The sequence below is a fragment of the Stenotrophomonas lacuserhaii genome, from assembly GCF_039674585.1.
In the GTDB taxonomy this organism is placed as follows: Bacteria; Pseudomonadota; Gammaproteobacteria; order Xanthomonadales; family Xanthomonadaceae; genus Stenotrophomonas; species Stenotrophomonas pennii_A.
In genome coordinates, this window is sequence record NZ_JBDJNU010000004.1 from 1 (window position 1) to 57671 (window position 57671).

The following is a 57671-nucleotide window of genomic DNA, read 5'->3' on the forward strand; positions in this document are numbered from 1 at the left end:
AAAGGACTCTGACCCCTTCTTTTTTCTCTCTTCTACGTGGCGGGACGCGCGCGCGGACGGTCAGGGCCGGGTGGGAGGGGTTGGTGGGGGCGTGGAGCGCCATGGATGGCGCGACACGAGGCCCGCAGGAGCGGCTCTTGCCGTCCCCCACCAACTCCTCCCGCCCGGGCCCAGCCCAACAAACCGCGCAGTTCGCGCCCCACCACGAGCGGCTGCGCCGTTCGCGGACTCAGGCCGCCAGTGCGGCGTCCACGGCTTCGCGCACGCGGGCGTCGTCCGCGGTTACATCCGGGGCGAAACGGGCGATGACCTGGCCGTCGCGGCCGATCAGGAACTTCTCGAAATTCCACAGGATGCCCGGTGCCGGCCGGGCCAGATCCTTGGCCGCCAGGCGTTCGCGCATCGGACCTTCGCCGATCGCCTGCGGTTGGGCGGCGATCAGCTGCTGGTACAGCGGATGCACGTCATCGCCGGCCACGCTGATCTTGGCGAACATCGGGAAGCTGACGTCATAGGTCAGCTGGCAGAACTGCTGGATGTCCGCTTCGCTGCCCGGCTCCTGGCCGAGGAAGTTGTTGGCCGGGAAACCGAGGACCTCAAGGCCCTGCGCCTGCTTTTCCGCGTACAGCTTCTGCAGGCCTTCGTACTGCGGGGTCAGGCCGCACTTGGAGGCAACGTTGACCACCAGCAGCACCTTGCCGCGGTAATCAGCCAGCGAGGCCGGCTGGCCTTCGATGGTGGTGACGGGAACATCCTGGATCGACTGGGTCACGGCGGACTCCTGGTTACGAGATGGGAAGGTAATGCATCACGCAGGGGACGCGCGGCAGCGCGCGCTCAATCCACGCAGATCGTGCCCTGGGCAACGCCGCCATCGATGCGCTGGCGGCAGCCGAAGTTTTCGCTGGCATCGCGCTGGCAGACACCGGAGGCCGGCGAGCCGGCAACCACTTCACCGATGGCCAGGCACTGGCCGCTGCAGTCGGCCTTGGCGTTGCAGGTCTTGCCGGCATCGGCATACGGCACCACGCACTGCACGCGCTGCAGGCGTCCCAATGGACGCAGCTCGCCGCCCTGCGCGGTGCACGCGGCGGCGTCCAGCGCGGCCACCGCCGGCACCGTGTCGGCGGCCGTCGCGGCGGCATCCGGACGGCTGCCACCGAAAGCACAACCGGCGAGGGAGGTCACCAGCAGCAGGCTGGCCAGCAGGGAAAGGCGCATCGGCGGTATCCATCAGGTGCGAATGAGATGCCGAGGATACCGAAGCGATGTGTCTACTCCCCGTCAGGCGCCACCAGTTGCTGCACGGTGTCGGGCTGCAGTTCAGGCGGCAGTGCCTTCTTGGCCTTGCTGCCCAACTCGGCCAATCGTCGCGCACGGCTGATCGCCGAATGGCGTGAATCCTGCAGGCGGTTGCGGGCATTGGAGAAGGCGGCAGTGGCGTCTTCGAGCTTCTTGCCGACGTTGTTGAAATCGCTCAGGAATGCCATCAGCGCGTCCAGCACCAGCCCCCCGGCGTCGCTGATCTGCAGCGCCTGCTTCTGCACCTTGTCGCGCGTCCACAGCCGTTCGGCCACGCGCAGCAGCGCCATCAGCGTATTGGGCGAAGCGAACACCACCTTGTTGTCGAAGGCATAGGTCTGCAGCGAAGGATCGGCCGACAACGCCGCCGACAAGGCCCCTTCGATCGGCACGAAGGCGATGGTCACGTCCAGCGTCTGTTCTTCGCCCATCGCCTTGGGATAGTTGCGTACGCCGAGGTCGCGCACATGCGCGCGCAGCGCGGTGGCATGCCGCAGCAGCGCTTCGCCGCTGGCTTCGGGGGTCACCGCGTTCATGGCTTCCTGCCACGCCACCAGGTTGACCTTGCTGTCGACCACGATGCTGCGCTGGTCCGGGAAGTTCACCACCACGTCCGGGCGCAGGCGTTCGCCTTCGTCATCCACCACGTGCTGCTGGCGCTTGTAGTGCACGCCTTCTTCCAGCCCGGAGCCGCGCAGCACGGTTTCCAGCATCAGCTCGCCCCAGTCGCCGCGCACCTTCGCATTGCCCTTCAAGGCGTTGGTGAGGGCCGCGGCCTGCGAGGCCATGTCCTGGTTGAGCGTCTTCAGTTCGCCCACCGCGCCGAGCAGGCTGGCGCGTTCGCGGGCTTCTTCGGCGTACAACACGTCGACCCGGCCGCGGAATTCCTGCAGGCGTTCGGTGAACGGTTTCAGCAGGTTCTCGATGTCCTGCCGCGACTGCCCGGTGGCATGGCGTACGTTCTTCTCGAACTGCTGGCCGCGCTCTTCGAAGACCTTGCCGGCCAGTTCGGCGAAGGCGCCGCTCAGCTTCTCCTTGGCGCTGTCCAGGTAGGCGCGCAGTTCGTCGCTGGCCTGCTGGGAGTGCTGCAGGTTGGCCTGCAGGCGGGTGTGCTCGCCATGCAGCTGCTGGTAGCTTTCGCGCTGGGCCTGCAGCTGCTGCTGCGTTTCAGCCAGCTGTGCCTGCAGCTGCTGCAGGGCGTTGCCGCGTTCGACCAGGCGGGTGTCACGCTCGCTGGCCAGTGCGGCGTCGCGTTCGATGCGCCCCTGTGCCGCGCTGAGTGCCTGCTGCGCTTCCAGTCCACGTCGGCGTTCGCCTTCGATGTCGTCCTGCAGCGACTGCAGGCGGCCACGCAGCTGGCCGGCGTCGACCTGCGCGGCCAGGCTGCGGTCGCGTTCGTCGGCAAGCGCCTGGCGCAGGGCGTCCAGCTCGTGGGGGTCGGTGCCGCCGCCGGAACGGCGCAGCACCACCACCAGCAGGACAAGGATGACGGCCAGCAACAGCACGGCCAGTAGAGCAAGCGTCTGGGTTTCCATGCCGCTAGTTTAGGCGGCCGCCGTCTCATCCGCTGCGCCGGGGGTGGTCGAACGGGTGGAACCTCCTCGCGGCTGTCAGGCTTCGCGCAGGGGCCTGGTGTCGGGTGGGGCGGGGAGGTTATGCGGGGCACGCGCAAGTACGTCCATGTAGCTCTTCGCGGCTCCTGCCGCTCAAGGCCCCGCATAACCTCCCCGCCCCACCCGCTGACAGTTTTTCGCGCGGTGCCAGCCGCGTTGAAAAAGGATTGGGCGCGGGGCTTACCAGCCTTCCAGTACGATCTTGCCCTTGGCTTTCTGGCTTTCGATCAGTGCGTGCGCGCGGCGCAGGTTGGCGGCGTTGATGCGGCCCAGGTTTTCGCCCAGCGTGGTGCGCAGCACGCCGGCGTCGATCAGGCCGGCGACGCGGTTGAGCAGGGCGTGCTGCTGCTGCATGTCGGCGGTCTGGTGCAGCGGCCGGGCGAACATGAACTCCCAGTGCAGCGAGGCGCATTTGCGCTTCAGCGCCATCACGTCCAGCTGGCCGGGGTCGTCGATCAGGCCGAGCTGGCCCTGCGGTGCCAGCACTTCGATGATCTGTGCGTAGTGCTGGTCGGTGTGGGTCAGGCTGGCCACGTGTTCGGCGTGTGGGATGCCAAGCCGCGCCAGGCCTTCGGACAGCGGCTGGCTGTGGTCGATGACATGGTGCGCGCCCAGCGCGTACACCCAGTCCTGGGTTTCCGGGCGCGAGGCGGTGCCGACCACGGTCAGCCTGGTCAGCTGGCGTGCCAGCTGCACCAGGATCGAGCCGACGCCGCCGGCCGCGCCGATTACCAGCAGGGTCTGGCCTTCGCCGGTGCCCTCGGCGATGCGCAGACGGTCGAACAGCAGTTCCCAAGCAGTGATCGCGGTCAGCGGCAGCGCCGCGGCGCTGGCATCGTCCAGGCTGGACGGCTTGCGGCCGACGATGCGCTCGTCCACCAGTTGGTATTCGGCATTGCTGCCGGCACGATCGATGGCGCCGGCGTAGTAGACCTCGTCACCGGGCTGGAACAGGGTGACGTCACTACCGACCGCATCGACCACGCCCACGGCGTCGAAGCCGAGCACGCGCGGGGTTTCGGTGGCGGCGTTGCGGCGCACCTTGGCGTCGACCGGGTTCACCGCCACGGCCTTGACCGCCACGCGCAGGTCGCGCGGGCCGGGGGTGGGGAGGTCCAGATTGATGTCGACCAGCGATTTGGCGTCGTCCGGCGACAGGCCGGCGTGGGTATAGGCAACAGCGCGCATCGGGTAACTCCGCAGCGGGGGGAGGCGCTCAGGATGGACGCTGCAGGTGACGCTGGAAAGGCGCAGAATCAGGCATCACTTTCTCTGTTGTGGTGAAAATGGTCCGGTTCGACGACCTGCAGCTGTTCGTGCGCACCGCGGCGCTGGGCAGTTTCAGCCGTGCAGCGCGCGAGGTCGATCTGCTGCCCGGTCAGGTGGCCGCAGCGATCGCGCGGCTGGAGCGCGAGCTCGACCTGCGGCTGTTCGTGCGCACCACCCGCAGCCTGCGCCTGACGGCCGAGGGCGCGCAGTACCTGCCTTATGCGCAGGAAGGCCTGGCAGCGCTGCGCGAGGGCCAGGCGCGGGTACAGGGTGAAGCCGCCGAACTGGCCGGCACCCTGCAGGTGGCGGCGCCATCGGACCTGGGCCGCAACGTGCTGCTGCCCTGGCTGACCGCGTTCCGGCGTGCGCATCCGCGGCTGCAGCTGCACCTGCAGCTGTCCGACCAGGTGGCCGACGTGTTCCGCGATCCGGTCGATATCGCCTTCCGGCTCGGCCGCTTCGACAACGCCAGCTATGTCGCCCTGCCGCTGCTGGCGGGCAACCGCCGCGTGCTGGTGGCGTCTCCGGCCTACCTGCAGGCGCACCCGGCACCGGACAGCCTGGAGGCGCTGAAGGACCATGCCTGCCTGCTGTACCAGCTCGGCGGCCGCACCCATGACCGCTGGAGTTTCGAACAGGATGGCCGACGCAGCGTGGTCGCGGTGCGTGGCGCGCTGCTGTGCGACGACGCCGACGTGGTGCGGCGTTGGGCGGTGGCCGGGGAAGGCATCGCCTACAAATCGTGGCTGGATGTCGGCGATGACGTGCGTGCAGGACGCCTGCAGGTGCTGCTGGACGGCCAGGGCGAGAGCCTGCCGTTGAATCTGGTCTGCCCGCACCGCAAACAGTTTTCGCCGGCGGTGCGGCAGTTGCATGGGTTTCTGGGTGAGCGGCTGACGCCGTTGCTGCACGGGTTGCCCACCGCCCGGTAGTGACGGCCGCTGGCCGTCCGCGCTCTGCCTTGGTGGGTGACGACCGTTGGTCGTCACCGCTGCGCCGCTGCGCTCGCCGGGCACGGCTCGGCGCTACCGGACCGGTTGCCTCGGTAGTGACGGTCGCTGGCCGTCACTACAATGAAGGCCCCTGCGTTGAACGAGTGAGCCGCCATGCCGTGGATGGGCATCCAGGACCTGTGGACCTTCCTGGTCGCCGTGCTGGTGTTCCTGGCCCTGCCGGGTCCAGGCACCTTCACCCTGCTCACCGCCACCGGCCGCGGTGGCGTGCGGGGCGGCTACACGGCGTTGGCCGGCCTGCTGGTGGGCGACCAGATCCTGATGTGGCTGGCGCTGGCCGGCGTGGCCGCGCTGCTGAAAGCCAACCCGACCGTGTTCCATGCCGTGCAGTACCTGGGCGCGGCCTACCTGGTGTGGGTGGGCATCAGCCTGCTGCGCACGCCGAAAGCCGACGGCAGCGACCTGCCGGGCAGCGTGCGGCTGGCACCGGGCCACTATTTCCGCCAGGCGATCCTGGTCAGCCTGCTCAACCCGAAGGCCATCCTGTTCTACATGGCGTTCCTGCCGCTGTTCATCGACCCGCGCCAGCACCAGGGCGTGGCCACGTTCGCCGCGCTTGCCGGCATCATCTTCGTGGTCAGCGTGGCGTACTGCTCGCTGCTGATCGGCGCCGGCAACCTGGCCCGTCGTCGGTTGATCCAGCATCCGCGCATCAGTGATGTGCTGCGACGCGTGGCCGGGGTGTTCCTGCTGGGCTTCGGCATCCGGCTCGGGCTGAATGGCTGAGGCGTTGTGCCGATTCCGGCAGCGGTTGCCGGGTGCAGCGCCAAGCGGTTTGTCAATGAGCGTCCGTCAGTAGTAATGCTGCGCCGCATTCGGTCACACTCGGGCACTTGTCGTTCCCAGTCACCACGAGGCCCGAATGTCTTTGCTCCGGCGCAAATCCCTGGATACCGTCACCGTCCATGAAGCCGGAAGGCAGCTGGTCCGCACACTGAGTTGGCCGCACCTGATCGCGCTGGGCATCGGCGCCATCGTCGGCACCGGCATCTACACGCTGATCGGTGTGGGCGCCAACCTGGCCGGCCCGGCGGTGTTGATCTCCTTCGCCATCGCCGGTGCGGTCTGCGCCTGCGCCGCGCTGTCCTATGCCGAGCTGGCAACGATGATGCCGGCCTCGGGCAGTGCCTATACCTACAGTTACACCGCGCTCGGCGAAATTTTCGCGTGGGTGGTCGGCTGGAGCCTGATCCTGGAGTACTCGCTGGTGGTGAGTACCGTGGCGGTCGGCTGGTCCGGCTACTTCGTCGGCTTCCTGGAATGGGTGAACAACCAGATGGGCATCGACATCCGCCTGCCGCTGGCGCTGTCGGCGGGTCCGCACGTGGAAGGCGGCCTGTTCAACCTGCCGGCCGTGCTGATCACCTGGCTGGTGGCGGGTGGCCTGATGCTGGGCACCAAGGAAAGCGCCACGCTCAACGCGGTGCTGGTGGTGTTGAAGATCATCGCGCTGGGCGTGTTCGTGGCGGTGGCGCTGCCCGCCTTCGACAGCGCCAACCTGCAGCCGTTCATGCCATATGGCTTCGCCAAATCGCTGGGCCCGGATGGGCTGGAGCGCGGCGTGATGGCGGCGGCGGCGATCATCTTCTTCGCCTTCTACGGCTTCGATGCGATCGCCACCGCCGCCGAAGAAACCAGGAATCCGGGCCGCGATCTGTCGATCGGCATCATCGGTTCGATGGTCGGCTGCACCATCATCTACATGCTGGTCGCGCTGGCCGCCGTCGGTGCGATGAGCTATGCGGTGTTCGGCAGCAGTGCCGAGCCGCTGGCACTGATCATGCGCCAGCTGGGCCACCCGACTGCCGCGCTGATCATCGGCATCGTGGCCATCGTGGCCTTGCCCACCGTGCTGTTGGCTTTCATGTTCGGCCAGAGCCGGGTGTTCTTCGTCATGGGCCGCGACGGCATGCTGCCGCGCCGCCTGTCCAATGTCAGCAAGCGCACCGGCACGCCGGTGGCGACCACCTTGTTCAGTGCCCTGCTGGTATCGGCACTGGCCGGCGTGGCGCGGCTGGATGAAATCGCCGCACTGGCCAACGCCGGCACGCTGGCCGCCTTCACCGCAGTGGGCGTGTGCCTGGTGGTGATGCGCCGCCGTGAACCGGACCGCGCACGTACCTTCCGCACGCCGCTGGCCTGGATCGTCGGTCCGGCGGCCGCGCTGGGCTGTGTGTACCTGTTCTTCAGCCTGCCGCACAGCACCCAGCTGTATTTCCTGATCTGGAACGTGATCGGGCTGGCGGTGTACTTCCTGTACAGCCGCCGCAACGCGGTGCTGGGCCGCTAGGCAGTGACGGCCGCTGGCCGTCAATCGGTGTGACGGCCAGCGGCCGTCACTACCGCGTGGTCAGGGGCGGGCGTGGTCCTGCGCCTGCTGCATCACCCGCAGCAGGTTGCCGCCCCAGATGCCGGCGATCTGCTTTTCGTCGTAACCGCGGCGCAGCAGCCAGGCGGTGATCTTCGGCAGCTGGCTGACATCGCGCAGGTCGGTCAGCCCGCCGCCGCCATCCCAGTCCAGGCCGATGCCAACGTGTTCGGGGCCCACCACGTCGAGGATGTGGCCCATGTGCGCGAAGAAGTCATCCAGGCTGGCGTGGCGCACCGGGTACTGCCGGTCCAGCGCCTCTTCCCCGCGCTGCAGTTCCTCGCCCTGCGCGATGCTCATGCCTTCCCAGCCACCCAGCCGCTTGCTCAGCGCGTCTTCGGCGTCCTTGCGCTCGGGGCTTTTGCCGGGATCCACCAGGTAGCCGCCGTAGGCGTTCACCTGGATCACCCCGCCGGCCTTGGCCAGCTGGCGCAGGCGCGCATCGTCCAGATTTCGCGGGTGGTCGTGGATCGCCCTGGCCGAGCTGTGCGACAGCACGAACGGTACCGGCATCATCGCGATGAGCTGGTCGAATACCGCATCGGAGGCATGCGACTGGTCGATGACGATGCCCCGTTTCACCGCCTCTTCGACCAGCGCGCGGCCGGCCGGGCTCAGCCCGTTCCATTCCGGCCCTTTCGGGTTGGTAGCCGAATCGGCGAACTCGTTGTTGGCGAAGTGCACGGTGCTCAGCATGCGCAGCCCGGCCTGGTGGTAGAAGCGCAACAGGCTGGGATCGGCCACCAACGGACTGGCGTTTTCCATGCTGATGAACACCACGCGCTTGCCGTCGGCCTTGATCCGCAGCGCATCGGCCGGGGTCAGCGCCAGCGCGAAGCGGTCGCCGTGGGCGGCCAGCATGGTGCGGATGTCGAGCAGCCGCTGCAGGCCGGCATCGCGATCGCGCAACTGGGCGGCGGCACTGCGGTCGCCCTGGCCGGTGTAGATCGCCCAGAAGCCGCCGTCCAGCGCCCCTTCCACCATGCGCGGGTAATCCACCTGGGACAGCGCGTTGTGGTCATGGCGGTTGTCGATGTCGAAGCCATCGCGGGCGAAGTTGGCCGGCGTATCCAGATGGCTGTCCAGGGTCAGCAGGCGCTGCTGCAGGGCCTTGGCGCGCTGCAGTTCGGCGGCGCTGAAATCGATGGCATGGGCGGACAACGGCGTGCTGAGCGCCAGGGCGAGCAGCAGCGGCAGGCGACGCAGGATCATGCAGGTCTCACCGGGAACGGGGAGACCTGACGATAGCCTGCGCGCCTTGGCGGGTCCATGTGACGACCAACGGTCGTCACCCACCGGGGTTGGTCGTCACCCACCGGGGTTGGTCGTCACCCACAGGGGTTGGTCGTCACCCACCGGGTTGGGTCCGTACGCGGTTACAGCACGCGGCAGAACACAGCCTTGAGGTAGCGCGATTCCTGCACGTGGGCCATGAACGGGTGGTCGGGACCGGCGCCGGACACCTTGAGGATCTGGATGGTGCGGCCGGAATAGAACGCCGCACGTCGCAGCATGTCCAGGAACTGGTCTTCGGCCACCAGGCCGGTGCACGAGAACGTGGCGAACAGGCCACCCGGCTTGACCACGCCGAGCGCCAGCTTGTTCATATCCAGGTACTTCTTCAGCGCGCTGATGACCTGGTCGCGGTCACGGGTCATCTTCGCCGGGTCCAGGATCACCACGTCGTACTGCTCGCCGCGGTTGGCCGCATCGCGCAGCCACGGGAAGATGTCGGACTGCACGAACTTCGGCCGCACGTTGTTGAGCTTGGCGTTGCCCTTGGCGATCTGGATCACGTCCTCGTCGATGTCGATGCCCACCACTTCACTGGCACCGCGTGCGGCGGCGTACACCGCGAAACCGCCGGTGTTGCAGCACAGGTCGAGCACGGTCTTGCCTTCGACCTGCTGGCTCAGCCACTCGCGGTTGTCGCGCTGGTCGGCGAAGAAGCCGGTCTTGTGCGCGCCGGCCGGGTCGGCGCGGAACTTGACGCCGTACTCGGTGATCACCGAGGCATCGGTGGTGGTGTTGCCATGGAAATCGAAGCTTTCCTGCTTCTGCACGTGTTCGTCGGCGAAGCTGTGGAAGCGGCAGCCCGGGAACTGTTCGCTCAGCGCCTCGTAGATCCATTCGCGGTGGCGGAACATGCCGGCGGCGAAGAACTCCACCACCACCAGGTCGCCATAGCGGTCCACCACCAGCCCGGACAGGCCGTCGCCTTCGCTGTGCACCACGCGCCACGCATCGCTGACCGCATCCAGCTTCAACACGTCACGGCGCAGTTCCACCGCCTGGGCGATCTTGCGCGAGAACCAGCCGGCGTCGACCGGCACGCGCTCGTCGGTTTCCAGGATGCGCACGGCGATGCGCGAATGCCCGTTGTAGAAGCCCCGCCCGATGAAGTCCCCTTCCACGCCGAAGACGTCGACGATGGTGCCGGGCTTGGGCCGGACGGCCGGTTTTTCGACCAGTTTCTGGAAGATCCACGGGTGGCTGGAACGCCAGGCATTCTTGAGACGGACTGAGGGGGCAGAGGTATTCATCGGCCTATTGTAATCGCTGGGGTGGGCAAGGCCGCTGACCGTCCCCGCGATTCGCGCGATCGACGGCCAGCGGCCCTCACTACCCGGTGATTGACGCGGCGCCGGGATGCCCGCAGAATCGGCGCCAGAAGGGGAGTAGCTCCCAACGTTGTCGCCGTCAATTCGAGCCCGCAGGCTCCGGTGCAGCGGCAGTCCCACCACATCGGGGCTGCGAGCGAGACCTTCGCCGTACCGGCGAAGCTCTGTCCCTGGATCCCCCTCCCGATCCTCCGTTGCAGATCCTCGCCGTCCGGCTTGAGGCTTTTTTCTTTTTCCCAACGGACAACCCATGCAGACGATCGGTAATTTGTGGTTATGGCTCGGCTTCGGCGCGGTGGTGATCATCGCGCTGCTGGTCGACCTGGTGTTGATGCGCCACGGCGGCCCGCACAAGGTCACCTTCAAGGAGGCCCTGTGGTGGTCGATCGGCTGGGTGCTGCTCGCCCTGGCCTTCAATGGTGGCCTCTGGTACTACCTGAACGAGACCGCCGGACAGGTGGTGGCCAACAAGGTCGGCCTGGAGTTCCTGACCGGCTATCTGGTCGAAAAAGCGCTGGCCGTCGACAACATCTTCGTCTTCCTGATGATCATGGGCTACTTCGCAGTGCCCGAGGAACAGCGGCAGAAGGTGCTGATCATCGGCATCCTGGGCGCGATCGTGCTGCGTACGATCATGATCTTCGCCGGCAGTGTGCTGATCACCAAGTTCCATTGGCTGCTCTACGTGTTTGGTGCCTTCCTGCTGTTCACCGGCTGGAAGATGTGGTTCTCGGCCGGTCAGGAGCCGGACCTGGAGACCAACCCGGCCCTGCGCTGGATGCGCAAGCACCTGCGCCTGCTGCCGGACTACGCCGGTAATGCGATGAGCGTCATGCGCGATGGCAAGCGCTGGTACACCCCGCTGTTCGCCGTGCTGATCCTGATCGCGGTGACCGACGTGATCTTCGCGGTGGACAGCATTCCGGCCATCTTCGCCATCACCACCGACCCGTTCATCGTGCTGACCTCGAACGTGTTCGCGGTGCTGGGCCTGCGCGCGATGTTCTTCCTGCTGGCCGGCATGGCCGATCGCTTCCACCTGCTGCCGTACGGTCTGGCACTGGTGCTGGGCTTCATCGGCATCAAGATGATGATCATCGACCTGTTCAAGATCCCGACCCCGATCTCGCTGGGCGTGGTCGCGCTGATCATCGCCATCACCGTGGTGCTGAGCCTGAAGATCCCGCCGAAGCACGACAAGGCCTGATCGATCGCGTTACCGGTCCTGCGGGGCCGGCAGCGCGCGCCGCAGCAACGGGCCGACGGGATTGTCCCGCCGGCCCGTTTTACTTTCCCACCCCGCCGGGGTTGGTTTCGCCCCCGCCACCGCCATTGCTTGGATATGAACGCCAACGCACCCGTGCCCGCCGGCGCCGACCCGGCCCCACCTACCGATCGCCTGCGCATCCTGCGCGCCTTCAACCTGAGCCTTGGTGCCGTGGTGCTGCTGGTGGCCGTGTTCGCGCTGCAGGACTACTTCGACTGGCGGCCGTGGGCGGTGGCGCCGTTGGAGCTGGCCGGGCTGCTCGGGCTGCTCGGTGCACCGTTGCTGCATGGATCGGTGGAACACATCGCCGCCAACAGCGTGGCCCTGCTGATCCTCGGCACCCTTGCCGGCAGCGTCTATCCGAAAGCGACCCTGCGCGCGCTGCCGCTGCTGTGGATCGGCTCCGGCATCGGCGCCTGGCTGCTGGGCGACCCGGGCAGCCGACACCTCGGCGCCAGTGGCGTCACCCACGGCCTGATGTTCCTGCTGGCCAGCCTGGGCCTGCTGCGCCGCGACCGCGCCGCCATCGCCACCGGGCTGATCGGCATGCTGTTCTACGGCGGCATGTTGATGACCGTGCTGCCGCATACCCCGGGCGTGTCCTGGCAGTCGCACATGGGCGGCGCGTTCGCCGGCATCATCGCCGCGCTGCTGTTCCGCAACAGCGACCCGATGGCGGCCCGCCCACGCTACAGCTGGGAAGACGAAGAAGATGCCATCGAAGCGCTGCCCGACGACGAGCTGGAGCCGCCCTCGCCGCGCCAGGTGCCGGTGCTGTGGCAGCCACGCGAAGGCCACGACTACGTGGTGCTGCCGTTCCGACGCCCAGGCCAGGATGACGCACCGCGCTGATCGCCTGCCGGCTGCTTCTGCCGGGTGACGACCGTTGGCTGCTTCTGGTGGGTGACGACCGTGGGCTGCTTCTGGTGGGTGACGACCGTGGGTTGCCTTGGTGGGTGACGACCGTTGGTCGTCACGCTGTTGCTCTCTTGCCGCTGCGCTCGCCGAGCGTGGCTCGGCGCTACCGGCACCTGCGCCCCTCGCTAGTGACGGCCGCTGGCCGTCCTGCTGTGGCGCCTGCTCCGATAGGTGACGACCGTTGGTCGTCATGCTCTCCCGCTTTCAAATTTCCGTCATAGACGCGGCTCGACCGGTTTGCCCACCATGTACCGGCTGGAATCCTCAGGTCCAGCCGGGATTGGCATCCTGTCGCGGATTCCCCGAAACGCCCGCGCGCCAACCCGCACCGTCCGCCACGCGCATCGGATGCACGTGACCAGCTGCGAGGAAACACCGCATGGGAGCCTTCCCACCCCCTGGCGCATCGATCGACGACATGGTGCTGTATCTGGTGATCGCCGGTCTGCTGCTGGTAGTGGGCCTGCTGCTCTTCTACATCGCATTGCGCGATCCCGTGGGCCGCCGCTGCTGCCGCTGCGGCGATCCTCGCCGCTGTCCGTTGCGCCGCGGCCGCGGCTCCAGCCTGTCTGCCGGCAAATAGCCGCTCAGCGGCCGTCGACCGCCTTGCGACCCAGCGCCGGATCATCGGTGAAGAACGCATCGATGCCGGTGGCGAGGTAAGCCCGCATTTCCGCGATGGAGCCATCGGGGTTGCGTGCGTTGGCGTCACCGCTGCGCAGGTTGGCGGCGATGAAAAGATTCTCCGGGCGGAAGGTGTAGGGAACCACCATCAAGCCCGCCGCATGCGCATCGCGTACCAGCGTGGTCGGCTGGCCCAGGGCGCCCTTGGCGTCCAGCGGAATGATCGAACGCAGCTCCGGCCCGATGCCGTCAGCATAGGTCGCAATGTCCGCCAGCCCGTCAGGTGTCAGCATCCGTGCATAGGTCAGCGCACCGCCCGCCTTGGCCACGTCGGCCGGCCTGGCGTCGCCCTTCCAGGTCAGCTGCAGCAGGCGGATGTTGCTGCCGCGGCCGAGCTTGCCGCGCAGGTAACGCAGGTTGGCGGTCTCGAAGGACTGCAGCGTCACCGGACCCACCTTGGTATACGGGTTGGCCTGCAGCGCGGCCAGCACTTTGTCTTCCATCGGCAGGCCGATGGACTGGAAGTAGCTGGGGTGCTTGATCTCCGGTACCAGCCCGATGCCCCGGTTGGCACGGCCGGCCTGCTGCACCAGGAAGGCCAGGATTTCATCGAAGCTGGCAATGCGGAACTGCCCGTCGAAGGCGGTGCTGCGCTGCTGTGGCAGGCGCTCGCGTGCGTAGAGCGTCTTCAGTTCGGCCAGGGTGAAGTCTTCGGTGAACCAGCCCTCGACCTGTTCGCCGTCGATGGTCCTGGTGGTGCGGCGATCGGCGAACTCCTCGCGGGAAGCGACGTCGGTGGTCCCGCCGATCTCGTTCTCGTGGCGGGCCACCAGCTGCCCGTCCTTGGTCATCACCAGGTCCGGCTCGATGTAATCGGCGCCATCGGTGATGGCCTGTGCATAGGCCGCCAGAGTGTGTTCGGGCAGCAGCGCACTGGCCCCGCGGTGGGCATAGACCGAGGCCTTGCCCGGTGCAGCTGATGAAGATTCGGCGCTCATGGCCAACGATGGTGCCACGGCCAGCGACAACAGCACTGCACAACCCCACGACTTCACGGACTATCCCCTTGGTGGATGACGAATGCGGCGAGTATGCGTCTGCAATATGACAGGGGGAGGTAGCGGGTCTGTAGGCGGTGCGCGGGCATTTGTGCAAGCGCTTGTTGCACAAATGCCCGGAACGCCGAGTGAGCGGCGATTGAACAGGGCAGCCAACTGAAGTCGGCTCCACCAGCCGGCTCCCGCCCTACTTCCCTATGCAGAAGCTGGAGAAGATCCGGCCCAGCAGGTCATCGGCGCTCATCGCGCCGGTGATCTCGCCCAGCGCCTCGTGCGCCAGCCGCAGTTCTTCGGCGGCCAGTTCCAGGTGCTCGTGTGCCAGCTCGCCATCGGCCTGCAGTGCGTGTTCCTGCGCGCGCTCGATGGCGTCGACATGGCGGGTGCGCGCGGAGAACTCGCCGTCCACCTGTTCGCCGGCACCGGCGCTGGCGATCGAACGCAGGCGCGCATGCAGGTCGTCCAGGCCGGCACCGGTCGCGGCGGACACGAACACCCGGTCCGGGTCATCGCTGCCCTGCCCCGTGCCGCTCGGCAGCAGGTCGGATTTGTTGTGGATGTAGACCTTGTGCGGCACGTCCAGCACCGATGCGCCGATCGCCGCTTCACCGGCGGCGGGATCGCGCGCATCCAGCACGATCAGCGCAAGATCCGTGCGCTCTATTTCCACCCGCGCACGACGCATGCCTTCGCGTTCAATCGCATCACCGCCATCGCGCAGGCCAGCGGTATCCACCAGGGTCAGCTCCAGGCCGTCCAGCCGGATGGTCTCCCGCAGGGTGTCGCGGGTGGTGCCGGCGATGTCGGTGACGATCGCCCGCTCGCTGCCGGCCAGCGCGTTGAGCAGCGAACTCTTGCCGGCATTCGGCGGGCCGATCAGTACCGCATGCAGGCCATCGCGCAGGCGGCGGCCGCGTTCGGCATCGCGGCGCAGCAGCGCCAGGGTTTCACGTGCCTGCAGCAGGCCACGCCGCATCTGCTCACCGCCCAGTGTATCCAGCGGTTCATCGGCGAAATCGATGGCGGCCTCGACGTGGATGCGCAACCTGACCAGTTGTTCGGCCACCTCGTCGACGCGGCGCGAGAACAGCCCGTCCAGCGAGCGGCGTGCGGCACGCGCAGCGCGATGGTCGCCGGCCGCGATCAGGTCGGCGATTGCCTCGGCCTGGGCCAGATCCAGCTTTCCATTGAGGAAAGCCCGTTCGCTGAACTCACCCGGCCGCGCCTGGCGCGCACCCAGCGCGATGCAGCGTGCCACCAGCTGCTGCAGCACGACCGGGCTGCCGTGGCCCTGCAGTTCCACCACTTCTTCGCCGGTGAAACTGTTCGGTGCCGGGAACCACAGCACGATGCCGTCGTCGATCACCTCGTTGTCGGCATCGCGCAGGCGCGCGTAATGCGCATGACGCGGACGCAGCACGGGTGCCCCGAGCAGGTGGGCGATGGTCGCCGCACGCGGTCCGGAAAGGCGCAGCATGCCCACCCCGCCTGCGCCGGCGGCCGTGGCGATGGCAACAATGGTGTCGGTAGCGGTGGTATCCATGGCGGTCATTGTGCGGGGTTGGTCTGCCGTCGGCCAGAAGCAGGAAACCCGCCTTGCGGCGGGTTCCTGTGCGGCTTACTTCTTGGTGGCGATGGCCGGGACCGGATCGCCGCCGTGGCGCTTGGTCATCCACCACTGCTGCAGCAGGCCCAGGCCGCCGTTGACCACCCAGTACAGGACCAGGCCGGACGGCATGAAGGCCATCATGACGCCGAACACGATCGGCATCATCTGCATCATCTTCTGCTGCATCGGGTCCATGCCCGGTGCCGGGGTCAGCTTCTGCGTGGCCCACATCACCGCCACGTTGATCACCGGCAGGATGAAGTACGGATCGCGCGCGGTCAGGTCCTGGATCCAGCCCAGCCACGGCGCCTGGCGCAGTTCGACCGACTCCACCAGCACCCAGTACAGGGCGAAGAAGATCGGCATCTGGATGAGGATCGGCAGGCAGCCGCCCATCGGATTGATCTTTTCCTTCTTGTACAGCTCCATCATCGCGGTCTGGAACTTCTGGCGGTCATCGCCGTAGCGTTCCTTCAGCTGCGCGATGCGCGGCTGGAAGCGACGCATCTTCGCACCACTCTTGTACTGCACCGCCGACAGCGGATACAGCACCATCTTCAGCAGCACCACCAGGCCGACAATCGCCCAACCCCAGTTGTTGACCAGCTTGTGCACCTGGTTCAACACCCAGAACAGACCCTGGCCGATCACCGCCATCAGCGAGAAGCGGCTGTAGTCGACCACACGATCCAGGCCCTTCACGTCTTCCTTGGCGATCAGGTTGACCAGCTTCGGACCCACCCACAGGCGGGCTTCGCTGCTGACCTGCTGGCCGGGCGCGACGTTGAAGGCCGGGCCACGCGCTTCGATCTGGTCGCGGCCGTTGTTCTGCGACAGCACGTAGTGCGCGACCTGGTCGGACTGCGGGATCCACGCGGTGAAGAAGTGGTGCTGCAGCATCGCCAGCCAGCCACCGGTGATGTTCTTGTTCAGCGCACCGTCGTCCATGTAATCAGCGAAGGCACGACGCTCGTAGCCGCCTTCGGTGCTGAACCAGGTTGCGCCGTTGAAGCTGAAGGAATCCGGGTTGGTCATGCTGCGCGACAGGATGGTCGGGCTGCGGTCCAGCGTGCGGTAGACGAAGCCGTTCCACGGCGCCGTGCCCTGGTTGCGGACCACGTCCTTGACCTTGATCGCGTACTCGTTGCGCGACAGGGTCAGGGTGCGGTCGATCACCACGCCGTTCGGGCCATTCCAGACGAACGGGATCTGCAGTTCCTTCTGGCCGTCGGCCAGCACGAACTCGCGCTGGTCACCGACCAGCGTGAAGCCATCGGCGCCCGGGACCGGCACGCTCTTGTCTTCGCTGGCCCAGCCGCTGATCGCGCTGTACGGATGCGCGGGGTCTTCGGTCAGCAGGCGCACCGGCGGGCTGTTGTCGGCCTTGGTCTGCGGGAACTGCAGCAGCTCGGCGTCCAGCACACGGCCGCCATCGAGCACCAGGCGCAGCACGTCGGTGGTGACGGTCACGCGCTGGGCGGCGGGGGTAGCGGTCGCCTGGGCGGTCGTCGCCGCCGCCGTGGCGCCGGGCACCTGTGCACCGGGCACGCCGCCGGGCGTGGCGCCGGGGACGGCCTGGGTGGCAGCGGCCACGGCGGTCGTGGTCTGCGTGACCGGCGGTGCGGCCTTTTCGCGGCCCCACTCCATCCACAACAGCACGGCCACCATCAGCCAGGCAAAGATAAGGAAAATACGGGTCTGGTTCATCAGCGGACAGGCTCTGCGGTGCCGGGGCGTGGTGCCGGCTCGTTCGAAGAAGGCGATGCGACGCCGTCGGAAGGCGGCATTGTGCCGTCCACGACCGGGGCGGGCAATGCACCAAGGCGTCGCAACAGGCGCAGGAAGGCCTGGCGGATCTCATCGTTGCTGGCGGCACGCGCAGCACTACGTGCCACGACGACAATGTCGCCCGGCAGCAGGTCAGCGCGGCAATGTCGCAAGGCGTCGCGCAGGACGCGCTTGATCCGGTTACGCCCTACGGCGTGCGGATCCACCTTGCGTGAAACGGCCAGACCCATCCTGGCCGGCCGGTCTCCTGGCAGCCAGTGAAGGGTCATCAGCGGTTCGGACACCCGGCGGGCGCCGTTGAAGACCGTAGAATATTCGGCACGCGTGCGAACCCGCGCAGAGCGAGGGAATCGCTTGCGCGGGTCAGCAGTACTCACTATCGGAAGGATTGCGTCTGCCGCGGACAGCGGCATGGCAATCAGGCGCTCAGGACTTTGCGGCCCTTGGCGCGGCGACGCGACAGGATCTTGCGGCCGTCAGCGGTCTTCATACGGGCACGGAAACCGTGGTCGCGCTTACGCTTGAGGTTGCTGGGCTGGAAAGTGCGCTTGGTGGCCATGTTGGGCCTCTCGTATGAAATGGACGGAAAGAACCGGAAATTCTAGAGGTACATACCCCCTCGCGTCAAGTCCTTGTGACTACGCGATTTCATGGGGCTGTGCAATAGCTGTGGATGATTTTGTGAATAACTGCGGGACAAGCATTCCAGAGGCCGCCCGGCGATGGTAGTCTGAGTCATCCTTTTCCCCCTTTCCGGCCTGTCGGGACGGTGCTTTCAAGCGCCTGACCACCGGCCCAAGATGATTATTGCCGATGGATGCCTGGTCCCGTTGTCTGGAACGCCTTGAAGCGGAGTTCCCGCCTGAAGACGTTCACACCTGGCTGAAGCCGCTGCAGGCTGATCTGCGCGCTGACGCCTTGATCCTCTTCGCCCCCAATGCCTTCATCGTCGACCAGGTGCGCTCGCTGTACCTGCCGAGGATCCGCGAACTGCTGACCCACTTCGCTGGTTTTGGCGACGTTTTTCTTGAAATCGGCTCGCGTCCGCGCCCCATGGAGACGCAGATCGCGTCGAATCCGGGGCTGTTCAGCGGTGGTGCCTCGCCAGCGCTGCCGCCGGCGGCGAGTGCGCCGGTGGTGCCGTTCGCCGGCAACATGGATTCGCACTACACCTTCGCCAACTTCGTCGAAGGCCGCAGCAACCAGCTGGGCCTGGCGGCGGCGTTCCAGGCCGCGCAGCGTCCGGGTGACCGCGCGCACAATCCGCTGCTGCTGTACGGCGGCACCGGCCTGGGCAAGACCCATCTGATGTTCGCGGCCGGCAACGCGATGCGCGAAGCCAACCCGCACGCCAAGGTGCTCTACCTGCGTTCGGAGCAGTTCTTCAGCGCGATGATCCGGGCCCTGCAGGAAAAGACCATGGATCAGTTCAAGCGCCAGTTCCAGCAGGTGGACGCGCTGCTGATCGATGACATCCAGTTCTTCGCCGGCAAGGACCGCACCCAGGAAGAGTTCTTCCACACCTTCAACGCCCTGTTCGACGGCAAGCAGCAGATCATCCTGACCTGCGACCGGTATCCGCGCGAAGTCGAAGGCCTGGAAGCGCGCCTGAAGTCGCGTCTTGCCTGGGGCCTGTCGGTGGCCATCGAACCACCGGACTTCGAAACCCGCGCCGCCATCGTGCTGGCCAAGGCACGCGAGCGTGGCGCTGAGATCCCCGACGATGTGGCGTTCCTGATTGCCAAGAAGATGCGCTCCAACGTGCGCGACCTCGAGGGCGCGCTGAATACCCTGACCGCGCGGGCCAATTTCACTGGCCGTGCGATCACCACGGAGTTCGCCCAGGAAACCCTGCGCGATCTGCTTCGGGCCCAGCAGCAGGCCATCAGCATTCCCAACATCCAGAAAACCGTTGCCGACTACTACGGCCTGCAGATCAAGGATCTGCTGTCCAAGCGTCGGACCCGGTCGCTGGCGCGTCCGCGCCAGGTCGCGATGGCCCTGACCAAGGAACTGACCGAGCACAGCCTGCCCGAGATCGGCGACGCCTTCGCAGGGCGGGACCACACCACGGTGCTGCACGGCTGCCGCCAGATCCGGACGTTGATGGAAACCGACGGCAAGCTGCGGGAAGACTGGGACAAGCTCATTCGCAAGCTGAGCGAATGATGCACGTACGCCGTTGAGGCGTCATCGCACAAAACGGTGCAGAATCCGGGGGCAAGCACGGGGCATGTTGTGGATAAAAAAGGCGTTCCTGATCCAGGAAATTCCATCCACAGCTTTCCCCCCTGTCTGAAGGGCGGTATTCCATAGGGTTTCGAGGCATTAAAACCCTTTGGATTCAAATACTTGAGTGTGTTTTCCCTGAATTCTGGCTCTACCATCACCACCAAGCTTTTGATTTATTCCATATTTTTTAAAGCATAGGGGCACGGAACCACATGCGTTTCACACTGCAGCGCGAAGCCTTTCTCAAGCCGTTGGCGCAAGTCGTCAATGTGGTCGAACGCCGCCAGACCTTGCCGGTTCTGGCCAACTTCCTCGTACAGGTGCAGGACGGGCAGCTTTCGCTGACCGGTACCGACCTGGAAGTGGAAATGGTGTCGCGGATCGCAGTTGAAGACGCCGAGAACGGCGAAACCACCATTCCCGCCCGCAAGCTCTTCGAGATCATCCGCGCCCTGCCCGATGGCAGCCGGATCACCGTCTCGCAGACCGGTGACAAGATCACCGTGCAGGCCGGGCGCAGCCGTTTCACCTTGGCAACCCTGCCCGCCAACGACTTCCCATCGGTGGACGAAGTGGAAGCCACCGAGCGCGTTGCGATCGGCGAAGCCACCCTGAAGGAACTGATCGAACGCACCGCGTTCGCGATGGCCCAGCAGGACGTGCGCTACTACCTCAACGGCCTGCTGTTCGACCTTCGCGGCGACACGCTGCGCACCGTTGCCACTGATGGGCACCGCCTGGCGCTGTGCGAAACCGATCTCGCCAAGCCCAGTGGTTCCAAGCGCCAGATCATCGTGCCGCGCAAGGGCGTGACCGAACTGCAGCGCCTGCTGGAAAGCGGTGATCGCGAGATCGAGCTGGAAGTCGGCCGCAGCCACGTGCGCGTCAAACGCGACGATGTGACCTTCACCTCGAAGCTGATCGATGGTCGTTTCCCGGACTATGAGGCCGTGATTCCGATCGGTGCCGACCGTGAGGTCAAGGTGGATCGTGAAGCGCTGCGTGCCTCGCTGCAGCGTGCCGCGATTCTGTCCAACGAGAAGTACCGCGGCATCCGCGTGGAAGTCTCGCCGGGCAATCTGAAGATCAGCGCGCACAACCCGGAGCAGGAAGAAGCCCAGGAAGAGATTGAAGCGGAAACCACCGTCAGCGATCTCGCGATTGGCTTCAACGTGAATTACGTTCTGGATGCCCTTTCGGCACTGCGCGATGAGTACGTCATCGTGCAGCTGCGCGATTCGAACTCCTCGGCGCTGGTGCGTGAAGCCAGCAGCGAGAAGTCGCGCCACGTGGTGATGCCGCTGCGTCTCTGACGCTCGGTTCCACGTGGAACAGGAAACGCCCGACTGGTTCGGGCGTTTTTTTTTGTTCCACGTGGAGCATCGTCGTTGCGCTGCGAATCAGCCGTGCACTAGCTGCCGTCTGGCTGTACGCAGCTGGCACTGAGGCCCGACCAGCCGCTGGCGATATATCTGGGACTTTCGGTGAATCTGCCGTGTTGCTGCGGATTGCTTCGCGCTGCTCTGTAGGCGGCTATCCACACCCCACCCGGGCCTGTTCGGAGGGGCTGCCAAGCTTTTGAATCTGGGTATAAATCTAAAGCATGGTGGTGATGGTAGGGCCAGATTTCATGTATAAGTTGCCTATCTAACTGATTTAAAAGGAAATGTTGACCTCGAAACCCCCCCTCGAATCGGGGGGCGGGCTGGGGGAATACCTGTGGATAGAATCCAGGCCGTGTTCAAGTGCCTTTTTTATCCACAGATTGCCCAGTGGTTGTGTATAAGTCATCCAGAGGTTTCCCAGCCCCGTTTCGCGGATGCCGTGAATCCTTTGAAATCTGAGACTGCCCGCGGGCTGGGGCCCAGCAGAATTCAACGATTTCACTCCCCCCACGTGGAACCGTCTCCAGGGACGTGCCTGGATTTCTTGAAATCTGGTGCGCGCCGTGGCCTTGGACCCGCAGAACGCAACGGATTTCGGCCACCACAGGGCGCGCCCTGACCGCACTCCCGCACCCGGTGGAGCACTTGACCGATGCAGTAAGCTGGTAGATCGCTCAACTCCCCGCACCCTCGGTGCCGCTCAGCCCCTCCATGCAGATCCGCCGTCTTTCCCTCCACCAGATCCGTCGGTTCGACGCGGCAGAACTGTTGCCGCAGCCCGGCATCAACCTGCTGACCGGCGACAATGGCGCGGGAAAGACCAGCGTCCTGGAAGCACTGCACCTGATGGCCTATGGGCGCAGCTTCCGCGGGCGGGTTCGCGACGGTTTGATCCGCCAGGGACAGGAATCGCTGGAAATCTTCGTGGAATGGGACGAATCGAATGCGGAGGGCAGCGAAATCCGCCGCCGCGCGGGTCTTCGTCATTCCGGGCAGGACTGGAAAGGCCGTCTGGACGGTGAAGACGTCGCGCAGCTGGGGAATCTGTGCGCGGCCTTGGCGGTGGTGACCTTTGAGCCGGGCAGCCACGCCTTGGTCAGCGGCGGCGGCGAACCCCGTCGCCGATTCCTGGATTGGGGCTTGTTCCACGTGGAACCTGACTTCCTTTCCCTGTGGCGACGCTATTCGCGTGCCCTGAAGCAGCGCAATGCCCTGCTCAAGCAAGGTGGCTCGCCGCGGATGCTGGACACCTGGGACCACGAGCTGTCCGACGCCGGTGAACCGTTGACCAGCCGGCGTCTGCACTACCTGGAACGGCTGCAGGCCCGGGCCGTGGAACTGGCGGCAAATATTGCGCCCCAGCTGGACATGCAGTCGATGACGCTCAGCCCCGGCTGGCGGCGGCAGGAGGTTTCGCTCGCCGATGCCCTGTTGCTGGCTCGTGAACGCGATCGCCAGGCCGGGTACACCTCCGTAGGGCCACACCGTGCCGACTGGAGTGTTGGTTTTGGCAGCATTCCAGGCCGTGATGCGCTGTCCCGCGGACAGGCAAAGCTGACCGCCCTCACCTGCCTGTTGGCGCAGGCCGAAGACTATGCGGTGGAGCGCGGGCATTGGCCCGTGATAGCGCTTGATGATCTGGGATCCGAACTGGATCGCCACCACCAAGGGCGGGTGCTGGACCGTCTGCTGGTCGGCCCCGCACAGATTTTCATTACCGCCACGGAGACCCCGCCACCGCTGCTCGACCGCACCGACATCGCGCGGTTCCACGTGGAACATGGACACGTGAACGGTGTGCCATAGTGGTCCGTCGGGGTAGACCTGCCCGGCTGGTATAATTCAGGTTGCACCACCCCCTCTTTCTCGGCGCGCCAGTGGTTGGCGCCCGACCTGCGGAGCCTACGGCGAGCGCAATGACTGACGAACAGAACACCCCTGCAAACACTGGCACCTACGACGCCAACAGCATCACGGCGCTGGAAGGCCTGGAGGCCGTCCGCAAGCGCCCCGGCATGTACATCGGCGACGTCCACGACGGCACCGGCCTGCACCACATGGTGTTCGAAGTCGTCGACAACTCGATCGATGAGGCGCTCGCGGGCCACGCCGACCACGTCTCGGTGACGATCCATGCAGATGGTTCAGTAGGTGTCTCGGACAACGGACGCGGCATTCCGACCGGCAAGCATGAGCAGATGAGCAGGAAGCTGGATCGCGAGGTCTCGGCTGCCGAGGTCGTGATGACGGTCCTGCATGCCGGCGGCAAGTTCGACGACAACAGCTACAAGGTTTCCGGCGGCCTGCACGGCGTGGGTGTCAGCGTGGTCAACGCGCTTTCGCAGAAGCTGACCCTGGACATCTACCAGGGCGGTTTCCATTACCACCAGGAATACGCAGACGGCGCTGCGGTGATGCCGCTGCAGCAGGTCGAAGCCAGCACCAAGCGCGGTACCACCCTGCGCTTCTGGCCGTCGACCAAGGCATTCCACGACAACGTCGAGTTCCACTACGACATCCTCGCCCGTCGCCTCCGCGAGCTTTCGTTCCTCAATTCGGGCGTCAAGATCGTTCTGATCGACCAGCGCGGAGAAGGCCGTCGTGACGATTTCCATTACGAAGGCGGCATCCGCAGCTTCGTGGAGCATCTTGCCCAGCTGAAGACTCCGCTCCATCCGAATGTGATCTCGGTCGTGGGCGAGCACAGTGGCATCACCGTGGAAGTGGCATTGCAGTGGACCGATTCCTACCAGGAAACGATGTACTGCTTCACCAACAACATTCCGCAGAAGGATGGCGGCACCCACCTGGCCGGTTTCCGCGGCGCGCTGACGCGCGTGCTGAACAACTACATCGAACAGAATGGGATCGCCAAGCAGGCCAAGATCAACCTGACCGGCGATGACATGCGCGAAGGCATGATCGCCGTGTTGTCGGTCAAGGTGCCTGATCCCAGCTTCTCCAGCCAGACCAAGGAAAAGCTGGTCAGCTCGGACGTCCGTCCGGCGGTGGAAAACGCATTCGGCCAACGCCTGGAAGCCTTCCTGCAGGAAAATCCGAACGAAGCCAAGGCCATCGCAGGCAAGATCGTCGATGCCGCGCGTGCCCGCGAAGCGGCCCGCAAAGCGCGCGATCTTACCCGCCGCAAGGGTGCGCTGGACATCGCCGGCCTGCCGGGAAAGCTCGCCGACTGCCAGGAAAAGGATCCGGCACTGTCCGAACTGTTCATCGTCGAGGGTGACTCGGCAGGTGGCTCGGCCAAGCAGGGCCGCAACCGCAAGAACCAGGCCGTGCTGCCGCTGCGCGGCAAGATCCTCAACGTGGAACGCGCGCGCTTCGACCGCATGCTGGCCTCCGACCAGGTCGGCACGCTGATCACCGCGCTGGGCACCGGCATCGGGCGGGACGAGTACAACCCGGACAAGCTGCGCTACCACAAGATCATCATCATGACCGACGCCGACGTCGATGGTGCGCACATCCGTACGCTGCTGTTGACGTTCTTCTACCGTCAGATGCCTGAGCTGATCGAACGTGGCTATGTGTATATCGGCCTGCCGCCGCTGTACAAGATCAAGCAGGGCAAGACCGAGTTGTACCTGAAGGACGATCCGGCGCTCGACGCGTACCTGGCCAGCAGCGCGGTGGAAAACGCCGTGCTGGTGCCGGCGGCCGGCGAACGCGGCATCGAAGGCGTGGCGCTTGAAAAGCTGCTGCTCAGCTATGCCGGCGCGCTTGAGGCGATTTCGCGCAACGCGCACCGCTATGATCGGCAGCTGCTTGAATCGCTGGTGGATTTCATTCCGATGGACCTGGAGCACCTGCGCAACGCGCCGGCCGGCGAAGGCCTGGATGCCCTGGCCGCCCGGCTCAACCAGGGCAGCCTGGGCTCGGCGCGCTTCACGCTGGAACTGCAGGAACCCAACGACCAGCGTCCGGCTGCCGTGCTGGTGACCCGTCGCCACATGGGCGAAGAACACATCCAGGTGCTGCCGCTCGCGGCCTTCGATGGCGGTGAACTGCGCGCGCTCTACCAGGCCGCCAGCCTGCTGCATGGCCTGGTCCGCGACGGTGCCACGATCGGTCGCGGCGCCAAGTCGATCGAAGTGTCCAGCTTCGCCCAGGCGCAGGCGTGGTTGCTCGACGAAGCCAAGCGTGGACGCCAGATCCAGCGATTCAAGGGCCTGGGCGAAATGAATCCCGAGCAGCTGTGGGATACCACGGTCAACCCGGATACCCGTCGCCTGCTGCAGGTGCGCATCGAAGATGCGGTCGCCGCAGACCAGATCTTCAGCACCTTGATGGGGGACGTGGTCGAACCGCGCCGTGACTTCATCGAAGACAACGCGCTGAAAGTCGCCAACCTGGATATCTGACACAATCGAAGGTTGCAGGCGCCCGCATGATCGCGGGTGCCTGCGTTCCTTTTCTGCTGCAGGACGCGCATGTCGACACGCACCCAGGTTCCACCGCCGCCACTTCCCGGCGTCTCGCCGCCCCCCCCGCGCGGTAGTGGCTCACCGGTTGCCGGTTTCCTGATCGACCTCGGCCTGGCGGCGCTCATCCTGTTCGGTCTGAGCCTGCTTGCCGGACTGTTGTGGGGCGCGGTGCAGGGCATGATGGTCGGTGCCCAGCTGGCAGCCAGCGGCGCGGCCCCGCCCACGCCGGACGGCATCAGTAACCAGCTGGGTCAACCGGGCGCGCTGGCACAGGTCCTGATGGCGCTTTTCGCTACCGGTGGCGCAGCGCTGATCCTGTATTTCTGGCGCCGCCGGGCCACGCCCGCCGAACGTGAAACATCGCACCGTGCACTGGGCCGGCCGGCCACCTGGGGCTGGACCCTGTGGGTGGGGGCGTTGGTCATCATCGGCAGCAACGGCATCGGCTTCCTGGCCAAGCGGGCGGGCATCGAACCGGTACCGACCAACCTGGAATTGATGAGCAGCGCTGCAGCGCAGTTCCCTGTATTCCTGACGCTGTTTGCCGTCGTGCTGGCGCCGGCTTACGAGGAACTGCTGTTCCGCCGCGTGTTGTTCGGGCGTCTATGGCAGGCCGGGAAGCCGTGGCTTGGCGTGGTGCTGAGCAGCCTGGCGTTTGCCCTGGTCCATGAGATTCCTGGCACCACCGCGAATGGGCTCGCTGAAACGGCGCAGCTGTGGTTGATCTACGGCGGCATGGGCGCCGCCTTCTGCTGGCTTTACCAACGCACCGGCACGTTATGGGCACCGATAGGTGCGCACGCCCTTAACAACGCAGTGGCAATGGCCATGCTTATGGCATTCGGCACGACGTAATCGCACCGCGCCTGCTGCGATGCCGGCGTTTCCCGCGGGCGGATTGACGAAAAATTAAGCTGTCGAAGTGGACACTCGGTGTATGAACACGGGGATCCGATCCATGAAACGACTGCTGCTGGCATTTACGATCACGGCGCTGCTGAGCGGCTGTGCGACGACCACCTCACCCACCGGGCGGCGCCAGGTGGTCGGCGGCGTTTCCCAGGCACAGCTGGACCAGTTGGGCGCGCAAGCCTTTGCTGAAACCAAGCAGAAGGAAAAGATCAGCACCGACGCCAGGCAGATCGCCTACGTGCAATGCGTGGTCAATGCACTGGTTGCACAGCTGCCGCCACAGTATCGGGGGGTTCGCTGGGAAACGGCGGTGTTTGCCGACAACGAACCCAATGCGTTCGCCCTGCCCGGCGGCAAGGTCGGCGTGAATTCCGGCATCTTCACCGTGGCCAAGAACCAGGATCAGCTGGCGGCCGTCATCGGCCATGAAATCGGCCACGTCATCGCACGCCATCATGAAGAGCGCATTACCCGGCAGATGGGAGCGCAGACCGGCTTGTCGGTGGTCGGCGCCCTGGCCGGTGCGGCCTACGGCGAAACGGCAGCCAGCGCGGTGAACCAGTTCGGCGGAATGGGCGCGCAGACGCTGTTCCTGCTGCCCGGCTCGCGTACCCAGGAAAGCGAAGCTGACGTGGTTGGCCAGAAGTTGATGGCCGAGGCCGGATTCGACCCGGCGCAGGCGGTGAACCTGTGGCAGAACATGATGGCCGCCAGCGGTGGCCGCAGCCCGCAGTGGCTGTCGACCCATCCCGATCCGGCCAACCGCATCCGCGAACTGCAGCGCGATGCACCCGGCCTGCAAGGCGTGTTCCAACAAGCGCAGGCGGCGGGACGCAAACCACGCTGTAGCTGAATATCCGTTAATTTGCTGTGATGCAGCACAGGAAACGATTTCTCAGGTCGCATAATTCTGATACGTTTGGCGGCTCAGATTTTTCTGACGTCCGTCATTGCTGCCGCTACGCGGTCCGATCGAGGTGAAAGATATGCTCCGTAACCCCAAGCAAGCCCTGCTGACCATGCTGATTGCGACCACTGTCAGCGGTGTCGTGATCGCCGATGCTGCCGCGCAGGCACGTTCGGCCGACCGTTCGGAACAGCGCGAGCGTCGTGGCAGCAGCAAGGCCGCTGCGGCCGAAGTGCTGTACCCGAACGCTACCCGCCAAGAGCCGGGCATGAAGTCCTCGGCGAAGCTGGGCAAGCAGCTGCAGAAGCTGGTAGACAGCTACAACGAGCAGAAGTTCCCGGAGACCGTGACCGAAGCGACCGCGATCCTGGGCAACAGTGCCGCCAACGAATACGACAAGGCGCTTGCCGCCCAGCTCGCTTCGCAGGCTGCCTACCAGCAGGACGACGTTGCCGGCGCCAAGCGTTACCTGCAGCAGGTGCTGGACGCCAACGCGATGGACAACAACGGCCACTTCCAGTCGATGCTGATGCTGGCCCAGCTGCAGCTGCAGGATGATGACAAGGCCGTGCAGGCCCAGGGCCTGACCCTGATCGACAAGTATTTCGCTGAAAGCGGTTCGAAGAAGCCCGAGGAACTGGTTTCCAAGGGCCAGGCGCTGTACCAGCTGGAGCGCTACCAGGAAGCGATTCCGGTGCTGAAGGAAGCCATCGCTGCCTCGCCGGAGCCGAAGGACCAGTGGAACCAGCTGCTGATGGCCGCCTACGCCGAAGCCGGCCAGACCGGTGAAGCCGTGGCCGCCGCCGAGGCCGTCGCCGCCAAGAACCCGAACGACAAGAAGGCGCAGCTCAACCTGGCGAACATGTACATGCAGGCCGACCAGATGGACAAGGCCGCCGGTGTCATGGACAAGCTGCGTGCTTCGGGCCAGTTGACCGAAGAGCGCGAATACAAGCAGTTGTATTCGATCTACGCCAATACCGAGAACAAGGAAAAGGAAGTAATCTCGGTGATCAACGAAGGTCTCGAGAAGGGCATACTGAAGCCGGACCATCAGGTTTACCTGGCACTGGCCCAGTCCTACTACTACTCAGAACCGCAGCAGGTGGACAAGGCGATCGAGGCGTGGCAGAAAGCCGCTCCGCTGTCGCCCACTGGCGAAACCTACCTGAATCTGGCACGTGTCCTGCACAGCGAGGGCAAGATTCCCCAGGCCAAGGAAGCAGCGCGTCAGGCCAAGGCCAAGGGTGGCCTGAAGAACGCCGCGGATGCGGACAAAATCATCAACCTGAAGTAAGTAGGAATAACGCCTGAATGCCTGCGCGAAGCGTGCGCAGGCACTCAGGATTGGTATAAGCTTGGAGGTTCCTGCGGTGTCATGCACCGCTGATCAGGGATCCCGCCCCCCGGGTATCCCGGCCCCACAATCGAGCTCTTGGCGCATGACGGAACAACTAGTCTTTCACCGCTACGAAGAAACTGAAGAGAAGGGCCTGAGCTGGCCCCGCATCTTCGGCATCGCGTTTGTTATCGCACTGCATCTGGCTGCCTTCATGATGCTCCTCATTCCTGCCGTCGCCCCCAAGGCCGCTGCAGAGAAGGAGCGCAACGTGATGGTGACCATCGTCGATGCACCGCCGCCGCCGCCTCCGCCGCCGCCGCCGCCGCCGCCGGATGAAACGCCGCCGCCGCCGGTGAAGAACCTGTCGCCGCCGAAGCCGTCGCCGGTTCCGCCGCCGCCGCAGGCGCCGATCGTCGACGTGCCGGAACCGCGCCCGAACGATATCGTCACCCCGCCGTCGCCGCCCGCGCCGCCGGCACCGCCGACCTCCATCGAGGCCAGCGTCGATATCTCGTCCAAGAACATGAATCCCCCGCGTTACCCGCCGGCCGCATTCCGCGCAGGTATCCAGGGTGAAGTGATCCTGATCATCGATGTCGATGCCCAAGGCAACGTCACCAATGTCACGGTCGAGAAATCCAGCCGTAACCGCGACCTGGATCGCGCTGCAATGGAAGCTGCACGCAAGTGGCGCTTCAACGCAGCCGAGTCGGGCGGCAAGAAAGCCGCGGGCCGCGTACGCGTACCGGTCAATTTTGCGCTGAGCTGATGCACCGGGTGGCCGCCGTGCCACCCCGCTGATGGCTCTTATGATTAGCTACACCCTTCAACACCACACACAACAAAGGTAAGCGTCATGCTGCAGGAAATTTTCATCGCCGCTGCTGCCGGGGGCAACTCCAACGCCCTGTCGCAGATGGGCTTCGAGCACCTCATCCATGAAATGACCAGCCAGCCGGGCGACTTCGCAGTCTCCTGGGTGGTGCTGATCACCCTGATCGTGATGTCGGCCATGTCCTGGTACTGGACTGTCATCAACATCTTCCGCGCCAGCCGCCTGAAGGCCGCTGCCGACAAGGTCACCAGCCTGTTCTGGGATACCCCGAACGCGCAGGACGCCATCCGTGCGATGGAAGAACAGCCGGCTTCGGAGCCCTTCTCGAAGATCGCCCTGGACGCCGCACAGGCTGCCGCCCACCACCAGCGTGCCGAAGGCGGCGCAACCGGTGGCCTGGGTGAGACCCTGAGCCGTTCGGAATTCGTTGATCGCGCCCTGCGTCAGGCCGTGACCCGCGAAAGCAACAAGCTGCAGTCGGGCATGACCCTGCTGGCCACCGTCGGTGCAACCGCTCCGTTCGTCGGTCTGCTGGGTACCGTGTGGGGCATCTACGGCGCGCTGATCAAGATCGGTGCAACCGGTTCGGCCTCCATCGATGCCGTCGCCGGCCCGGTGGGTGAAGCGCTGATCATGACCGCGATCGGCCTGTTCGTGGCTATCCCGGCCGTGTTCGCCTTCAACTTCTTCAGCAAGATCAACAGCGCGACCATCAGCCGTTTCGATACCTTCGCGCACGACCTGCACGACTTCTTCGCTACCGGTTCGCGCGTCCGCTAAGGACGCGCTGTACCCGGCACGAAGGTAGTTCACACCGATCTAGACGGAGCCCGTTATGGCTTTCAGTAGTGGTAACAGCGGCGGCCCCATGGCCGACATCAACGTTACGCCCCTCGTGGACGTGATGCTGGTGCTGCTGATCATCTTCATCATCACGGCGCCTCTGATGTCCCACAAGGTCAAGGTCGAGCTGCCCGAAGCCAACCTGATCCAGAACCCGGACGATGCCAATGATCGCAAGGGTCCGATCACGCTGGCAGTGAAGGAAGACGGTTCGATTTTCTGGAACGATGAGGAAATCGACCGTGGGACGCTCGAGTCCCGCCTTTCCACCGCGGCCCAGCAGACCCCGCAGCCGCCGTTGAACCTGCGTGGTGACCGCACGACCAAGATGCGCGTCATCAACGAGCTGACCAAGGTCGCGCAGGAACAGGGCATGCTGGACGTCGGCTTCGTTGCGACCAAAGAGAAGGGGCAGTAAGCCATGGCATTCAGTTCTGGTGGTGGCAAAGGCCCCATGGCGGATATCAACGTCACGCCCCTCGTGGACGTGATGCTGGTCCTGCTGATCATCTTCATCGTGACCGCGCCGATCATGACCTACCCGATCGCCGTGGATCTGCCGCAGCGCGTGCTCAACCCGCCCCCGGTGACGGTTGAACCGCCGCCGCCGGTCGAGTTGCGCGTCGATGCGAGCAACCAGGTGTTCTGGAACAACAGCCCGGTCGCCGTGGGCGAACTGCAGCAGCGGATGGAACAGGAGGTCCAGCGTGACCCGACGAACCAGCCGGAACTGCGGATCGACGCGAGCCCGGACTCGGAGTACGACGTGATGGCCAAGATCCTGGCCGCCTCGAAGAACGCCCAGATGAAGAAGATCGGCTTCGTACAGCAGTAAACGCGACACGCAGTCCGCACTCATGACGCGACTGGAAAACGCCCTCGGAAACGGGGGCGTTTTTTTATGCGCGCTATCGGCCCACGCATGCTCGCGTATCATCCGGCGATGATTGCCTTTTTCGACGCCCTGCGACACGGGCTTGATGCCATTCCCCACCTCGGCAAGGGGATGGCGATTGCCTACGTGCTGTACCTGATCGGCCTGACCGGCTGGATCATGCTGCAGAAACGCGAGCCGGTGGCCACGCTCAGCTGGATACTTTCGCTGGCGGCGCTGCCGTATATCGGCCTCTTCATTTACTACCTGCTGGGCCCGCAGAAAGTAAAACGGCAACGCCTGCGCCGCGGCCGTTCGCGTTCCGGCATGGAGCATTACAGCAGCGTCTGCCCACCCGATGCGGACTGCACCGAACTGGCCGCCATCGGCCAGGCCACCACCGGCCTGGCGCCGAGCAGCGCCACCGAAGTTGAATGGCTGGTGGACGGCGCGGCGACCTATGCCGCCCTGCTGGAGGGCATCAACCAGGCACGCGACCACGTGAACCTGGAGTACTACATCTTCGAACCGGACCACACCGGCACCGCCGTGCGCGATGCACTGGTGGCTGCCGCACAGCGCGGGGTGCAGGTCCGGCTGCTGCTGGATGCAGTCGGCGCCGGCAACATCCGCGCCGCGTTCCTGAAGCCGCTGCTGGATGCCGGTGGCGAGGCCGTGTGGTTCCATCCGCGGCAGCTGCTCAAGCCGTTCAAGCGCCCGTGGTTGAACCTGCGCACCCACCGCAAGCTGGTGGTCATCGATGGCCTGCTGGCCTTCACTGGTGGTATCAACATCACCGACGAAGAGAACGAACAGCGCGACCCGAACGCCTACCGCGACCTGCACATGCGGTTGCGCGGGCACGTGGTGCGCAGCCTGCAGCTGGTCTTCATGGAAGACTGGCTGTATGCCAGCGGACAAGACGCCCAGCAGTTCGACCAGGCGCGGCTGTGGCCACGTGAAACCCCGAGCCGCGACGACGGCAGCATCAACGCGCAGGTGCTGGTGTCCGGCCCGGATTCCGGTTGGGAAACCATCCATCGCCTGCACGTGGCGGCGATCCACGAAGCCAAGCACCGCGTGTGGCTGGTGACGCCCTACTTCGTGCCCGGCGAAGCCGCACGCATGGCGCTGACATCGGCCGCGCTGGGCGGGCTGGAAGTGCGCCTGCTGGTGCCGAAGATGAGTGACTCGTGGTTCGTCACCCAGGCCGCGCGATCGTATTTCGACGAGCTGCTGCAGGCGGGGGTGAAGATCTACGAATACGGCCCGCGCATGCTGCACACCAAGGCCTTCATCGCCGACGACGACGTGTGCATCGTGGGCACCGCCAACTTCGACCACCGCAGTTTCCGGCTCAACTTCGAACTGTCCATGCTGCTGCGGGACAAGGACCGCGTGGCCGAGCTGGCCGGCATCCTGGACCATGAGTTCGACAGCGCCAGCCGCGTCCACAACGAACGCAACCGCGGCCTGTGGCGGCACCGCCTGCCTGAAGCCTTCGCACGGCTGGCCTCGCCGCTGTTGTGACAGCGGCGCTACACTGCGCGCTTCCGTCACCGTCCCGCCTGCCGTCATGACCCGCCTCAGCGTCAACGTCAACAAGATCGCCGTGCTGCGCAACTCGCGTGGTGGCCACGACCCCGATGTGCTGCGTGCCGCGCAGGCCTGCCTGGACGCCGGTGCGCACGGCATCACCGTGCACCCGCGCCCGGACCGCCGTCATATCACCGCCGAAGACGTGCATGCCCTGTCCGCGCTGACCACCGCGCGCGGGGTCGAGTTCAACATCGAAGGCAACCCGTTCGCCCCGCCGCGCGAAGGCTACCCGGGGCTGCTGCCGCTGTGCGAGGCCACCCGTCCTGCACAGGCCACGCTGGTGCCCGATGGCGATGGCCAGCTGACATCCGACCATGGCTTCGACTTCGCCGCCGACAGCGAGCGCCTTCGCCCGCTGGTAGCGACGCTGAAGGCGGTGGGCTGCCGGGTCAGCCTGTTCGTGGATGCCGGAAACCCGCTGCTGGAACGCGCGGCCGACGTCGGTGCCGACCGTATCGAGCTGTACACCGGGCCGTATGCCGAAGCGCACGCCGCCGGCGATGCCACCGCGATGCTGGACCTGTTCGCCACCGCCGCGCGCCGTGCACAGGCAGTGGGCCTGGGCGTCAACGCCGGCCATGACCTGTCGCAGGCCAACCTGCGCGCCTTCCTGACCGGCGTACCCGGCGTGCTGGAAGTCTCGATCGGCCACGCCCTGATCAGCGAAGCCCTGTACGACGGCCTGGACGCCACGGTGCGCGGCTACCTCAGCCAGCTGTAACCCCCTTGGTAGCGCCGACCCATGGTCGGCGGAAACCATCACGCCCCGTGGAGCCCACCCCCCGGTAGTGACGGCCGCTGGCCATCAACCCGCCCCCCCCGGTGGGTGACGATCGCCCCCCCGGTGGGTGACGACCGTTGGTCGTCACAGCCCTAACCCGGCCCACCGTCGCACCCCCTGAGACACCCATCCCCTACCCTGCGCTGCGCACATCGTGGCTTGCAATGTCCTGCGCCCTGTCCCGGCATGACCCGAAGTCCTGTGGATAACCATGGGGGCAAGCCAAACCCCCATCCCCCGTCATGCCTACAGCCACCTGAATCCCAGCGCATTGCATACCCTGTGGTTAGCAATAATACTAACCGCACTCACCTCAGAAGAATCCCATGGGTCGCCCCGATTCCATCCCCCACATCGCCATCAAAGGCCGCGGCAGCACCACCCACATCGCCGGCCGCTTCGAAAGCACGGTCAGCGAAGCGGTGGACGATGGCTGGGAAGCCGAAGAAAGCGAAGAGTTCCTGGCGCCGCGCCTGCGCACCGAAGTGCGCGCCGAAACCGCCCGCAGCATCATCAGCCGCAACAACTCACCGGACGTCGGCTTCAGCCAATCGGTGAACCCCTATCGCGGCTGCGAACATGGCTGCTCGTACTGCTTCGCACGGCCCTCGCATGCCTATCTGAATCTGTCGCCCGGGCTGGATTTCGAGACCAAGCTGTTCGCCAAGACCAACGCAGCGCAGCTGCTGCGCAAGGAACTTTCAAAACCCAGCTACGTGCCACAGCCGATCGCGCTGGGCATCAACACCGATTCCTACCAGCCGATCGAACGCAAGTTCAAACTGACCCGACAGCTGATCGAAGTGATGCTGGAAACCCGCCATCCGTTCTCGTTGATCACCAAGAACGCACTGGTCGAGCGCGATATCGACCTGCTGGCGCCCTTGGCCGAACAGAACCTGGTGAGCGTGCATTTCTCGGTGACTTCGCTGGATCCGCATCTGTCTTCGAAACTCGAACCGCGCGCGGCCGCACCGCATGCACGGCTGCGTGCGATGCGCCGGCTGCACGACGCCGGCATTCCGGTCGGGGTGATGGTGGCGCCGGTGATTCCGTGGATCAACGATGCCGAACTGGAAGCCGTACTGGAAGCCGCGCGCGATGCCGGTGCATCGAGTGCCGGCTATGTGCTGCTGCGCCTGCCACTGGAAGTGGCGCCGCTGTTCCGCGATTGGCTGGAGACGCATTACCCGGACCGCGCCACGCACGTGATGAGCACCATCAACCAGCTGCGCGGCGGCAAGGATTACGACAGCCAGTTCGGCACCCGCATGCGCGGCCAGGGCGTGTATGCGGACCTGCTGTCGAACCGCTTCAAGCTGGCACGCAGGCGACTGGGATTCGATGCGCAGAACAGCCACTGGCCGAAGCTGGATTGCACGAAGTTCGAGCGGCCCGCACCGCCGAAGGCGGATTCGCCGCAGGGGTCGTTGTTCTAGGGGGGGGCGTCCAAGATAGCGCGCCCGCACTTCACAGTTTTTCTCATGGACGCAGGTGCACACCGCTGTGCACGATGACCGGGCTGGTGCCCAACGTGCCAGCCGGGATTGGCGTCCCGTATGACTTAAGGCAAATAGCTCTGTTGTAGCCCACGGGCACGGCGGAGAATGCACTGCGTTGCCAGTTATATGGCGGGTGGTGCGCGGGGATCCCGATCCGCCGGATTTGCTACATGCCTTAAGTTGCCGGTACGCCAACCCGCATCGCCCGCCACCTCGCGCTTCGGCGCAGGTGGCCCTTGCCATGCGAGGTCCTTCGATGTCCATGCAGCCCCGGCACGCCGTGCACGTGTCCTTGTTCCTCATCAGCAGGCCGTTCCGATGAAGGCCGGTCGCGCGCCACTTTCCTATGCGGAGATGGAAGCGGCAGGTCACTTCGACCGGCCCAGCACACCGCAGGCGGTGATTGATTACTTGAACGCGTGCATTGCCGAAAGCGAAGGCGATGCGGCGATCTTTGGCGAGGCCCTCGCCTATGTTGCTGGCGATGCAGGATTGCGTGCCATCGCGTGCGAATGCAGGCTGCCTGTCGAGGTGGTGCGTCGCCAGTTGTACGGCCGACGCACGTTGACCCTGCGCACGATGATGGGCGCGCTACGCGCGTTGGGATTGACGCTGCGGGTGGACGCTGTCGAAGGCATGCGGCCGGCTGAGTGAACCTGCAGCGCGCGGAAGCCCGGATCGCGTTTGCGGATCCGCCGCGATTACACTTTGCGATTACTTCCATGGAGTGCAGGGATGCGCTTGCTGCCCCTTGTCGTGCTGTTGCTGGTCGCCAACGTCGCATCGGCCTATGACCTGCCGACCTTCGTGCACTACGCCATTCATGGCACCACCGACCGCGAGCTGGGCAACGCGATGCGCTCGCTGGGGCCGGCCGATCCCACGGGAAAGCGCTATCCGGGGCATGCCGAATGGAATGTGTCGTGGACGTATCGATGGCAGTCGCAGGGCAACCGGTGCTTGCTCACTTCGCCGTCTGTTCAATTGAAGGGCACGATCACCCTGCCCCGTTGGGAAGACCGCGACAGGGCGAATCCGGAACTGCAGGAGCGATGGGACCGCTTCCTGGCGGCGCTTACCGTGCACGAGCAGGGTCACTTCGCGTATGGCGTAGCCGCTGCCGATGAACTCCGCAGGCAGTTCGTCAGCGTGAAGTCGAACAAGGGCTGTGCGGCGCTGGCGACGGAGGTGGACAGGTTGGGTCGGGCGATCATCGAGGAATACCAGCAGCGGGACCGGCAGTACGATGTGGATACCGCGCACGGCCTCACCCAGGATGCGGTGCTCTGACTTGCAGCGCGGCAAGCGCGTGACGACCAACGGTCGTCACCCACGGAGGCAGGTCAACACCCACCGATGCAGGTGGCGAAGAGGGTAGCGCCGAGCCACGCTCGGCGAGCGCAGCGGTCTGGCTGTCAGGGAACGGCAAGCGCGTGACGACCAACGGTCGTCACCCACCGAGTCAGGTCGTCACCCATCCGACCCCTGGCAGCAGCGATGAGCGATTTCTGAAAGGCAGTTCGCGTCGTGTCCCGGAAGATAGGCGCCGTGCAGAGGCAACGCCAATCAATATCGACTCCATCAATCGAATTGAGGACGCAACGCCCCACGGAAGGCGGGCCCATGAGCAGGACGCTCGCTGCCAAGCATCCTCATCTCCCCGGGCGTCGCTGCACATGTCGGCCAAGGGAAAGGTGGACACGTGTGCGTTCAGCGCCCGGGGAAATGGGGACCTTAGCCGCCGTAAAGCTTCTGCGCGGACTGGAACAGGATCCAGCTGGTGGCGATGACCTTGTCGCCGCCCTGCGGACGATTGCCGCGATGGGTATGGGTGAAGGCGGTCGGCGCGATCAGCAGGCTGCCGGTGCGCGGGGTGACCTTGCGCTGCTGGAAATGAAACTCGGTCTCGCCCTCTTCGAATTCATCGTTGAGGTACAGCGTCCACAGCAGGTGGCGGTGCAGGGTTTCCGCCTTCTCGTCCTTCGGATACAGCTCGCAATGCCAGTAGGGGTAACCGCCCTCGCCTGCTGCATACCATTGCAGGTTGATCGCGCCCGGCCGCAGGCAGGTGCGCGCAAGATCCGACAGCGCGGCCGGGCTCATGTCGGGGAAATCTTCTGCCGTGAGGCGCTTGGGCTGACCGTTGCTGTCTTGGATCTGCAACATCAGCGGGGCGATCAATGCCTGTGGATAACGGCGTAGATAAGTCAAAAGCCCGTTGAAAACGGCCTGCTGCAGGACGCTTTCAACATCCGCCCAGTCGGCCAGCCCGCTGATGCGGAGATCCTTGCTGCGCTTGAGTTCAGGGAATACACCACTACCTACCGCACCCGGTTGCAGGCGGTCACTTGCGCGCAGTCGCGCCGCGATAGCCGCGCACACATCGGCGGGCACGGCGTTGTGGATCACTTCAATGAAATCAACAGGGTCCTGCGTCTGCATGCCTGGATCCTTCGCCAGCGGGCCCTTGATGGTGCCCACTGGCGCAGGGGTTGTCACGTCACGGACATGTGCGACGGCCAAGCGAGCAAGCTCGCCTGCTACTCAGTTCGCGGAGGCGTCGTGCTGCTGGTGGTACTTCACCGCGGCGGCCACTTCATCGCGCGAGCCGAGGAACACCGGCACGCGCTGGTGCAGCTGGTCCGGCTGGATGTCCAGGATCCGCGCGCGCCCGGTGGAGGCGGCGCCGCCGGCCTGTTCCACCAGCAGGCCCATCGGGTTGGCTTCGTACATCAGGCGCAGCTTGCCGGCCTTGGACGGATCCTTCTTGTCCCACGGGTAGATGAAGATGCCACCGCGGGTCAGGATGCGATGCACGTCGGCCACCATGCTGGCGATCCAGCGCATGTTGAAATCCTTGCCGCGCGCGCCTTCCTTGCCTTCCAGCAGATCGGCCACGTAGGCCTGCATCGGGGCTTCCCAATGCCGCTGGTTGGACATGTTGATGGCGAACTCCTGGGTGGCCGCCGGGATCTGCATGCCTTGGGTGGTGAGCACGAACTCGCCGGTTTCGCGGTCCAGGGTGAAGGCATGGGTGCCGTGGCCGACGGTCAGCACCATCTGCGTGCTCGGCCCGTAGATGCAGTAACCGGCGGCGATCTGCGCCGTACCCGGCTGCAGGAAGCTCTCGTCACTGGGGCATTCGACGTCCTTCGGGCAGCGCAGCACGGAGAAAATGGTGCCCACGGACACGTTCACGTCGATGTTGGAGCTGCCATCGAGGGGATCGAACAGCAACAGGAAATCACCGCGCGGATAGATGTCCGGCACCGGCTGCGAATGGTCCATCTCCTCGGACGCGCAGGCGGCCAGGTGACCGCCCCAGGCGTTGGCTTCCAGCAGGATCTCGTTGCTGATCACATCCAGCTTCTTCTGCGCCTCGCCCTGCACGTTGCCGGTGCCGGCTTCGCCGAGCACGCCGCCGAGCGCGCCCTTGCTGACCGCGATGGAGATGTTGGTGCAGGCACGCCCGACCACGGCGATCAGCTGGCGCAGGTCGGCATTGATGCGGCCGGCATGCTGTTCCTGGATGAGATACCGGGTCAACGACGTACGGGACATGGGCAGGGCTCGAGCGACGGAAAGATGCGTCTATTGTCGCCGCCCGGATGCAAAAAAGGGGACGGAGGGGATTAAGTCGTTATCAGCTAGTGCGAGCCGATAACGACTTAATCCCCTCCGTCCCCTTTTTGTCGGGTCAGGCCTTGGCGACGTTGGCTACGGCCTGGGCGACGTAGTCCAGGTTGTTCTGGCTCAGCGCCGCCACGCAGATGCGGCCGGTGCCGACCGCGTAGATGCCGTACTCATCGCGCAGCTTCTCCACCTGCACCCGGCTCAGGCCGGAGTAGGAGAACATGCCGGCCTGGTCGTTGATGAAGGCGAATTCCGGCGCGCCCAGGGCGGCCAGGCGGTCCACCAGCCCATGCCGCAGGGCGTGGATGCGCTCGCGCATCTCGGTCAGTTCGGCTTCCCACAGCGCACGCAGCTCCGGGCTGTTCAACACGCCGGCCACCAGCGCGGCGCCGTGGTTGGACGGGCTGGAGTAGATCGTGCGGATGATCCGCTTGATCTGCGACTGCACGGCCTTGGCTTCGGTGGCGTTGGGGGCGACGATCGACAGCGCGCCCACGCGCTCGCCATACAGCGAGAACGACTTGGAGTACGAATTGGCGACCACGAAGCTGTCGATCCCGGCCTCGGCGATGATGCGCACGGCGGCGCCATCCTGCTCGATACCCTTGTCGAAGCCCTGGTAGGCCATGTCGATGAACGGGAACAGCTGCTGTTCCTTGAGTACTTCAGCCACCTGCTTCCACTGGTCCACGGTCAGGTCGGCACCGGTGGGGTTGTGGCAGCAGGCGTGCAGCAGCACCACCGTGCCCGGCTGCAGCTTCTGCAGGTCGGCCAGCATCGCGGGGAAGTCCACGCCGTGCGTCTGTGCGTCGAAGTAGCTGTACTCCAGCACGTCAAAGCCGGCCGCACCGAACACGGCGCGGTGGTTTTCCCAGCTGGGGTTGCTGATGGCGATGGTGGCGTGCGGCAGCAGCGTCCTCAACAGCTCGGCGCCGACGCGCAGCGCACCGCTGCCCCCCACGGTCTGCGTGGTCGACACGCGGCCAGCGGCCAGCAGCGGCGATTCCTTGCCGAACACCAGTTCGCGGGTGGCCTGGGTATAGGCCGGCAGTCCATCGATGGGCAGGTAGCCGCGCGGTTTGGCTTCGGTGGCGAGCTGCTGCTCGATCTGCTTGACGGCGCGAAGCAGCGGAATGCGGCCGCTTTCGTCGTAGTAGATGCCCACACCCAGGTTGACCTTGGTCGGACGGCTGTCGGCGTTGTACGCCTCGGTCAGGCCCAGGATCGGGTCACCGGGGACCAGTTCCACGTTTGCAAAGAAGGACACGGCGGTACTCATTCGGTAAGGGGGAGGAAGAAAGCACGCAGCAGCGCCGCCGCCCACCGGGCGGGGACCACGCCATCGTAACAAAGCGTGCCGATGGCGCGGCATTCCTCGTCACGCCGTGGCCGGTACCATGGCGCGTTCATGCTTGCTGTTGAACCTGAATGATGAACCTGCCCCCGGCCCGTCGCCGCCTGTCCCTGGCCTGCGCCCTGCTGCTGCCCGGCCTCGCCTTCGCCCAGTCGCCCCCGGCCACGCGCAGCCTGCCTGCGGTGGAAGTCGAGGCCGCCCGGGTGACCGGCATCGACCCGTTCGCGCTGCCGTCCAGTTCGGACACGGTGTGGATCGATGACGACCGCAGTGGTCCGCAGGCCCAGCTGGCCGAGGCGCTGGGGGGTATTCCGGGCGTACTGGCACGTGATCGCCAGAACCTCGCGCAGGACACCCAGTTGTCGATCCGCGGCTTCGGTGCGCGTTCCACCTTCGGCGTGCGCGGCGTGCGCGTGCTGGTGGACGGGGTACCGGCGACCATGCCCGACGGCCAGGGCCAGCTTTCGCACGCCAGCCTGCTCGGTGCCGAGCGCATCGAGGTGCTGCGCGGGCCGTTTTCGGCGCTGTACGGCAATTCCTCCGGTGGGGTGCTGCAGGTGCATACCGCGCAGGGCCGCGAAGGCGATCCATGGCGGCTGAGGTTGAATGCCGGTGCCGACAACACGCTCAGCGTGGGTGCCCACCTGCGCGGCGTGCAGGGTCCGGTGGACTACAACGTCGCCGCCAACCACTTCCGTACCGATGGCTGGCGCGACCACAGCGCGGCCCGCCGTGAATCGCTGAACGCGCGACTGGGTACGGCCGTGGGCGAGGACCGGCTGGAACTGCTGGTGAACTACCTGGATGCGCCCAACGCGCAGGATCCGCTCGGCCTGACCCGTGCCCAGGTGGCTGCCGACCCGCGCCAGGCGACCGCAGTGGCGCACCAGTACAACACCCGTAAATCGGTGCGCCAGTCGCAGGCCGGGCTGGTCTACAGCGGCCAGCGCGCCGCCCACCGCTTCCGCCTGACCGGCTATGCCGGCCAGCGTGAGGTGACCCAGTTCCTGGCCATTCCGCCGGGCCCGCAGGCCAATCCGCTGCACGCCGGTGGGGTGATCGGACTGGATGGCGATTTCGGCGGTCTGGATGCGCGCTGGGGCTGGAACGGTCAGCTGGCCGGACGCGCGCTGGATGTCACCGCCGGGGTCAACGCCGACCGCCAGCGCCAGCACCGCACCGGCCATGAAAACTTCGTCGGCGACGCACTGGGCGTCCGCGGCCGGCTGCGCCGTGACCAGCGCGACACGGTGTCCAACGTGGACCAGTTCGTGCAGGCCTGGTGGCAGTGGAGCCCGCGCTGGTCGGTGTTGGCCGGCGCGCGCCACAGCAGCGTGCGCTTCCGTTCGCAGGACCATTACATCGTCGGCCGCAACCCGGACGACAGCGGCAGCAGGCGCTACCAGGCGACCACGCCGGTGGCCGGGGTCAGCTTCGAAGTGACTCCGCAGTGGCGCCTGCACGCTGCAGTCGGCCGTGGCTTTGAAACCCCCACCTTCAACGAACTCGGCTATCGCGCCGATGGCCAGGCCGGTCTGGCGCTGGGCCTGTCCGCCGCGCGCAGCCGCAATGTGGAAATCGGCAGCAAATGGCAGGCCCAGGACGGTCGCCGGCTGGAGGTGAGCCTGTTCCGCGCCGATACCGACGACGAGCTGGCCGTGGCCAGCAACACCAACGGCCGCAGTACCTACCGCAACATCGGCCGTACCCGCCGCCAGGGCGCGGAGCTGTCATGGCACCAGCCGCTGGCGCAGGATTTGGACCTGCAGGTGGCCTGGACCTGGCTGCAGGCCGAAGTGCGCAGCGCCTACCTGGCCTGCGCCGGCAGCGGCTGCGCGGTGCCGGATACGCCGGTTGCCGCCGGCAGCCGGTTACCCGGCGTGCCGCGCCAGCAGGCCTTCGCGCGGCTGGAATGGCAGCCGCGTGACTGGCTGTGGGCGGCTGAAGTCACCGGCAGCAGCGACACGGTGGTCAATGACCTGGCCACCGAGCGTGCCCCGGGCTACGCGGTGATGAACGTGGAAGCCGCCCGCCGCTGGACCCTGCGCGGCGGCGACCTGCGGGTATTCGCCCGTGTGGACAACCTGCTGGACCAGGGTTACATCGGCTCGGTGATCGTCAACGACGGCAACGGCCGCTACTACGAACCCGGCCCGGACCGCCGCGGCAGCCTGGGCGTGCAGTGGTCCTGGCGCTGACTGCCGGACCGGTAGTGACGGCCGCTGGCCGTCAACTCCCTGGACTCTTCCCCACCCCTCAATCCGGCGCCTTCGCCGGCACGAACGGTGACGTGGGATCACTCGCCGGGAACGTCTCTTCCAGCGCCTCGTCCTGGTTGTCACTGGCGTGCTGCTTGCGTTCGCGACGCTTGAGCGGGCTTTCCTGGCCACCACGATGGCGGTCACCGCAGTCCTTGCGGTCCTGTGCAGCCTGGTCGCTGACATGCCGCACCGGCAGGTGCGCGTCGTCCGTGGCGGCCGCGTCGTCCGCATCGACGAACGGCGCGCCGGTACCGCGCTCTTCGGCATTCATGTTGTCGTGCTTGCCACGCTGTTCGCCGGGCACGGGGGGAGTGGCTTGGCGCAGTGGGTCGCGCGAGGTGTCTCTGTTCATGGCGGCTCTCCTCGTTGAGGCCCCTACTACAGCCCCTCAGAGGTAAAGCCACTGCGAATCCCGCGTCATCAACACATCGATCACGACTGGATAACGGCGCCGTGGTTACATCTGGCCGCCCGCCCTGCAAGCTGGAGCCGCGCCATGAACCGCCCGGAACGTCCCGCGCCCTCGGTCTTCAATTCCCGGCGCGACCCGCTGGCCGGCAGCCCTGCCCAGCGCCGCGCCCGCCGCCAGCAGCGTGAAGATCCGCAGGCCGTCGCGCAGGATTACCTGCAGTACATGCTCAACGATTACGACGACCGGCGCCGACAGGCCCACCGCAGCTGGCGTGACCTGTGCCCGGCGTACGCCTTCGCGCTGACCACCCACGCGGCGAACTGGCCGCGCGGCGGCGGCGAGGACACCGAGGGCGAACTGGCCGCGCAGTGGGAGCTCATGCGCGGCGAATCGCGGTTGCGCTGGCCCAAGGCGCGCGAGGTGGTCGAAGATGCCTGGCTGGCGCTTGACCACATGCCTGCCCCGGCCGTGCGCCCACTGCTGCAGTGACCGGTGAAAGGAGCCAGGGTCCGCACCCTGACCCCTTCTTGAGCTGGTGGACACGATCGTTTCACGCGCGCGCGCTGAAGCTGGATGCTCCTTGACCCTACGGTGCGTCCCATGGCCCGCCCGATCTGGACCGGTACCCTTTCCTTCGGCCTGCTCAACGTGCCGGTCTCGCTGATGTCCGGCGAGCGCCGGACCGACCTGCAGTTCCGCATGCTGGATTCGCGCGACAAGAAACCGATCCGGTTCGAGCGGGTCAACGCCGATACCGGCGAGGAAGTGCCGTGGAAGGATATCGTCAAGGCCTTCGAATACGACAAGGGCAGCTACGTCGTGCTGGAAGAGGGCGACATCAAATCAGCCGCGCCGGAAAGCCATGAGACCGTCGAGGTGGAAAGCTTCGTCGACGCCGCGCAGATCGACCCGCGCTATTTCGAGAAACCGTACCTGCTGGTGCCGGGCAAGAAGGCCGAAAAAGGCTACGTGCTGCTCCGCGAGACACTGCGCAGTACCGGCAAGGTCGGCATCGCCAAGGTGGTGGTGCGCACCCGCGAGTACCTGTGCGCGGTGATGCCCAACGATGACGCGCTGGTGCTAATGATCCTGCGTTATCCGCAGGAACTGGTGGACCCGGCCGACTTCAAGCTGCCCGACGGCAAGCTGTCCGATTACCGCATCAGCAGCAAGGAAACGGCGATGGCCGAACAGCTGATCGAGTCGATGGCCGGCGACTGGGACCCGACCCAGTACCACGACGAGTTCCGTGCGCGGCTGCAGGATGTGCTGACCAAGCGCATCAAGCAGGATGGTGGCACCACCACGGTGGAAGACGAGCCGACCCCGCGCGAGGACGCCAGCACCAACGTGGTGGACTTCATGTCGTTGCTGCAGAAGAGCCTGGAGGCCAACAAGCGCACCCCGGCCAAGAAGACCGCCGGCAAGACGGTGAAGAAGGCCGCGACCAGGAAGGCCAGCAAGGCACCAGCCAGGAAGACAGCAGCCAAGAAGGCGCCCGCCAAGGCGCCCGGCAAGGCCGCGAAGAAGGCCGCGCCACGCCGCAAGGCGGGCTGAGCCATGTCCCTGGACCAGTACCGCCGCAAACGCAGGCTCGGCGCGGCCAAGGGCAGCACGCCGGAGCCGGATGACCTGCAGGCCGGGCCGGGCAGCCCGGCGGATCGGCCGATCTTCGTAGTGCAACTGCACCATGCCAGCAGCCGGCATTATGACTTCCGCCTGCAGATGGGCGAGGTGCTGAAGAGCTGGGCGGTTCCCAAGGGACCCTCGCTGCGGGCCGGCGAGAAGCGGCTGGCGGTGGAGGTGGAAGACCATCCGCTGTCCTACGCGGCGTTCGAGGGCGACATTCCGCAAGGCCACTACGGTGCCGGGCACGTGGACGTCTACGACCACGGCAACTGGGCCATGGACGGTGATCCGCTGGAAGCGCTGGCCGCCGGCAAGCTCGACTTCGAACTGCACGGCGAGCGCCTGCGCGGCGGCTGGAAGCTGGTACGCACCAACCTGAAAGGGCGCCAGGTGCAGTGGCTGCTGATCAAGCGCAACGATGCCCATGCCACCGATGCGGAGGCCGACGACCTGCTGGAGGCCCCGGCTGCGACGTCGACCACCGCCACCCGGAAACGCAAGGCCGCGGCGTCGAGAAGCACGCCTGCGGCGGCACCGCGGGCACGCAAGGCGGACGCGCGCTGGCACAAGCGCGCGCTGGCGCTGCAGGGCGCGCGCGACACCCCGTATCCGCACCAATACGCGCCGCAGCTTACCGATCATCGCCAGAACGCTCCCGACGGCGAACGCTGGCTGCATGAGATCAAGTGGGATGGCTACCGCCTGCTGGCCGATCTGCACGACGGCAAGGTGACGCTGCGTTCGCGCAACAACCTGGACTGGAGCGATGATTTCCCGGAAGTGAGCCAGGCGATCGCCGCGCTGCCGGTCAACGATGCGCGGCTGGACGGCGAACTGGTGGTGCTGGATGACCAGGGGCGCAGTGACTTCAGCGCGCTGCAACGGGTGATCGACGGCACCGCGAAACAGCCCTTGCGCTACATCGTGTTCGATCTGCCCGGCGTGGCCGGGGTCGATATCAGCCGCGCGCCGTTGCTGGAGCGCAAGACACTGCTGAAGGCGCTGATCGGTGATGTGCCGGGCACGCTCGCCTACAGTGACCATGTACTCGACCACGGCCCGGCGGTGTTCGCCGCCAGCGGCAAGGCCGGCTTCGAAGGCATCATCAGCAAGCAGGTGGATGCGCCGTACACGAACGGCCGGGCGCGCAGCTGGGTGAAGATCAAGCACGAACAGACCGATGAATTCCTGGTGGTCGGCTACACCGCGCCCAAGGGCGCACGGCAAGGCTTCGGTTCGCTGCTGATGGCCACGCCGGACAAGGGCGGGCTGCGTTACGTGGGCCGTGTCGGTACGGGTTTCGATGAGGCGAAGCTGCGCGCGCTGAGCGCCTCGCTGGGCAAGCTGGCGACCTCCAGCGCTGCGGTCGAGCTGCCGGCACACGTGCCGTTCCGCGCCGCCAGCGTGCACTGGGTGAAGCCCACGCTGGTGGCCGAGGTGGCCTTCCGTGGCTGGGGCAAGGAGGGATTGCTGCGTCAGGCCAGTTTCAAACGCCTGCGCACCGACAAAACCGCGCCCGACCTGCAGCCCGACCGCGCCCAGCCTGCCGCCGCGCCGGTGAAAGGCAAGGAATCGTCCCTGCACATTACCCACCCCGAGCGCGTGGTCTACCCGAAGCAGAAGATCCGCAAAGGCGAAGTGGCCGACTACTACCGTGCGATGGCGCCGTGGATACTGCCGGAGATCAGCGGCCGGCCGCTGTCGCTGCTGCGGTGTCCACAGGGCGTGGGCAAGGCGTGCTTCTTCCAGAAACACCACGGCCAGGGCCTGGGCGATGCGGTGCGTGCGGTGCCGCTGGAACAGAAAAGCGGTACCGAGGATTACGTCTACATCGACGATGTGGAGGGGCTGCTGCAGCTGGTGCAGATGAACACCCTGGAGTTGCATCCCTGGGGGGCGACGGTGGCCGATCCCGAACATCCGGACCGGCTGGTGTTCGACCTGGATCCCGGCGACGGCGTGAACTGGACGCAGATCAAGGCGGCGGCCCGGGACATCCGCGCTCGCCTGCAGGAAACCGGGCTGGAAAGCTTCGTACGGTTGTCCGGTGGCAAGGGCCTGCACGTGGTGGTGCCGTTGCAGCCGCAGGCCGACTGGGAGCAGGCGAAGGCGTTCTGCGAGTCCTTCGCGCAGGCGTTGGCACAGCACGCGCCGGACCGCTACGTGGCCAGCATGAGCAAGGCCAAGCGCAACGGGGTGATCTTCATCGACTGGCTGCGCAATGCACGCGGGGCCACCAGCGTGTGTTCGTGGTCGTTGCGGGCGCGCGAGAGCGCCGGCGTGGCGGTGCCGCTGCGCTGGGAAGAACTCGGCCGCGTCGCGGCGGCCGATGCGTTTCCGCTGGACAAGGCGTTGGCGCGGGCCAAGCGCCTGAAGGGTGATCCCTGGGAAGGGATCACCACGCTGGAGCAGGTGTTGCCGACGCTGGGGCGGTGACGACCAACGGTCGTCACCCACCGATGGCCGATCAGAAATCGGCGCGGATGCCGAGGCTGACGCGGCGGCCGGAGAACTCGTACTGGGTCGAGAACGATTTATCGATCGTGTAGCCGGAGGTCTCTTCGTCGAACACGTTGATCGCATCCAGGCTCAGCTTCCAGGTGTCGTTCAGGCGGAAGCCGATCGACGCGTCGGTCTGGCCGTAGGCATCGCGGTACACCGGGTACATGTTGAGGTGGATGTACTCCACGTACTTGTCCTTGTAGTTGTAGGACACGCGCGCGTCGAAGCGGTCATTCTCGTAGTACAGGGTGAAGTTGTACGCTTTCTCGGCCAGGCCTTCCGGCGGGGTCGGGATATCCAGGTCCGATGCGCCGGTCAGCGTGTTGTCCAGCTGGGTGTAGTTGGCATTGATGCCCCAGCCTTCCAGCGCCGGGTGCAGCATCGACAGCGGCAGCTGCGCGACCAGTTCCACACCGGTGACCTTGTAGGAGCCATCGGCGTTGACCGGCTGGTAGACCTCGAAGTCGTAGTAGCCATCCAGCGACCCGTTGGCGTTGAGCTTTTCCACGTTCGGCACGATGCCGGTCAGTTCCTGGCGGACCACGCCGTCGATCTTCTTGGAGAAGTAGGAAGCGGACAGCAGGCCGCCATTCTCCAGGTACTTTTCAAGGCCGATTTCCCACTGCCTGGCGGTGGTCGGCTTCAGCGCCGGGTTGCCGTCCATGAAGCGGAAGCTGGACCAGCTGACGGTGCGGCGGTAGGCGATGTCGGTCAGCGACGGACGCATCAGCGTTTCCGACGCGGCCGCGCGCAGCACCAGGCCATCGGCGATCTCGGCGGTCATGTTGAAGCTGGGCAGCAGGTCGCTGTAGTCACCGCTGCTGGAGATCGGCGTGGGGGTGTAACCGCTGCTGCCATCGGCGTTCTGCACCGGGTGGAAGCCGGCCGAATCGACCTTGGTGTCGATCGAACGCACGCCCAGGTTGGCGTACACCGGCACCGTGCCGATATCGAAGTAGAAATCGGTCATGGCATACAGCGCCAGGGTCTTTTCATCGACCTGGTAGAACTGGCCGTTGTCCAGCGGGGTGGTGAATCCCGCATACCGGAAGGTGTTGCGCGCGTAGCTGTTGGACACCTGCTGCCAGTCCAGGTTGCTCGGCTCGTAGCCGCCACCGGGCACGATGTCGCTGATCCAGCCGGGATTGCTGTCAGCCAGCGTGCGGGTGTTCACCCATGCCGCGCTGCCGGCCGTCGGGCCCTGGATCTTGGTGTTGCCGAACTCGCGGTCCTTGGACTTGTCGGTGTAACGCGCACCGAACTTGACGCTGGTCAGCGCCGGGAAGAACGCCAGTTCCATCGACCGGCGGAAGTCCAGCTGTGCGGCGTACTTGTCGTCCTTCACGTGCTCCACTTCGGTCTCATAGGCTTCGAACAGGTACTTCCCGGGCGAGTTGTACATGTCGAAGCCATTGGATGCCGCACTGGCCAGCGTCTCGCCGCCGTTGGCGGTCCAGCGCGTGCGCGACGGCGCGTAGGCGACGTGCTTGAGGTTGGCGTAGTCCGAATCACGGCGTGCGCCGGAATAGCCGACCAGCGCATCGATGTCCCAGCCGCCCACGGTCCAGTCCAGCTTGGTGCTGAACTGGCGGTAGTCGGTGTTGGCGAAGCGTTCCTTGCTCAGGATTTCATGCTGGGTGGCGGTGTAGGACACATCGCGCAGTACCACCATGCCATAGCGCGACAACGTGTCGGCGTCGTAGTCGTGGATGGTGTCCAGGGTGCTGCGGCTGGACGCCGAATAGGCCGCCGCATCGTATTCGTCTTCGTGGGTGTCGTAGCCACCGAACATCGCATCGAAGCTCAGCGAGAACGCATCGCTCGGCTTGAACTGCAGCGAGGCGGTCGCGCCCCATTGGTCCTGCTCGTTGAGGTAGATGCGATCGCCGACCTTGTCCTGGAAGATGATCCGGTTGGTCTCGTCCTTGTCCATGCGGTTGCCGACGACGATGCCGGCATCGCGCGCCAGCACCGCGGCCGCCTGCGAACCGCGGGTGCCGGACGCTTCCAGGAAGCGGCCCATCGGGCGGAAGTTGATGCCGGAATTGGAGTCGGTGCGGTTGGTGCGCTTGGCCTTGGAGAAGGACACCAGGCCGCCCCAGTCGCCCCACGTATCGCTGGCCAGGAAGGAGATCTTCGGATCGTTCTTGCCGTTGATCGAATTGTTGGCCACTTCGGCCGAGGCACTGAATTTCGGCTCGGCATAGTCGAACGGCTTGGCGGTTTCGATGTAGACCGAACCGGCGATGCCGCCTTCCTCGTCGGCCGCGGTCGGCGACTTCTGCACGGTCACGGTCTGCACCACGTCCGAGGCGAAGATGTCGAACTGCACATCGCGGCCGCCACTGCCCGAGGCGGTGGCGAGGTTGTTGATGGAGACGTGGGTGAACTCGGACGGCAGGCCACGCACGCTGACCTTGCTGCCCAGGCCCTTGTTGCGTTCAATGGTCACGCCGGGCATGCGCTGCAGCGCTTCGGCCAGGTTCTGTTCCGGGAAGTCGGCCACGTCGGTGGCGACGATGGAATCGGAGAAGCCGATGTTGCTGCGCTTGAGGTCGACCGCGCGCTCCAGGCTCTTCGCGTAGCCGCCGGTCACCACGACCGTGTCCAGCTGCTGCATCGCGGCTGCACCGCCTGCTACGGGCGCTGCCTCATCTGCCAGCGCCTGCAATGGCAGGCTGGCGATGCCGCTGACCAGCACGGCGCGCACGGCGCGGGACAAAAGCTTCGCATGGGGGACGCGCGTCGGCGTCTCCCGGAGGGTATTGCGCATCGGATGGTCCCCATTGCCCTGTGAGTTCGTGCCGCGCGCCCATGCGATGGTTCGCACAAAGCCCCTGCGCGGCCGTGCCGGTAACCGGCGGACATAGAGACTAGGGGGGAATTGTTAAGCCTTTGTTGCGGCGCGCAAACGGCGTGCGCCCAGCCACACGCCAGCGGCGAGCTGCAGCGGCAGCGAGACGACCAGCAGCACCACGAACCAGCGCGGGAATTCGTTGCCCATGTCCCATGCTGCCCACAACGAAGCGACCGCCAGCAGCGACCAGAGGGCCACGCCGTGCGAGCGCGGCCAGCACGGCGCGTGGTAGCTGGCGAAGGCCACCGCGGCGATGCCGCCGAGCACGGTGAACGCCAGGTCCCAACCCAGCTGCACGGCGCCGCCGGGGTGCACACCGATCAACGGCGGCAGCCAGCTGGCCACGGTGGTGACCAGCACCAGCGCAAGCAGCGCGCCCCCCAGCGCAAGCAGGGAAAACAGGAAGGTTTTGAACATGGCCATGCGGCCATTGTAGGGTCGAGCCGGCTCCCCCGCCGCTGCGCTCGCCGCCTGGTGGGTGTCGAGCAAGCTCGACACTACACCGTCATGCTCTTGCCCTGGTGGGTGACGACCGTTGGTCGTCACGCTGTTCCCGCTGCGCTCGCCGAGCATGGCTCGGCGCTACCGGGTCGGGAGGGTAGTGACGGCCGCTGGCCGTCATGCTCTTGCCCTGGTGGGTGACGACCGTTGGTCGTCACGCTGTTCCCGCTGCGCTCGCCGAGCATGGCTCGGCGCTACCGACGCAGGTCAGCTCGCCAGCACCGATGCCTGGCGTGCCAGTGCTTCGATCGCCGCCCAGTCGCGGCTCTGCAGCAGCGCGGTCGTGGTCAACCACGAACCGCCCACGCACAGCACGTTGGGCAGGTGCAGGAACTGCGGCGCGGTCTGCACGCTGATGCCGCCGGTGGGGCAGAAGCGCACATCGGCGAACGGACCGGCCCAGGCGGCCAGCAACGGCGCACCGCCCGCCAGTACGGCGGGGAAGAACTTGAACGTATCCAGTCCCTGTTCCAGTCCGTGCATCAGCTCGGACGAAGTCGCCACGCCCGGCAGGAACGGCAGGTCGGTATCGCGTGCGGCCGCGTACAGCCGATCGGTCGCGCCCGGCGACACCGCGAAGCGGCCACCGGCTTCCTTCACCGCCTGCATCTGCGCGGCGGTCAACACCGTGCCGGCGCCGATCACCGCATCCGGCACGGCCTCGGCCATGGCCTTGATCGCTTCCATCGCGCGCGGCGTGCGCAGGGTGACTTCCACCACCGGCAGGCCACCGCGGAACAACGCCTGGGCGACCTGCACCGCATCGTCCACGTCATCGGGGGTGAACACCGGGATAACCGGTGCAAGTTTCAGTACCGCGCGAACGCGCGGATCAGCGCCTGACATCAAAACGCTCCTCGCCCACCAGGGCCAGTACATCAGCTTCGCTGACGGGGTTGAAATCGCCGGGGATCGAATGCTTGAGGCCACCGGCGGCCAAGCCGAAGCGCACGGTGGCATCGGCATCGAAGCCGCGCATGATGCCATGCAGGATGCCGGCAGCGAACGCATCACCCCCGCCGATCCGGTCGATGATGCCCTGCAGTTGGCGCACCGGTGCCTGCGCACGCGTGCCATCGCGGCCGATCAGCAGCGCGCCCAGCGCGTGGTGGTCCACGCTCAGTGCCTGGCGCTGCGTGCAGGCCATCCACTGCAGCTGCGGGAAGGCGGCGAAGGCCGCGGCGGCGGCGGCTTCCACGCGGGCGACCACGTCGTCCTGTGCGAACGGCTGGCCAAGCACCACTTCGATATCGCGGTAATCGGCGAACACGATGTCGGCCTGGGCGAACAGCTCACGCAGGATGGCCTTGGCATCGCCGCCCCAGCGCTGCCACAGCTTGGGCCGGAAGTTGCCATCGAAGGACACCTTGACCCCCAGCGCACGTGCCGCGCGTGCGGCCGCCAGGGTGGCCTGGGCCACGTCGGCGCCGAGTGCCGGGCTGACCCCGGACAAGTGCAGCCAGTCCGCGCCCTGCAGCAGCGCAGCCCAGTCGTAGTCGGCGGCGGTACTCAGCGCGAACGCGGAGTCGGCACGGTCATAGACCACCTCGCTGGCGCGCTGCACGGCACCGGTGGTGAGGAAGTACAGGCCCATGCGGCCATCCGCCTGCAGGCGCACCCCACGGGTATCCACGCCGTGCCGGCGCAGCTCGCCCAGTGCATGTGCGCCCAGCGGATTGTCGGCCACCGTGCTGGCCATCGCCACGTCATGGCCGAAGTGCGCCAGCGACACGCCGACATTGGCTTCAGCGCCCCCTACATGTACGTCCAGGCGCGGTGACTGCAGCAGCAGCTCGTTGCCCGGCGCGCCCATCCTCAACAACAGTTCCCCGAAACAGACCACTCGACTCATCAGATGTCCTCATTGCCCGTACCCGCAGCATCGCGTTGCTGCCCGCCGGAGGGAACCACGCACCCCGCGTGGTTCTTGACTATCGGTGTCATTCTAGCCGCCAAGGCCGCTGCGTCTACCCGCATCCATTGACGAAGCCATTGTCCCGCAAGCCTCTGCGGGACATGCCGACTCTGTTGCGGTGCAAGATGCCCGATCCTGAAGGTGCTGTTAACGTCCGCCCTGACCAGCGGTGTCATCTTGCTGACACCGCGTTGTGAACCAGACCTTTGGGAGAGGGAAAGGCCATGATTTCTCGTAACAACCGCAAAAAGACACCGGTTACCCTGCTGGCCCTGTCAATCGGTCTGGCGCTCACCGCCCCAGCCATCGCCCAGCAGGCCAGCTCGGATCCCGCCGTCGACCTGGACACTGTAACCGTCACCGGTTACCGCGCCAGCGTGGAGAAGGCGCTGGACATCAAGCGTGGCGAGGCCGGCGTGGTCGATGCCATCGTCGCCGAGGACATCGGCAAGTTCCCGGACCTCAACCTGGCCGAATCGCTGCAGCGCATCCCCGGCGTGGTGATCACCCGTGACGGCGGCGAAGGCCGCAGCATCTCGGTACGCGGCCTGGGCCCGGACTTCACCCGCGTGCGCATCAACGGCATGGAAGCGCTGGCCACCGTCGGTGCCGGCGACCAGAGCGGCGGCACCAACCGTGGTCGTGGCTTCGACTTCAACGTGTTCGCTTCGGACCTGTTCTCGCAGCTGATCGTGCGCAAGACCGCTTCGGCCGATGTCGAAGAAGGCTCGCTCGGCGCCACCGTGGACCTGCGCACCGCGCGTCCGTTCGATTATGACGGCTTCACCTTCGCCGCCAGCGGCCAGGCCAGCTACAACGACATGGCGCAGAAGGCCGACCCGCGCATGGCGGCGTTGATCTCCAACACCTTCGCCGACGGCACCTTCGGTGCGTTGCTGTCGGTGGCCTATTCCGAGCGCCAGGCGCTGGAAGAAGGCGCCAACACCGGCCGCTGGGCCAACGGCCCGAGCAATGGGGGCTTCGCCGCCAGCTCGCCGTTCGCCGCCGCCCGTGGCGCCGATGTCTTCCACCCGCGCTTCCCGCGCTATGTGCAGATGGAACACAAGCAGGAGCGCCTGGGCGTCACCGGCTCGCTGCAGTGGAAGCCGACCGACCGCACCGAAGTATCGCTGGATGCGCTGTACTCGAAGATCGACGCCGACCGCGACGAGCACTATATCGAAGCGATTTCCTTCAGCCGCTCCGGCACCGGCAAGCCGCAGACCATCGTGCGCGATGGCGAGATCCGCAACAACGCGCTGGTCTACGGTGTGTTCGACAATGTCGACATCCGCAGTGAAAACCGCCACGACGAGTGGAGCACTGATTTCAAGCAGGTCAGCCTGAACCTGGACCACCGCTTCAGCGATGCGTTCTCGGTCAGCGGCAAGCTGGGCACCTCGCGTTCGTCGCATGAGAACCCGGTGCAGACCACCATCATCATGGACAAGTTCGATGTCGATGGGTACAGCTACGACTACCGCGGCAACAAGAACCAGCCGATCCTGAACTACGGCGTCGATCCGACCAACCCCAACGGCTGGACGCTGGCTGAAATCCGCCTACGCCCGCAGACCGTGGACAATGATTTCGATACCGCCCAGCTGGACTTCAACTGGAACATCAGCCCCGGCTTCCGCCTGAAGGGTGGCGTACTGGCCAAGGACTACACCTTCGAAACGGTGGAACTGCGCCGCGCCAGCGAACTGGCCGTGCCGACCTTCCCGGGCAGTGGGCTAATCGTGCCGCCGCAATACACCCAGCAGGAAGGCCTGAAGGGCATCAGCGGCAGCCCGGGCAACTGGGTGGTGCCGAACCTGGACGCGGTCGCCGACCTGTTCGACATCTACAGCAACAGCGGCAGCTTCGCCGTCGCCCCGCGCCTGAACAACAGCCGCAGCGTGGAAGAGAAGGACCGCGGCGTGTGGCTGATGGGCGAGTTCTCCACCGACCTCGGATCGATCCCGCTGTCGGGCAACTTCGGCGTGCGCTACGTGGAGACCAAGCAGGAATCCACCGGCTACGCCACCATCGGCGGCGTGCCGGTGCTGACCACCAGCAACCGCAAGTACGATGACACCCTGCCCTCGTTCAACCTGGTTGCCGAAGTGGCGCCGGACTTCCTGATCCGCCTCGGTGCGGCCAAGGTGATGACCCGTCCGGGCCTGGGCTTCCTGACCCCGGGCGTGACCGTGGCGGTGGCCGGCGGCGCACGCACGGTGGCCGGTGGCAACCCGAACCTGGATCCGATCCGCGCCACCAACGTCGACCTCGGCTTCGAGTGGTACTTCAACGAAGGCGCGATGCTCGGCCTGGGCCTGTTCTACAAGGACATCGAGTCCTTCGTGCAGACCACCCGTGACGTGCGTCCGTACTCCACCAGCGGCCTGCCGGCCAGCCTGCTGGATGGTACCGGCGCCACGGTCAACGACGAGTTCACCTTCAGCATTCCGTTGAACACCCCCGGTGGCGAACTGCACGGCGTGGAAGCGAACTACACCCAGCCGTTCACCTTCCTGCCGGGCAAGTGGTCCAACCTGGGCGTGCAGCTGAATTACACCTGGGTGGAGTCGAAGATCCAGTACCTCAACGGCCAGGGCCTGCCGGTGATGAAGAACGACCTGACCGGCCTGTCGCCCACTTCGTGGAACGCCACCCTGTTCTACGAAGGGGAAGTCTGGTCCGGCCGCGTTTCGGCGACCAACCGCGACGACTACCTGACCCAGGCACCGGGGCAGGAAACCGGCTTCAACCTGGACGGCGTGCACGGCATGACCGGCACCACGATGATCGACGCGTCGCTGCGCTACAAGATGAGCGACCAGCTGGAGCTGACCCTGGAAGGCGTCAACCTGACCAACGAAGCGTCCGACGAGTGGGTGCGTTCGCCGCTGACCGGCCAGCTGCCGCTGATGTACACCGAAACCGGCCGCCAGGTCCTGCTCGGCGTCCGCTACAAGTTCTGACGACCCACCCGGCGGCGTGCCAGCCACGCCGCCGTCCGGTGCAACGCCCAACGTACCCGCCACCGTGGCGCTCCTGCTGCGGCGCAAGATGCTGCGCCGTGGTCGGCTTTGCTACGTTCCGGTGACCTGCGGTGTCAGCAAGACGTTGCGCCGAGGCAGTGGACCGGTGGAAGCCGGTGCATCGCCTGCAGTGAACACGCACGTTTCGAGGACACCCTGGGAGGGGCATACAACATGGATCTGTCATACCCACGCCACCGTGCCGGCCCTGCGCCGCTCAGCCTGCTGGCGCTGTCGATCGGCCTCGCACTGGCCAGCACCGCCACCGCGCAGCAGACGCCGGAAGCGGCCGCCAGCGGCCCTGCCGCAGTCGACCTGGACAAGGTGGAGGTCAAGGCGACCTACCGCGAGAGCCTGCAGCAGTCGCTGGACGAGAAGCGCTACAGCATCGAACAGGTCGATGCCATCTACGCCGAAGACATCGGCAAATTCCCCGACCTCAACCTGGCCGAGTCGATGCAGCGCATCGCCGGTGTCTCCATCGACCGCGAAGGTGGCGAGGGCCAGCAGATATCGGTGCGCGGCCTGGGCTCGGACTTCACCCGCGTGCGCATCAACGGGCTGGAAGCCCTGTCCACCGCCGGCAGCGGCACCACCGGGGTCAACCGCAGCCGCGGCTTCGACTTCAATACGTTCGCCTCCGAACTGTTCAGCCGGGTCAAGGTCAGCAAGACCCAGTCGGCGCAGACCGACGAAGGCTCGCTCGGCGCCACGGTCGACCTGCGCGCGTCGCGCCCGTTTGATTTCGAAGGTTTCCAGGCCTCGCTCAACGGCCAGTACGGCTTCAATGAACTGTCACGCAGCAAGGATCCGCGCGTCTCGGCGCTGCTCAGCAACACCTGGGCCGATGGCCGCTTCGGTGCCCTGATGTCGGTGGCCTACAGCCGCCGCACGATCTTCGAAGAAGGCTACAACCCGGTGCGCTGGGAGCACGGCAACCACCGCAATTCAAACCAGGCCACGGCCAACAACAACGGCACCTACGGCTTCTGCAGCCCGGTCGGCTACGACCCGCAGACGCCGCGCAACCCGCTGGCCAATGAAACCGCCGCCGGCGTCGGCAGCGCGGCCAACCAGGCACGCAGCAACGGCTGGGGCAGCTACGGCATCGATGCCACCCACTGCGGCACCGGGCTGGACCGCCCGGCGGCCACGCCGGAGAACATCGCCGCCTACGAAACCGCGACGAATGCATGGATCCCGCGCTACCCGCGCTACATCCGCACCGAACATGACATCGAACGGCTGGGCGTGACCGGTGCGCTGCAGTTCAAGTTCAGCGACGACAGCCTGCTCAACCTGGACATGATGTATTCGAAGCTGGACAAGGACCAGCGCGAGGACTCGCTCGGCGCCAACCTGCATCGCACCGCACAGTACGGTGGCAAGACCCAGATCGTGGTCCGCGACGCGCAGGTCGATGACCGCAACCGGCTGGTCTACGGCGTGTTCGACAACGTCGACTTCCGTACCGAATCCACGTCGATCGAAGAGAGCACCGAGTTCAAGCAGGTCAGCCTGGAATTCGAACACCGGTTCAACGATGCGGTGCGCCTGGACGCGCTGGTCGGCCATTCCGCGTCCAGCTTCGAGCGCCCGGTGTTTTCGATGGTCAGCTTCGACAACAGCAACCTGGACGGCTTCGTGTTCGATGCGCGCGGCAACGCCAGCCTGCCGACGATGCGCTTCCCGTTCGCCTTGAACGACCCCAACGCCTGGCAGTGGCTGGGCTATGGCACCGCACCGGTGAACGCCAACGGCACCGCCCGCGGCAGCAACATCAGTGAAGTGCGATTGAACCCGAACTATGTCGACAACCAGTTCGACACCGCCAAGGTCGACCTGACGTTCAACATCTCGCCGACCTTCACCCTGCGTGGTGGCCTTGCCTACAAGGACTACGACATGAGCACGCAGGAGTACCGCAACATCAGCTACGGGCGGCTGGCCCAGGCATTGCCCGGCGGCACCGGCATCGGCGACCTCGCCAGTACCCTGGACGGCTTCGGCAAGGGCCTGGACACCGCCACCCCGTCGAGCTGGCTGATCCCCGACTTCAAGCGCGTCGCCGAACTGCTGGACATCTACTGCAACTGCGATACCGGCAGCCTGGGCGGCGACTACCGGCTGGCCGGCGTGGGCCACTTCGGTTCGTCGAACAACAACTTCGACGTCAACGAAAAGAGCTACGCCAGCTACCTGCAGCTGGACTTCAACACCGAGCTGTGGGACCGCCCGTTCCGCGGCAACATCGGCCTGCGCTACGTACAGACGCAGATCACCGCCGACGGCTACGCGCCCTGCCAGGCCGCCAGCGCCGGCGACCTCTCCGCCGCCTGCCGGCCGTTCCTGGGCGTGGCCAGCGCCACCGCCGATGCCGGTGAACGGCTGCTGGTGGGCACCCGCGTGGGTCACCAGTACGACGATTGGCTGCCTTCGCTGAACGTCGCCTGGGACGTCACCGACAGCGTGGTGCTGCGCTT

Annotated in this window: 47 protein-coding genes (1 of these 47 running past the window's edge); 28 read left to right on the forward strand and 19 right to left on the reverse strand. The window is 65.8% G+C overall.

The genetic code is table 11. The features are described 5' to 3' along the window. Positions 1-229: 229 nt before the first annotated feature. The 4 genes from ABE522_RS02420 to ABE522_RS02435 form a co-directional block, all read right to left on the reverse strand. Positions 230-772 carry a glutathione peroxidase gene (locus ABE522_RS02420; RefSeq protein WP_346590310.1) on the reverse strand — a complete coding sequence of 181 codons (543 nt, stop codon included), beginning with the start codon at positions 770-772 and terminating at the stop codon, positions 230-232. Positions 773-837: 65 nt separating this feature from the next. Next, positions 838-1221 carry a hypothetical protein gene (locus ABE522_RS02425; RefSeq protein ID WP_346590311.1) on the reverse strand — a complete coding sequence of 128 codons (384 nt, stop codon included), beginning with the start codon at positions 1219-1221 and terminating at the stop codon, positions 838-840. Positions 1222-1274: 53 nt separating this feature from the next. Next, complete coding sequence (locus ABE522_RS02430; protein ID WP_346590313.1) at positions 1275-2837, reverse strand: DNA recombination protein RmuC; 1563 nt, start codon at positions 2835-2837, stop codon at positions 1275-1277. A gap of 258 nt (positions 2838-3095) precedes the next feature. Further along, a complete protein-coding gene (locus ABE522_RS02435; protein WP_346590314.1) occupies positions 3096-4103 on the reverse strand; it encodes a zinc-binding alcohol dehydrogenase family protein in 1008 nt (335 codons plus the stop codon). Positions 4104-4201: 98 nt separating this feature from the next. Here ABE522_RS02435 and ABE522_RS02440 point away from each other — a divergent pair, with 98 nt between their 5' ends. The 3 genes from ABE522_RS02440 to ABE522_RS02450 all read left to right on the forward strand — a co-directional run bounded on the left by ABE522_RS02440 (position 4202) and on the right by ABE522_RS02450 (position 7487). Continuing rightward, positions 4202-5116 carry a LysR family transcriptional regulator gene (locus tag ABE522_RS02440; protein ID WP_346590316.1) on the forward strand — a complete coding sequence of 305 codons (915 nt, stop codon included), beginning with the start codon at positions 4202-4204 and terminating at the stop codon, positions 5114-5116. Positions 5117-5290: 174 nt separating this feature from the next. Further along, the gene (gene leuE / locus ABE522_RS02445; protein ID WP_101098179.1) at positions 5291-5923 is read left to right on the forward strand and encodes a leucine efflux protein LeuE; all 633 of its coding nucleotides are present in this window, start codon (positions 5291-5293) and stop codon (positions 5921-5923) included. Positions 5924-6059: 136 nt separating this feature from the next. Further along, a complete protein-coding gene (locus tag ABE522_RS02450; RefSeq protein ID WP_346590318.1) occupies positions 6060-7487 on the forward strand; it encodes an amino acid permease in 1428 nt (475 codons plus the stop codon). A gap of 60 nt (positions 7488-7547) precedes the next feature. Here the strand turns inward: ABE522_RS02450 and ABE522_RS02455 are convergent, their stop codons facing one another. After that, complete coding sequence (locus tag ABE522_RS02455; RefSeq protein WP_346590319.1) at positions 7548-8777, reverse strand: dipeptidase; 1230 nt, start codon at positions 8775-8777, stop codon at positions 7548-7550. A gap of 164 nt (positions 8778-8941) precedes the next feature. After that, the gene (locus ABE522_RS02460) at positions 8942-10108 is read right to left on the reverse strand and encodes a class I SAM-dependent rRNA methyltransferase (RefSeq protein WP_346590320.1); all 1167 of its coding nucleotides are present in this window, start codon (positions 10106-10108) and stop codon (positions 8942-8944) included. 328 nt (positions 10109-10436) lie between these two features. On the opposite strand from ABE522_RS02460, the gene ABE522_RS02465 reads away from it, so the two are divergent. From ABE522_RS02465 to ABE522_RS02475, 3 genes are all read left to right on the forward strand, one after another. Continuing rightward, positions 10437-11393 carry a TerC family protein gene (locus ABE522_RS02465; RefSeq protein ID WP_042612151.1) on the forward strand — a complete coding sequence of 319 codons (957 nt, stop codon included), beginning with the start codon at positions 10437-10439 and terminating at the stop codon, positions 11391-11393. 135 nt (positions 11394-11528) lie between these two features. After that, entirely contained in the window at positions 11529-12305 is a 777-nt protein-coding gene (locus ABE522_RS02470; RefSeq protein WP_346590323.1) for a rhomboid family intramembrane serine protease, read from the forward strand. 484 nt (positions 12306-12789) lie between these two features. After that, positions 12790-12954 carry a hypothetical protein gene (locus ABE522_RS02475; RefSeq protein WP_346590324.1) on the forward strand — a complete coding sequence of 55 codons (165 nt, stop codon included), beginning with the start codon at positions 12790-12792 and terminating at the stop codon, positions 12952-12954. A 4-nt stretch (positions 12955-12958) separates the two neighbouring features. Here ABE522_RS02475 and ABE522_RS02480 read toward each other — a convergent pair whose 3' ends face one another. From ABE522_RS02480 to rpmH, 5 genes are all read right to left on the reverse strand, one after another. Continuing rightward, entirely contained in the window at positions 12959-14050 is a 1092-nt protein-coding gene (locus ABE522_RS02480; RefSeq protein ID WP_346590325.1) for a glycerophosphodiester phosphodiesterase, read from the reverse strand. Positions 14051-14240: 190 nt separating this feature from the next. Beyond that, positions 14241-15602 (reverse strand): tRNA uridine-5-carboxymethylaminomethyl(34) synthesis GTPase MnmE, encoded by a 1362-nt coding sequence (mnmE, locus tag ABE522_RS02485; RefSeq protein ID WP_406846289.1) that lies wholly within the window; start codon positions 15600-15602, stop codon positions 14241-14243. A gap of 66 nt (positions 15603-15668) precedes the next feature. Continuing rightward, on the reverse strand, positions 15669-17366 hold the full coding sequence (gene yidC, locus ABE522_RS02490; RefSeq protein WP_346590327.1) for a membrane protein insertase YidC: 1698 nt from the start codon (positions 17364-17366) through the stop codon (positions 15669-15671). After that, positions 17366-17860 carry a ribonuclease P protein component gene (gene rnpA, locus ABE522_RS02495; RefSeq protein ID WP_346590329.1) on the reverse strand — a complete coding sequence of 165 codons (495 nt, stop codon included), beginning with the start codon at positions 17858-17860 and terminating at the stop codon, positions 17366-17368. Before rnpA ends, yidC begins: the two co-directional genes overlap by 1 nt. Positions 17861-17865: 5 nt before the next feature. Beyond that, complete coding sequence (rpmH, locus tag ABE522_RS02500) at positions 17866-18006, reverse strand: 50S ribosomal protein L34 (protein WP_006404565.1); 141 nt, start codon at positions 18004-18006, stop codon at positions 17866-17868. 254 nt (positions 18007-18260) lie between these two features. Between rpmH and dnaA the strand changes: the two genes are divergently transcribed. The 16 genes from dnaA to ABE522_RS02580 all read left to right on the forward strand — a co-directional run bounded on the left by dnaA (position 18261) and on the right by ABE522_RS02580 (position 36388). Next, positions 18261-19616, forward strand: coding sequence for a chromosomal replication initiator protein DnaA (gene dnaA, locus ABE522_RS02505; RefSeq protein WP_042612144.1), 1356 nt, complete (start codon positions 18261-18263; stop codon positions 19614-19616). A 275-nt stretch (positions 19617-19891) separates the two neighbouring features. Next, positions 19892-20992, forward strand: coding sequence for a DNA polymerase III subunit beta (gene dnaN, locus ABE522_RS02510; RefSeq protein ID WP_042612143.1), 1101 nt, complete (start codon positions 19892-19894; stop codon positions 20990-20992). Positions 20993-21775: 783 nt separating this feature from the next. Beyond that, on the forward strand, positions 21776-22870 hold the full coding sequence (gene recF / locus ABE522_RS02515; RefSeq protein WP_346590331.1) for a DNA replication/repair protein RecF: 1095 nt from the start codon (positions 21776-21778) through the stop codon (positions 22868-22870). A 110-nt stretch (positions 22871-22980) separates the two neighbouring features. Next, complete coding sequence (gyrB, locus tag ABE522_RS02520) at positions 22981-25440, forward strand: DNA topoisomerase (ATP-hydrolyzing) subunit B (protein ID WP_346590332.1); 2460 nt, start codon at positions 22981-22983, stop codon at positions 25438-25440. Positions 25441-25509: 69 nt separating this feature from the next. After that, complete coding sequence (locus ABE522_RS02525) at positions 25510-26358, forward strand: CPBP family intramembrane glutamic endopeptidase (RefSeq protein WP_346590333.1); 849 nt, start codon at positions 25510-25512, stop codon at positions 26356-26358. Positions 26359-26461: 103 nt separating this feature from the next. Further along, the gene (locus tag ABE522_RS02530; RefSeq protein ID WP_346590334.1) at positions 26462-27268 is read left to right on the forward strand and encodes a M48 family metalloprotease; all 807 of its coding nucleotides are present in this window, start codon (positions 26462-26464) and stop codon (positions 27266-27268) included. A gap of 133 nt (positions 27269-27401) precedes the next feature. After that, positions 27402-28619, forward strand: a complete 1218-nt coding sequence (locus ABE522_RS02535) for a tetratricopeptide repeat protein (RefSeq protein WP_346590335.1) — start codon at positions 27402-27404, stop codon at positions 28617-28619. A gap of 145 nt (positions 28620-28764) precedes the next feature. Next, the gene (locus tag ABE522_RS02540) at positions 28765-29433 is read left to right on the forward strand and encodes an energy transducer TonB (RefSeq protein ID WP_042612137.1); all 669 of its coding nucleotides are present in this window, start codon (positions 28765-28767) and stop codon (positions 29431-29433) included. An 87-nt stretch (positions 29434-29520) separates the two neighbouring features. Then, entirely contained in the window at positions 29521-30279 is a 759-nt protein-coding gene (gene exbB, locus ABE522_RS02545) for a TonB-system energizer ExbB (RefSeq protein ID WP_042612136.1), read from the forward strand. A 55-nt stretch (positions 30280-30334) separates the two neighbouring features. Further along, a complete protein-coding gene (locus ABE522_RS02550) occupies positions 30335-30760 on the forward strand; it encodes an ExbD/TolR family protein (RefSeq protein ID WP_042612135.1) in 426 nt (141 codons plus the stop codon). 3 nt (positions 30761-30763) lie between these two features. Next, a complete protein-coding gene (locus tag ABE522_RS02555; RefSeq protein ID WP_057509018.1) occupies positions 30764-31177 on the forward strand; it encodes an ExbD/TolR family protein in 414 nt (137 codons plus the stop codon). A gap of 108 nt (positions 31178-31285) precedes the next feature. After that, the gene (gene cls, locus ABE522_RS02560) at positions 31286-32746 is read left to right on the forward strand and encodes a cardiolipin synthase (protein WP_346590431.1); all 1461 of its coding nucleotides are present in this window, start codon (positions 31286-31288) and stop codon (positions 32744-32746) included. Between the two features lie 46 nt (positions 32747-32792). Further along, positions 32793-33536 (forward strand): pyridoxine 5'-phosphate synthase, encoded by a 744-nt coding sequence (locus ABE522_RS02565; RefSeq protein WP_346590336.1) that lies wholly within the window; start codon positions 32793-32795, stop codon positions 33534-33536. A 386-nt stretch (positions 33537-33922) separates the two neighbouring features. Next, positions 33923-35035 (forward strand): PA0069 family radical SAM protein, encoded by a 1113-nt coding sequence (locus ABE522_RS02570; RefSeq protein WP_320505955.1) that lies wholly within the window; start codon positions 33923-33925, stop codon positions 35033-35035. Positions 35036-35416: 381 nt separating this feature from the next. Then, the gene (locus ABE522_RS02575) at positions 35417-35752 is read left to right on the forward strand and encodes a helix-turn-helix domain-containing protein (RefSeq protein ID WP_346590337.1); all 336 of its coding nucleotides are present in this window, start codon (positions 35417-35419) and stop codon (positions 35750-35752) included. 81 nt (positions 35753-35833) lie between these two features. Next, a complete protein-coding gene (locus ABE522_RS02580; protein ID WP_346590338.1) occupies positions 35834-36388 on the forward strand; it encodes a DUF922 domain-containing Zn-dependent protease in 555 nt (184 codons plus the stop codon). A 444-nt stretch (positions 36389-36832) separates the two neighbouring features. Here ABE522_RS02580 and ABE522_RS02585 read toward each other — a convergent pair whose 3' ends face one another. The 3 genes from ABE522_RS02585 to ABE522_RS02595 all read right to left on the reverse strand — a co-directional run bounded on the left by ABE522_RS02585 (position 36833) and on the right by ABE522_RS02595 (position 39998). Next, the gene (locus ABE522_RS02585) at positions 36833-37540 is read right to left on the reverse strand and encodes a 2OG-Fe(II) oxygenase family protein (RefSeq protein WP_346590432.1); all 708 of its coding nucleotides are present in this window, start codon (positions 37538-37540) and stop codon (positions 36833-36835) included. 102 nt (positions 37541-37642) lie between these two features. Beyond that, positions 37643-38659: a class 1 fructose-bisphosphatase gene (locus ABE522_RS02590; protein WP_346590339.1), complete on the reverse strand. Its 1017-nt coding sequence runs from the start codon at positions 38657-38659 to the stop codon at positions 37643-37645. Positions 38660-38795: 136 nt separating this feature from the next. Continuing rightward, positions 38796-39998, reverse strand: a complete 1203-nt coding sequence (locus ABE522_RS02595) for an amino acid aminotransferase (RefSeq protein WP_346590340.1) — start codon at positions 39996-39998, stop codon at positions 38796-38798. Between the two features lie 164 nt (positions 39999-40162). Between ABE522_RS02595 and ABE522_RS02600 the strand changes: the two genes are divergently transcribed. Beyond that, a complete protein-coding gene (locus ABE522_RS02600) occupies positions 40163-42283 on the forward strand; it encodes a TonB-dependent receptor family protein (protein WP_346590341.1) in 2121 nt (706 codons plus the stop codon). 58 nt (positions 42284-42341) lie between these two features. Here ABE522_RS02600 and ABE522_RS02605 read toward each other — a convergent pair whose 3' ends face one another. After that, positions 42342-42698, reverse strand: a complete 357-nt coding sequence (locus ABE522_RS02605) for a hypothetical protein (protein ID WP_346590342.1) — start codon at positions 42696-42698, stop codon at positions 42342-42344. A gap of 144 nt (positions 42699-42842) precedes the next feature. Between ABE522_RS02605 and ABE522_RS02610 the strand changes: the two genes are divergently transcribed. From ABE522_RS02610 to ligD, 3 genes are all read left to right on the forward strand, one after another. Then, on the forward strand, positions 42843-43247 hold the full coding sequence (locus ABE522_RS02610; RefSeq protein ID WP_346590343.1) for a hypothetical protein: 405 nt from the start codon (positions 42843-42845) through the stop codon (positions 43245-43247). Positions 43248-43358: 111 nt separating this feature from the next. Beyond that, positions 43359-44315, forward strand: coding sequence for a non-homologous end joining protein Ku (gene ku / locus ABE522_RS02615; protein WP_346590344.1), 957 nt, complete (start codon positions 43359-43361; stop codon positions 44313-44315). A 3-nt stretch (positions 44316-44318) separates the two neighbouring features. Further along, on the forward strand, positions 44319-46823 hold the full coding sequence (ligD, locus tag ABE522_RS02620) for a DNA ligase D (protein WP_346590345.1): 2505 nt from the start codon (positions 44319-44321) through the stop codon (positions 46821-46823). Between the two features lie 31 nt (positions 46824-46854). Here ligD and ABE522_RS02625 read toward each other — a convergent pair whose 3' ends face one another. The 4 genes from ABE522_RS02625 to ABE522_RS02640 all read right to left on the reverse strand — a co-directional run bounded on the left by ABE522_RS02625 (position 46855) and on the right by ABE522_RS02640 (position 52099). After that, positions 46855-49611: a TonB-dependent receptor gene (locus tag ABE522_RS02625; RefSeq protein WP_346590346.1), complete on the reverse strand. Its 2757-nt coding sequence runs from the start codon at positions 49609-49611 to the stop codon at positions 46855-46857. 165 nt (positions 49612-49776) lie between these two features. Continuing rightward, the gene (locus ABE522_RS02630) at positions 49777-50169 is read right to left on the reverse strand and encodes a hypothetical protein (protein ID WP_346590347.1); all 393 of its coding nucleotides are present in this window, start codon (positions 50167-50169) and stop codon (positions 49777-49779) included. 285 nt (positions 50170-50454) lie between these two features. Beyond that, positions 50455-51093 (reverse strand): bifunctional 4-hydroxy-2-oxoglutarate aldolase/2-dehydro-3-deoxy-phosphogluconate aldolase, encoded by a 639-nt coding sequence (gene eda / locus ABE522_RS02635; RefSeq protein ID WP_346590348.1) that lies wholly within the window; start codon positions 51091-51093, stop codon positions 50455-50457. Beyond that, entirely contained in the window at positions 51080-52099 is a 1020-nt protein-coding gene (locus ABE522_RS02640) for a sugar kinase (protein WP_346590349.1), read from the reverse strand. Before ABE522_RS02640 ends, eda begins: the two co-directional genes overlap by 14 nt. A 287-nt stretch (positions 52100-52386) precedes the next feature. Between ABE522_RS02640 and ABE522_RS02645 the strand changes: the two genes are divergently transcribed. Both ABE522_RS02645 and ABE522_RS02650 read left to right on the forward strand, forming a co-directional pair. Then, a complete protein-coding gene (locus tag ABE522_RS02645; protein WP_346590350.1) occupies positions 52387-55128 on the forward strand; it encodes a TonB-dependent receptor in 2742 nt (913 codons plus the stop codon). A gap of 234 nt (positions 55129-55362) precedes the next feature. Beyond that, positions 55363-57671, forward strand: the 5' portion of a protein-coding gene (locus ABE522_RS02650; RefSeq protein WP_346590351.1) for a TonB-dependent receptor. Its footprint extends 877 nt past the window's final position; the window shows 2309 of its 3186 coding nt (coding positions 1-2309); the start codon lies at positions 55363-55365; its stop codon lies beyond the right edge, outside the window.

Bases quoted from the DNA above. Each gene is read 5' to 3' on its own strand.
- ABE522_RS02425 (WP_346590311.1), bottom strand. From the start codon at position 1,221: ATGCGCCTTTCCCTGCTGGCCAGCCTGCTGCTGGTGACCTCCCTCGCC.
- ABE522_RS02430 (WP_346590313.1), bottom strand. From the start codon at position 2,837: ATGGAAACCCAGACGCTTGCTCTACTGGCCGTGCTGTTGCTGGCCGTC.
- ABE522_RS02435 (WP_346590314.1), bottom strand. From the start codon at position 4,103: ATGCGCGCTGTTGCCTATACCCACGCCGGCCTGTCGCCGGACGACGCC.
- ABE522_RS02440 (WP_346590316.1), top strand. From the start codon at position 4,202: ATGGTCCGGTTCGACGACCTGCAGCTGTTCGTGCGCACCGCGGCGCTG.
- leuE (WP_101098179.1), top strand. From the start codon at position 5,291: ATGCCGTGGATGGGCATCCAGGACCTGTGGACCTTCCTGGTCGCCGTG.
- ABE522_RS02450 (WP_346590318.1), top strand. From the start codon at position 6,060: ATGTCTTTGCTCCGGCGCAAATCCCTGGATACCGTCACCGTCCATGAA.
- ABE522_RS02455 (WP_346590319.1), bottom strand. From the start codon at position 8,777: ATGATCCTGCGTCGCCTGCCGCTGCTGCTCGCCCTGGCGCTCAGCACG.
- ABE522_RS02460 (WP_346590320.1), bottom strand. From the start codon at position 10,108: ATGAATACCTCTGCCCCCTCAGTCCGTCTCAAGAATGCCTGGCGTTCC.
- ABE522_RS02465 (WP_042612151.1), top strand. From the start codon at position 10,437: ATGCAGACGATCGGTAATTTGTGGTTATGGCTCGGCTTCGGCGCGGTG.
- ABE522_RS02470 (WP_346590323.1), top strand. From the start codon at position 11,529: ATGAACGCCAACGCACCCGTGCCCGCCGGCGCCGACCCGGCCCCACCT.
- ABE522_RS02475 (WP_346590324.1), top strand. From the start codon at position 12,790: ATGGTGCTGTATCTGGTGATCGCCGGTCTGCTGCTGGTAGTGGGCCTG.
- mnmE (WP_406846289.1), bottom strand. From the start codon at position 15,602: ATGACCGCCATGGATACCACCGCTACCGACACCATTGTTGCCATCGCC.
- yidC (WP_346590327.1), bottom strand. From the start codon at position 17,366: ATGAACCAGACCCGTATTTTCCTTATCTTTGCCTGGCTGATGGTGGCC.
- rnpA (WP_346590329.1), bottom strand. From the start codon at position 17,860: ATGCCGCTGTCCGCGGCAGACGCAATCCTTCCGATAGTGAGTACTGCT.
- rpmH (WP_006404565.1), bottom strand. From the start codon at position 18,006: ATGGCCACCAAGCGCACTTTCCAGCCCAGCAACCTCAAGCGTAAGCGC.
- dnaA (WP_042612144.1), top strand. From the start codon at position 18,261: ATGGATGCCTGGTCCCGTTGTCTGGAACGCCTTGAAGCGGAGTTCCCG.
- dnaN (WP_042612143.1), top strand. From the start codon at position 19,892: ATGCGTTTCACACTGCAGCGCGAAGCCTTTCTCAAGCCGTTGGCGCAA.
- recF (WP_346590331.1), top strand. From the start codon at position 21,776: ATGCAGATCCGCCGTCTTTCCCTCCACCAGATCCGTCGGTTCGACGCG.
- gyrB (WP_346590332.1), top strand. From the start codon at position 22,981: ATGACTGACGAACAGAACACCCCTGCAAACACTGGCACCTACGACGCC.
- ABE522_RS02525 (WP_346590333.1), top strand. From the start codon at position 25,510: ATGTCGACACGCACCCAGGTTCCACCGCCGCCACTTCCCGGCGTCTCG.
- ABE522_RS02530 (WP_346590334.1), top strand. From the start codon at position 26,462: ATGAAACGACTGCTGCTGGCATTTACGATCACGGCGCTGCTGAGCGGC.
- ABE522_RS02535 (WP_346590335.1), top strand. From the start codon at position 27,402: ATGCTCCGTAACCCCAAGCAAGCCCTGCTGACCATGCTGATTGCGACC.
- ABE522_RS02540 (WP_042612137.1), top strand. From the start codon at position 28,765: ATGACGGAACAACTAGTCTTTCACCGCTACGAAGAAACTGAAGAGAAG.
- exbB (WP_042612136.1), top strand. From the start codon at position 29,521: ATGCTGCAGGAAATTTTCATCGCCGCTGCTGCCGGGGGCAACTCCAAC.
- ABE522_RS02550 (WP_042612135.1), top strand. From the start codon at position 30,335: ATGGCTTTCAGTAGTGGTAACAGCGGCGGCCCCATGGCCGACATCAAC.
- ABE522_RS02555 (WP_057509018.1), top strand. From the start codon at position 30,764: ATGGCATTCAGTTCTGGTGGTGGCAAAGGCCCCATGGCGGATATCAAC.
- cls (WP_346590431.1), top strand. From the start codon at position 31,286: ATGATTGCCTTTTTCGACGCCCTGCGACACGGGCTTGATGCCATTCCC.
- ABE522_RS02565 (WP_346590336.1), top strand. From the start codon at position 32,793: ATGACCCGCCTCAGCGTCAACGTCAACAAGATCGCCGTGCTGCGCAAC.
- ABE522_RS02570 (WP_320505955.1), top strand. From the start codon at position 33,923: ATGGGTCGCCCCGATTCCATCCCCCACATCGCCATCAAAGGCCGCGGC.
- ABE522_RS02575 (WP_346590337.1), top strand. From the start codon at position 35,417: ATGAAGGCCGGTCGCGCGCCACTTTCCTATGCGGAGATGGAAGCGGCA.
- ABE522_RS02580 (WP_346590338.1), top strand. From the start codon at position 35,834: ATGCGCTTGCTGCCCCTTGTCGTGCTGTTGCTGGTCGCCAACGTCGCA.
- ABE522_RS02585 (WP_346590432.1), bottom strand. From the start codon at position 37,540: ATGCAGACGCAGGACCCTGTTGATTTCATTGAAGTGATCCACAACGCC.
- ABE522_RS02590 (WP_346590339.1), bottom strand. From the start codon at position 38,659: ATGTCCCGTACGTCGTTGACCCGGTATCTCATCCAGGAACAGCATGCC.
- ABE522_RS02600 (WP_346590341.1), top strand. From the start codon at position 40,163: ATGAACCTGCCCCCGGCCCGTCGCCGCCTGTCCCTGGCCTGCGCCCTG.
- ABE522_RS02605 (WP_346590342.1), bottom strand. From the start codon at position 42,698: ATGAACAGAGACACCTCGCGCGACCCACTGCGCCAAGCCACTCCCCCC.
- ABE522_RS02610 (WP_346590343.1), top strand. From the start codon at position 42,843: ATGAACCGCCCGGAACGTCCCGCGCCCTCGGTCTTCAATTCCCGGCGC.
- ku (WP_346590344.1), top strand. From the start codon at position 43,359: ATGGCCCGCCCGATCTGGACCGGTACCCTTTCCTTCGGCCTGCTCAAC.
- ligD (WP_346590345.1), top strand. From the start codon at position 44,319: ATGTCCCTGGACCAGTACCGCCGCAAACGCAGGCTCGGCGCGGCCAAG.
- ABE522_RS02630 (WP_346590347.1), bottom strand. From the start codon at position 50,169: ATGGCCATGTTCAAAACCTTCCTGTTTTCCCTGCTTGCGCTGGGGGGC.
- eda (WP_346590348.1), bottom strand. From the start codon at position 51,093: ATGTCAGGCGCTGATCCGCGCGTTCGCGCGGTACTGAAACTTGCACCG.
- ABE522_RS02640 (WP_346590349.1), bottom strand. From the start codon at position 52,099: ATGAGTCGAGTGGTCTGTTTCGGGGAACTGTTGTTGAGGATGGGCGCG.
- ABE522_RS02645 (WP_346590350.1), top strand. From the start codon at position 52,387: ATGATTTCTCGTAACAACCGCAAAAAGACACCGGTTACCCTGCTGGCC.